This is a genomic window from Prevotella multiformis DSM 16608 (assembly GCF_000191065.1).
In the GTDB taxonomy this organism is placed as follows: Bacteria; Bacteroidota; Bacteroidia; order Bacteroidales; family Bacteroidaceae; genus Prevotella; species Prevotella multiformis.
Genome location: NZ_GL872282.1, coordinates 1,202,198 through 1,259,868, shown reverse-complemented (window position 1 = coordinate 1,259,868; position 57,671 = coordinate 1,202,198). Strand labels below are relative to the sequence as shown.

General features: G+C 55.0%; 44 protein-coding genes (1 of these 44 cut by a window edge). 23 read left to right on the top strand and 21 right to left on the bottom strand.

The features are described from left to right. The 5 genes from HMPREF9141_RS05015 to HMPREF9141_RS04995 all read right to left on the bottom strand — a co-directional run. A protein-coding gene (locus HMPREF9141_RS05015) for a hypothetical protein (protein ID WP_007367449.1) crosses the window boundary here: on the bottom strand, positions 1-47 show its 5' end (the start). It extends 898 nt beyond the left edge of the window; the window shows 47 of its 945 coding nt (coding positions 1-47); it begins with the start codon at positions 45-47; the stop codon falls past the left edge of the window. A 106-nt stretch (positions 48-153) separates the two neighbouring features. Continuing rightward, positions 154-1,422 carry a phosphoribosylamine--glycine ligase gene (gene purD / locus HMPREF9141_RS05010; RefSeq protein ID WP_007367448.1) on the bottom strand — a complete coding sequence of 423 codons (1,269 nt, stop codon included), beginning with the start codon at positions 1,420-1,422 and terminating at the stop codon, positions 154-156. Between the two features lie 177 nt (positions 1,423-1,599). Beyond that, complete coding sequence (locus HMPREF9141_RS05005) at positions 1,600-3,801, bottom strand: S9 family peptidase (RefSeq protein WP_040554286.1); 2,202 nt, start codon at positions 3,799-3,801, stop codon at positions 1,600-1,602. Continuing rightward, positions 3,791-5,305: a THUMP domain-containing class I SAM-dependent RNA methyltransferase gene (locus HMPREF9141_RS05000; RefSeq protein WP_007367446.1), complete on the bottom strand. Its 1,515-nt coding sequence runs from the start codon at positions 5,303-5,305 to the stop codon at positions 3,791-3,793. The genes HMPREF9141_RS05005 and HMPREF9141_RS05000 overlap by 11 nt, the downstream gene beginning before the upstream one ends. Positions 5,306-5,368: 63 nt before the next feature. Then, complete coding sequence (locus tag HMPREF9141_RS04995; RefSeq protein WP_007367445.1) at positions 5,369-6,313, bottom strand: serine O-acetyltransferase; 945 nt, start codon at positions 6,311-6,313, stop codon at positions 5,369-5,371. 166 nt (positions 6,314-6,479) lie between these two features. Here HMPREF9141_RS04995 and HMPREF9141_RS04990 point away from each other — a divergent pair, with 166 nt between their 5' ends. Continuing rightward, entirely contained in the window at positions 6,480-7,175 is a 696-nt protein-coding gene (locus HMPREF9141_RS04990; RefSeq protein ID WP_007367444.1) for a glycoside hydrolase family 25 protein, read from the top strand. 339 nt (positions 7,176-7,514) lie between these two features. Next, the gene (locus tag HMPREF9141_RS04985; RefSeq protein WP_257009574.1) at positions 7,515-8,624 is read left to right on the top strand and encodes a penicillin-binding transpeptidase domain-containing protein; all 1,110 of its coding nucleotides are present in this window, start codon (positions 7,515-7,517) and stop codon (positions 8,622-8,624) included. 695 nt (positions 8,625-9,319) lie between these two features. On the opposite strand, the gene HMPREF9141_RS04980 is transcribed toward HMPREF9141_RS04985, so the two are convergent. Beyond that, positions 9,320-10,258 carry a ribose-phosphate pyrophosphokinase gene (locus HMPREF9141_RS04980; protein WP_007367441.1) on the bottom strand — a complete coding sequence of 313 codons (939 nt, stop codon included), beginning with the start codon at positions 10,256-10,258 and terminating at the stop codon, positions 9,320-9,322. 55 nt (positions 10,259-10,313) lie between these two features. Further along, entirely contained in the window at positions 10,314-10,925 is a 612-nt protein-coding gene (locus tag HMPREF9141_RS04975; protein WP_007367440.1) for a hypothetical protein, read from the bottom strand. Between the two features lie 73 nt (positions 10,926-10,998). Here HMPREF9141_RS04975 and nspC point away from each other — a divergent pair, with 73 nt between their 5' ends. Together nspC and HMPREF9141_RS04965 are read left to right on the top strand one after the other, a co-directional pair. Next, a complete protein-coding gene (nspC, locus tag HMPREF9141_RS04970) occupies positions 10,999-12,165 on the top strand; it encodes a carboxynorspermidine decarboxylase (RefSeq protein ID WP_007367439.1) in 1,167 nt (388 codons plus the stop codon). A 58-nt stretch (positions 12,166-12,223) separates the two neighbouring features. Beyond that, the gene (locus tag HMPREF9141_RS04965) at positions 12,224-12,931 is read left to right on the top strand and encodes a DnaJ domain-containing protein (RefSeq protein WP_007367438.1); all 708 of its coding nucleotides are present in this window, start codon (positions 12,224-12,226) and stop codon (positions 12,929-12,931) included. Positions 12,932-13,152: 221 nt separating this feature from the next. On the opposite strand, the gene crcB is transcribed toward HMPREF9141_RS04965, so the two are convergent. The 7 genes from crcB to HMPREF9141_RS04925 form a co-directional block, all read right to left on the bottom strand. Next, entirely contained in the window at positions 13,153-13,536 is a 384-nt protein-coding gene (gene crcB / locus HMPREF9141_RS04960; RefSeq protein WP_007367437.1) for a fluoride efflux transporter CrcB, read from the bottom strand. 300 nt (positions 13,537-13,836) lie between these two features. Further along, on the bottom strand, positions 13,837-16,458 hold the full coding sequence (locus HMPREF9141_RS04955) for a DUF5686 and carboxypeptidase-like regulatory domain-containing protein (protein ID WP_370991937.1): 2,622 nt from the start codon (positions 16,456-16,458) through the stop codon (positions 13,837-13,839). A 294-nt stretch (positions 16,459-16,752) separates the two neighbouring features. After that, a complete protein-coding gene (locus HMPREF9141_RS04950) occupies positions 16,753-18,060 on the bottom strand; it encodes an inositol-3-phosphate synthase (RefSeq protein WP_007367435.1) in 1,308 nt (435 codons plus the stop codon). 60 nt (positions 18,061-18,120) lie between these two features. Then, complete coding sequence (locus tag HMPREF9141_RS04945) at positions 18,121-18,891, bottom strand: HAD family hydrolase (protein ID WP_007367434.1); 771 nt, start codon at positions 18,889-18,891, stop codon at positions 18,121-18,123. Positions 18,892-18,951: 60 nt separating this feature from the next. Further along, positions 18,952-20,025, bottom strand: a complete 1,074-nt coding sequence (locus HMPREF9141_RS04940; protein ID WP_007367433.1) for a CDP-alcohol phosphatidyltransferase family protein — start codon at positions 20,023-20,025, stop codon at positions 18,952-18,954. A gap of 24 nt (positions 20,026-20,049) precedes the next feature. Beyond that, positions 20,050-21,654: a sugar phosphate nucleotidyltransferase gene (locus HMPREF9141_RS04935; protein ID WP_007367432.1), complete on the bottom strand. Its 1,605-nt coding sequence runs from the start codon at positions 21,652-21,654 to the stop codon at positions 20,050-20,052. 350 nt (positions 21,655-22,004) lie between these two features. After that, positions 22,005-22,694 carry a peptidylprolyl isomerase gene (locus tag HMPREF9141_RS04925; RefSeq protein WP_040554496.1) on the bottom strand — a complete coding sequence of 230 codons (690 nt, stop codon included), beginning with the start codon at positions 22,692-22,694 and terminating at the stop codon, positions 22,005-22,007. Positions 22,695-22,977: 283 nt separating this feature from the next. On the opposite strand from HMPREF9141_RS04925, the gene HMPREF9141_RS04915 reads away from it, so the two are divergent. Then, positions 22,978-23,886, top strand: coding sequence for a DMT family transporter (locus HMPREF9141_RS04915; RefSeq protein WP_007367428.1), 909 nt, complete (start codon positions 22,978-22,980; stop codon positions 23,884-23,886). A 666-nt stretch (positions 23,887-24,552) separates the two neighbouring features. Here HMPREF9141_RS04915 and HMPREF9141_RS04910 read toward each other — a convergent pair. Further along, positions 24,553-25,197 carry a helix-turn-helix transcriptional regulator gene (locus HMPREF9141_RS04910; RefSeq protein WP_040554494.1) on the bottom strand — a complete coding sequence of 215 codons (645 nt, stop codon included), beginning with the start codon at positions 25,195-25,197 and terminating at the stop codon, positions 24,553-24,555. Between the two features lie 114 nt (positions 25,198-25,311). On the opposite strand from HMPREF9141_RS04910, the gene HMPREF9141_RS04905 reads away from it, so the two are divergent. The 5 genes from HMPREF9141_RS04905 (at position 25,312) to HMPREF9141_RS04885 (ending at position 30,712) form a co-directional block, all read left to right on the top strand. Then, the gene (locus HMPREF9141_RS04905; protein WP_040554279.1) at positions 25,312-26,781 is read left to right on the top strand and encodes an alkaline phosphatase family protein; all 1,470 of its coding nucleotides are present in this window, start codon (positions 25,312-25,314) and stop codon (positions 26,779-26,781) included. Positions 26,782-26,864: 83 nt separating this feature from the next. Continuing rightward, on the top strand, positions 26,865-27,479 hold the full coding sequence (locus tag HMPREF9141_RS04900) for a deoxynucleoside kinase (protein WP_007367425.1): 615 nt from the start codon (positions 26,865-26,867) through the stop codon (positions 27,477-27,479). 149 nt (positions 27,480-27,628) lie between these two features. Next, complete coding sequence (locus tag HMPREF9141_RS04895; protein WP_007367424.1) at positions 27,629-28,249, top strand: deoxynucleoside kinase; 621 nt, start codon at positions 27,629-27,631, stop codon at positions 28,247-28,249. Positions 28,250-28,476: 227 nt separating this feature from the next. Next, positions 28,477-29,409, top strand: coding sequence for a thioredoxin-disulfide reductase (trxB, locus tag HMPREF9141_RS04890; RefSeq protein WP_040554493.1), 933 nt, complete (start codon positions 28,477-28,479; stop codon positions 29,407-29,409). Positions 29,410-29,608: 199 nt separating this feature from the next. Then, positions 29,609-30,712 carry a bifunctional methionine sulfoxide reductase B/A protein gene (locus tag HMPREF9141_RS04885; protein ID WP_007367422.1) on the top strand — a complete coding sequence of 368 codons (1,104 nt, stop codon included), beginning with the start codon at positions 29,609-29,611 and terminating at the stop codon, positions 30,710-30,712. Between the two features lie 189 nt (positions 30,713-30,901). Here the strand turns inward: HMPREF9141_RS04885 and trmB are convergent, their stop codons facing one another. The 3 genes from trmB to HMPREF9141_RS04870 all read right to left on the bottom strand — a co-directional run bounded on the left by trmB (position 30,902) and on the right by HMPREF9141_RS04870 (position 33,838). Further along, a complete protein-coding gene (trmB, locus tag HMPREF9141_RS04880) occupies positions 30,902-31,699 on the bottom strand; it encodes a tRNA (guanosine(46)-N7)-methyltransferase TrmB (RefSeq protein WP_007367421.1) in 798 nt (265 codons plus the stop codon). Positions 31,700-32,680: 981 nt separating this feature from the next. Further along, positions 32,681-33,157 carry a 6,7-dimethyl-8-ribityllumazine synthase gene (gene ribH, locus HMPREF9141_RS04875; protein WP_007367418.1) on the bottom strand — a complete coding sequence of 159 codons (477 nt, stop codon included), beginning with the start codon at positions 33,155-33,157 and terminating at the stop codon, positions 32,681-32,683. 6 nt (positions 33,158-33,163) lie between these two features. Continuing rightward, positions 33,164-33,838 (bottom strand): tetratricopeptide repeat protein, encoded by a 675-nt coding sequence (locus HMPREF9141_RS04870; RefSeq protein ID WP_007367417.1) that lies wholly within the window; start codon positions 33,836-33,838, stop codon positions 33,164-33,166. Between HMPREF9141_RS04870 and HMPREF9141_RS13565 the strand changes: the two genes are divergently transcribed. From HMPREF9141_RS13565 to HMPREF9141_RS04850, 5 genes are all read left to right on the top strand, one after another. Beyond that, positions 33,811-34,143, top strand: a complete 333-nt coding sequence (locus HMPREF9141_RS13565; protein ID WP_169309942.1) for a hypothetical protein — start codon at positions 33,811-33,813, stop codon at positions 34,141-34,143. The genes HMPREF9141_RS04870 and HMPREF9141_RS13565 overlap by 28 nt on opposite strands. Further along, complete coding sequence (gene recF / locus HMPREF9141_RS04865) at positions 34,134-35,240, top strand: DNA replication/repair protein RecF (RefSeq protein ID WP_007367415.1); 1,107 nt, start codon at positions 34,134-34,136, stop codon at positions 35,238-35,240. The genes HMPREF9141_RS13565 and recF overlap by 10 nt, the downstream gene beginning before the upstream one ends. 5 nt (positions 35,241-35,245) lie before the next feature. Beyond that, positions 35,246-35,536 (top strand): DciA family protein, encoded by a 291-nt coding sequence (locus HMPREF9141_RS04860; protein WP_007367414.1) that lies wholly within the window; start codon positions 35,246-35,248, stop codon positions 35,534-35,536. 989 nt (positions 35,537-36,525) lie between these two features. Then, the gene (locus HMPREF9141_RS04855; protein ID WP_040554491.1) at positions 36,526-37,497 is read left to right on the top strand and encodes a transporter; all 972 of its coding nucleotides are present in this window, start codon (positions 36,526-36,528) and stop codon (positions 37,495-37,497) included. Positions 37,498-37,503: 6 nt separating this feature from the next. Beyond that, positions 37,504-38,319 carry an SGNH/GDSL hydrolase family protein gene (locus HMPREF9141_RS04850; RefSeq protein ID WP_040554278.1) on the top strand — a complete coding sequence of 272 codons (816 nt, stop codon included), beginning with the start codon at positions 37,504-37,506 and terminating at the stop codon, positions 38,317-38,319. A 740-nt stretch (positions 38,320-39,059) separates the two neighbouring features. Here HMPREF9141_RS04850 and HMPREF9141_RS04845 read toward each other — a convergent pair. The 3 genes from HMPREF9141_RS04845 to HMPREF9141_RS04835 all read right to left on the bottom strand — a co-directional run bounded on the left by HMPREF9141_RS04845 (position 39,060) and on the right by HMPREF9141_RS04835 (position 43,036). Continuing rightward, a complete protein-coding gene (locus tag HMPREF9141_RS04845; protein WP_370991936.1) occupies positions 39,060-40,580 on the bottom strand; it encodes an MBOAT family O-acyltransferase in 1,521 nt (506 codons plus the stop codon). A gap of 84 nt (positions 40,581-40,664) precedes the next feature. Then, a complete protein-coding gene (locus tag HMPREF9141_RS04840) occupies positions 40,665-42,068 on the bottom strand; it encodes an SGNH/GDSL hydrolase family protein (RefSeq protein ID WP_007367408.1) in 1,404 nt (467 codons plus the stop codon). A gap of 320 nt (positions 42,069-42,388) precedes the next feature. Then, on the bottom strand, positions 42,389-43,036 hold the full coding sequence (locus tag HMPREF9141_RS04835) for a TetR/AcrR family transcriptional regulator (protein WP_007367407.1): 648 nt from the start codon (positions 43,034-43,036) through the stop codon (positions 42,389-42,391). 121 nt (positions 43,037-43,157) lie between these two features. Here HMPREF9141_RS04835 and HMPREF9141_RS04830 point away from each other — a divergent pair, with 121 nt between their 5' ends. The 8 genes from HMPREF9141_RS04830 to HMPREF9141_RS04795 all read left to right on the top strand — a co-directional run bounded on the left by HMPREF9141_RS04830 (position 43,158) and on the right by HMPREF9141_RS04795 (position 57,537). Continuing rightward, a complete protein-coding gene (locus HMPREF9141_RS04830) occupies positions 43,158-45,446 on the top strand; it encodes an NADP-dependent malic enzyme (protein WP_007367406.1) in 2,289 nt (762 codons plus the stop codon). Positions 45,447-46,248: 802 nt separating this feature from the next. Further along, positions 46,249-47,478, top strand: a complete 1,230-nt coding sequence (locus tag HMPREF9141_RS04825; protein ID WP_007367404.1) for a uracil-xanthine permease family protein — start codon at positions 46,249-46,251, stop codon at positions 47,476-47,478. Between the two features lie 298 nt (positions 47,479-47,776). Then, positions 47,777-48,751, top strand: a complete 975-nt coding sequence (locus HMPREF9141_RS04820; RefSeq protein ID WP_007367403.1) for a glycoside hydrolase family 130 protein — start codon at positions 47,777-47,779, stop codon at positions 48,749-48,751. Positions 48,752-48,905: 154 nt separating this feature from the next. Continuing rightward, positions 48,906-51,161, top strand: coding sequence for a GH92 family glycosyl hydrolase (locus tag HMPREF9141_RS04815; RefSeq protein ID WP_007367402.1), 2,256 nt, complete (start codon positions 48,906-48,908; stop codon positions 51,159-51,161). A gap of 52 nt (positions 51,162-51,213) precedes the next feature. Then, positions 51,214-53,313 carry a glycoside hydrolase family 20 protein gene (locus HMPREF9141_RS04810; RefSeq protein WP_007367401.1) on the top strand — a complete coding sequence of 700 codons (2,100 nt, stop codon included), beginning with the start codon at positions 51,214-51,216 and terminating at the stop codon, positions 53,311-53,313. Between the two features lie 232 nt (positions 53,314-53,545). Beyond that, entirely contained in the window at positions 53,546-55,696 is a 2,151-nt protein-coding gene (locus tag HMPREF9141_RS04805) for a GH92 family glycosyl hydrolase (protein WP_050788040.1), read from the top strand. Positions 55,697-55,795: 99 nt separating this feature from the next. Further along, positions 55,796-56,887, top strand: coding sequence for a phosphotransferase enzyme family protein (locus tag HMPREF9141_RS04800; RefSeq protein ID WP_007367399.1), 1,092 nt, complete (start codon positions 55,796-55,798; stop codon positions 56,885-56,887). Then, complete coding sequence (locus tag HMPREF9141_RS04795; RefSeq protein WP_007367398.1) at positions 56,884-57,537, top strand: carbohydrate-binding family 9-like protein; 654 nt, start codon at positions 56,884-56,886, stop codon at positions 57,535-57,537. Before HMPREF9141_RS04800 ends, HMPREF9141_RS04795 begins: the two co-directional genes overlap by 4 nt. The last annotated feature ends 134 nt before the right edge of the window (positions 57,538-57,671 follow it).

The following is a 57,671-nucleotide window of genomic DNA, read 5'->3' as shown; positions in this document are numbered from 1 at the left end:
GTCCAGCGGCTTTCAGCTATTTTGTTCTGAATACGTTTCTTTTGCATTGTCGGGTTGATGAGATGCGTCCGCCATATCCTCCGGGAGGAAGAAATCGGCAGACGGAGAGGTTCGGTGTCAGGCAGGATAAAGCCGTGTGCCAGGCAAGGGGGGCTACAGATCCTGTCCGATGTCTCTTCTGAAATATTTGTCCTTGAAGTCGATCTCCTGCGCTCCGGCGAAACTCTTTCTGAGTGCCTCTTCCTTGTTCTCCCCATAAGAGGAGACCGCAATGACACGCCCTCCGGCGGTGACGACCTTCCCGTCTTTCAGTGCCGTCCCACTGTGGAAAACGACCGAATCCTTTATTCTGTCAAGTCCGGAAACGGGATAACCCTTTACGTATGCTTCAGGATAGCCGCCGCTCACAAGCATGACGCAGACTGCGGACCGCGGATCGAACACAACCGTCCGCTTGTCGAGATCGCCTTCAGCGACCCCTTCAAACAGGTCGACAAGGTCGCTTTCCAGCCTCAGCATGACGCTTTCCGTCTCCGGGTCGCCCATCCTGCAATTGTATTCGATGACCATCGGGTCGCCATCGACATTGATCAGACCGAAGAAGATGAATCCCTTATAGTCGATATGCTCGGACTTCAGTCCCTCCACGGTAGGGCGGATAATGCGTTCTTCCACCTTCTTCATCCACTCGGCAGTGGCGAAAGGAACAGGAGACACACTCCCCATCCCTCCTGTATTCAGCCCCGTATCATGCTCCCCGATACGCTTGTAGTCCTTCGCTTCAGGCAATATCTGATAATGCGTACCATCCGTGAGGACGAAGACGGAACATTCTATGCCCGAGAGAAACTCCTCGATGACGACCTTTGCCGAGGCATTCCCGAACATCCCGCCGAGCATCTCGCGCAGTTCTTTCCGGGCCTCTTCGAGCGTCGGGACTATAAGCACGCCCTTTCCGGCAGCCAGTCCGTCGGCTTTCAACACATAAGGAGCATGGAGCGTCTCGAGGAATTTCATCCCCTCCTCAAGGGTCGTCCCGTCGAAAGTCTGATAGGCGGCGGTAGGGATGCGGTGACGTTTCATGAATGCCTTGGCGAAGTCCTTGGATCCTTCCAGCACGGCTCCCGCCTTGGACGGACCGATGACCGGGATACGGGCTGTACGCACATCGTCCTTGAAGGCATCATAGATGCCCTTCACCAAAGGATCCTCAGGCCCCACGACAACCATGTCCACCTTTCTTTCCACGGCGAAGTCCTTGAGCCTGTCGAAATCGTCTGCACCGATCGCCACATTCTCACCGACAGCCCCCGTACCGGCATTGCCGGGTGCGATGAAGAGCTTACTACACTTCGCACTCTGTGCGATCTTCCATGCCAGGGCGTGCTCGCGGCCGCCGCTACCTAAAAGTAAAATGTTCATAAATAATGACTATCTGATTCATTCCATCCGGCTTGCTGCGAGGAGGAAGCGGATGCGATGTTGACTGTTGTTACGGCGGATGATGTCCGGCACCGGCCGTCTACAACCGGTCCTTTCATCCTCCATGCAGCTCTGCTCCTCCCCCTTCCGGAAGAGGGGCAGAGAGATTACCGTCCGTTATTTAAGGTAATCCTCGAAATACTGCGTGATGCGTTCATGCAGATGAACGCTCTGGTGTCCACGCATATTATGAGGTTCGCCCGGATAAACGAAGAAGTCCGGCTGCGTGCCGGCGGCGATGCAGGCCTTCAGGAAAGAATACGCATGCTGCGGAACGACCACCGGATCGTTCAGACCGATGATGATCTGGAGCTTGCCTTTGAGGTCTTTCGCCTTCTGGAGAAGTGAGGTCTGGGCATAGCCTTCAGGATTCGCCTGAGGGGTATCCATATATCGTTCTCCATACATCACCTCGTACCATTTCCAGTCGATGACAGGTCCGCCGGCAACTGCCACCTTGAAGACATCAGGATAGTTGGTCATCAGGGAAATCGTCATGAATCCTCCGAACGACCACCCATGCACGCCGATCCGGTCCTGATCGACGTATGGGAGAGACTTCAGGAACTTCACACCCTCCATCTGATCTTTCATTTCCTCCTGTCCGAGGTGACGGAACGTAGCCTGTTCAAACTCCTTCCCACGGTGTTCGCTTCCACGGTTGTCAAGGATGAAGAGCAGGTATCCTTTCTGTGCCATATAAGTCTCCCAGCCACGTGATCCCCAGTTCCAGGAGGCTTCAACGTTATGGGCGTGGGGGCCGCCATATACATAGATGACCGTCGGGTATTTCCTGCTCGGATCGAAGCCGACAGGCTTCACCATGCGCCAATAGAGGTCTGTCTTCCCGTCAGCCGCCTTGACGGTTCCGCACGTAAACTCGGGAACGTCATACGCTTTCCATGGATTGGCGGACGTGAAATACCCATGCCGCTGCGGCTTTCCCTTCAGCGTGATCAGTTCATACTTACGGGGCACGTCCGGTTCGCTGTAACTGTCTATGAGCACGCTGCCGTCTTCACTCAACTTCGGGTAGTGGTATCCACGGCCGTTGTCGAGCAGTGTCCGCTTCCCTGTCGCCACGTTGACGAGCCATACATTGCGCTGGATAGGGCTGCACTCGTTGGACACATAGACGATGCTTTTCTGCTTTGCATTGAATCCCAGCACATCCAGGACCACCCACTTGCCACTTGTAAGCTGTCTGATCAGACGCCCCTCTTTATCGAAAAGATAGAGATGATTATACCCGTCCTTCTGGCTCTGCATCACGAACTCATTGTCATTCCACGGCAGGAACCGTACAGGATGGCAAGGTTCAACGTACTTCGCATCCGTCTCCCGATAGAGTTCCTTCAGCTTCGCACCCGTCGCCGCATCGTATGAAACCAGCCGGCAATCGTTCTGGTCACGGTTGAGTTCAAACATATAAACCGTCTTTTCGTCCGGACTCCATGCGATGTTGGTGAAATAACGGTCGGTCGGATCGCCTGCCTGAAGGTAAACCGTCTTCCCGGAAGTCAGGTCGTACACGCCGACTGTAACCTTGTGGGACGTCTCCCCGGCCATCGGATACTTGATGGGAGCAGCCTTGGCGGCACGCGACTCGCCCTTCTCCGGTGTCCAGTCCAGTTCCGGGATGTCTACGAGCGGATAGTCCGCCACCCCGCTCTGATCCATGCGATAGAAGGCCAGCCGGTTCCCCTTCGGACTCCAATAAAGCCCGCCATCGATGCCGAACTCGTCCCTGTGTACGCTTTGCCCATAAACGATATTACGTGAACCGTCCGTCGTCAACTGGTGCTTCGACCCTTTGGCATCGGTCACGTAGAGTTGATTGTCAGCAACGAATGCCGTTGCTCCGGACCGGCTGTTCCACTGCCGTGCCTGCAGGCCGGCCGGCCGCTCCAGACGCTGTTCCAGCCGGTGTTCCCTGAAGTTCACATACAGGTCCTCATGGCCGTTCTGCACCAAGACCACCGGACGGTCAGCATAAGGGAACTCCGCCCCATAGAGATGACGGACGACCTCGCCAGCCTCCTTCAGTCCTGCCCACCTGTTCAGTTCGTCCAGCGAAAAGAGCAGTTTCTCCTTGCCGCTCACAGGATCGACCAGCGAACAGCAGTTCAGGTCCTGCCGTACCGGTTTCCCGCCCCACCACGTAAGATAGCGCGCTTCAGGGCGCATGTTGTAGAAATTCGTGCCACCGAAATTCAGATCCTCCAGTGTAAACTGCTTTTGTGCCATACTCTCAGTAGGACAGAAAAGCCCCGTGAGAGCACAAAGCCCCACGAGACCGATAAATGATTTAATCTTCATGTCTGTATGTGTTTTTACCACGGAATCCTCCGCGCTTGTTAGATTTATCAAATCGTCTGCCGCCGAACTTACGGTCGTCGTCACGCCTGAAGGAACGCTTGCGGTCGTCAATGCGCTTGAAGGAGCGTCTGCGGCTGTCGTCATCACGGTCGAAACGGGGGCGGCGTTCATGGCTGTCACGGAACTTCCCACCGCCGAACTTGTTATGTTCCAGGCTATGGAACGTAAACGACCGTATGTCAGCTTCGGCATTCTCCTCATTCTCTTCGAGCCGCTTCTTGAAATCACGTTCTTTCCTGAAGCGGTGCTTCTGCGCCATCTCCTTTTTCTCTTCTTCGGTCTTCACTACCCCACCCTCGTGGCGGAAGCTGCTCATCTTGCCGTCAAACATCTGATAGCGACGGAACTCACACTCCAGAGAGCCGTTGTAGACCGGAATCTTGATGCTGGGTTTCAGGCCGATCTGCCGGAAGCACTCCTCACGATAAGACAGGATCCATGCCTCATTGCCCATGAACTGGTGTTTCAGCCGTTCGCCGATCATCTTGTAGGTAGCCAGCAGGTTAGGTGTGGAGATACGCTCTCCATAAGGAGGATTCATCACGATGATGCTCTTCTCCTCCGGCTGCGTGAAGTCCTTGAAGTCCTGCTGGGCGATGGTCACATCCCGCGACAGGCCGGCGGCGGCCACATTCATACGTGCCGTGTTCACGGCCTTCATGTCGGCATCGTAGCCGTAGATGTGATGGGTGAACTCACGTTCCTGTGAGTCGTCATTATAGATCATATCAAACAGCTCCTGGTCGAAGTCGGGCCATTTCTCGAAGGCGAACTCCTTGCGGAAGACACCCGGCGAGATGTTCCGGGCTATCAGGGCCGCCTCGACAGGCAGTGTCCCCGACCCACACATCGGGTCGATGAAGTCGGTCTCTCCCTCCCAGCCCGTCATCAGAATCATACCGGCGGCCAGCACCTCGTTCAGCGGAGCTTCGACGCTTTCCTGACGGTAGCCGCGCCGGTGCAGCGACTCCCCGCTCGAATCCAGCGACAGGGTCGCATTGTCTTCCGCCACATGGATGTTCAGCCGGATGTCAGGGTTGCTGACAGAGATATTGGGACGGCTCCCCGTCCGGTCACGGAACTGATCGACGATGGCATCCTTCACCTTATACGTGACAAAGCGCGAATTGGTGAATTCCTCGGAATACACGACGGAATCGACAGAGAAGGTCTTTCCCTCGAGGATATATTCGCTCCAGTCTATCTTCTTCACTTCCTCGTACATATCCTCTGCGCTCCTCGCCTTGAAGTGTGCGATGGGTTTAAGGATGCGGATGGCGGTGTGCAGCTGGAAGTTGGCACGGTACATCATTTCCTTGTCACCGGTAAACGACACCATGCGGCGTCCTATCTGTACGTTGTTGGCGCCTAACTTTGTCAGTTCTTTTGCTAATACCTGTTCCAAACCCATGAAGGTCTTGGCGATGAGTTCAAATTCTTGCATTTATGTGATCGTGATTTTATAAGCGTTGAAAGGAAAGAATAAGTGGCAGAACGGACGGGAAGGTCAGATCCCCCCGCCGCCTTCAAAGTCGGTGTCCAGTATGTCGGTCCTGCTCTGCCTGTACTTCTTCGAACACGGGGGCATATCCCGGGTGACCCATACATTGGCGCCGATGACGCATCCTTTCCCTATCGTGACACGTCCGAGGACTGTCGCATTGGCATAGACAATCACCCCGTCCTTCAGAATCGGATGGCGGGGAATCCCCTTGATGGGCTTCCCGTCCTTGTCGAGCGGGAAACTCCTGGCGCCCAATGTCACGCCCTGATAGAGTTTCACATGATTGCCGATGACGCACGTCGCACCGATGACGACGCCCGTACCGTGGTCGATCGTGAAATGGGTGCCGATCACAGCGGCCGGATGGATGTCGATGCCGGTCTCAGAATGTGCCAGCTCCGTCATCATGCGCGGAATGAGCGGGACCTGTTCCAGCACCAGTTCATGTGCCAGCCGGTAATTGATGATCGCCTTGACGGCAGGATAGCAGGAGATGACCTCGCCCTGATTGACTGCCGCCGGATCACCGTCGAAGGCCGCCTGTACGTCGGTCGAGAGAATCCTACGGATGGCCGGGAACCTGGCGATGACGCGCCCGGCAATCATGTCGGCCTCCTCCTGCATGCAGCGGCGCATATCCTCCACATTCGGGCAGTGGCAATCCTCGTCGAAACACAGGCCCGCCATCACCTGGCGGCTGAGCAGCTTGTGCAGCCGCTCTACACTTACTCCTATCTGATATTTGATGGTCTCGATATTGACAGACGACTTCCCGTAAAACCCCGGAAAGAGGATGGAGCGCGAAAGGCCGACGATCTCTTCAAGCTCCTTTGCCGAGGGCAGGGGGTCTCCCTCGCGGTGTTCATGGAAAAGACCTTGCAACGCCTCCGGCTCCGAAAGCTCATCCACCGTCTGGATGAGCTGCTGCGTGATGTCCTGTCTGCTCATTGCTGCTTGTATCGAGATGTATTTACGATGCAAAGATAATGATTATTATCGGATTTTTATGTGTTTGTTCAGGAAAAATATGGTAATTTTGCAGCCGTCACCAAGAGATCTGACAGGATGATCCCGATTCATCAGGAATCTTTCCGGACAGTTACACTTACAAGCAATGAAGTCAAGAATCCTCCCGCTCATCATCAGCATCGTTCTTCCGCTCACCGTCTGTGCAGCAGCATCCGCTTCCCGGCCCGACCGTTCCCGACACTCCTACGACGGCATAGACGTATCGCATCATCAGGGAAAGATCGACTGGAAAGAGGTGGCGAGAAACAAGAGCATCCGATTCGTGTACATCAAGGCGACACAAGGGACGACCATCGAGGACGAACATTACGACCGGAACATCAAGGGGGCGCGCCGGCAGGGCCTGCGCTGCGGTTCCTATCACTTCCTCTCCTCCTCCACCCCTATCAGGGCACAGTTCCGACACTTCCGGAAAGTAATCCGGAAACACAGGCAGGACCTGATACCGATGATCGATGTAGAACGCGAAGGGGTAAGAGGATGGACACGCAAACAGGTGCAGGACAGCGTGGCTGCCTTCGCAGGACTCATACGCAGACATTACGGGAAGAAACCGCTGATTTATTCGCAGGCGAACTTCTACAACTCCCACCTTGCGCCCCGATTCAACAGCTACTTCCTTTTCCTGGGCAGATACAATGCCGTGCGCCCGTCCATCAGGGGAGCGGGACACCACAACATCTGGCAGTTCACCGAACGGGGAAAGATCCGGGGAATCCGCGGACATGTGGACCTCGACCGCTTCATGTCGGGAACTTCACTTGCAGACATCCGGCTATAACGCACCTGCGGCACAGGGAAGTGCCCGGCCGCCGGGAACAGGAGTACCGGCCGCCGGGAATGCAGGTACCGGCCACCGGGAACAGGATTCCCAACCGGTTGGGAACACAAGTCCCAGACAGTCGGAAACATTCTCCGCTTTCACATCCGCCCAGACAATAAAGACAAGCAGCCTCCGTTTCCCATAAAGTACATCCGGGACGGAAGGCCCTGTCAGGAAAAACAACCTATCAAGACAGACAACATGAAAGATCATAAGCCCGACAAACGGCATCCATACGCCGGCCGCAGACCGGCCGGCCTACTTCGTACCGCACTGCTGGCACTCGCCCTCTTCGCCATGGGGGAAGCATCGGCACAGAGACTTCATGAAGATCCGCCGCTGACCCTCCGCCCACTGCTGCAGCAGCTCGGGACGGCACTCATGCAAGGCAAGAAAGGGAGCATCGTGGCCATCGACCCCGCTACCGGCGAGATACTCTGCATGGTGACGAACTCGCCCGAAGGCCCTGACGATGCGCTCGCCATCGCCACCGCCTACCCTCCCGGATCTACGATAAAACCGGCCCAGGCGCTGGTCTTTCTCTCTGAAGGACTTGTAAAGGCCGATACGAAGATCGCCTGCCACCATGGTTTCCACGACGGGAACATCAAGGTGAAATGCCACTCCCACTATTCCCCCGAGACACTGACGGGGGCGCTGGCCGTATCGTGCAACACCTGGTTTCTGCAATCGTACCTGACGATGCTGAACGACAGACAGAAATACGGTTCGAAGGAGAAGGCCGTCAGCACCTGGCACGACTACCTCGTGAGCATGGGGCTGGGCGGCCCGTCAGGCATCGACATGCCGGGGGAGAAAGGCGGCCTGGTGGCCAATGTGAACTATCTCACACGCCGCTACAAGACAGGATGGGAGCCCAGAACCATCCTGTGGGCCGGGATGGGACAGGGCGACATTACCGTCACCCCGCTCCAGCTCTGCAATCTGGCTGCTTCGATCGCCAACCGCGGTTTCTTCTTCACGCCACACATCCATAAGAACACGGAGTGGTCCCCCCTGCCGCCGCGTTTCCTCACTCCCCATCAGACAAAAGCGCTCCCGGCCGCCTACAACACCGTGATTGCAGGAATGAGACTGGCCGTGACCAAGGGGACGGCCACCGTACTCAACGGGACCTCCTACCCCGTATGCGGGAAAACCGGAACCGCCGAGAATGCCGGCAAAGACCATTCTGCCTTCATCGGTTTCGCTCCCATGAACAACCCGAAGATAGCCATTGCCGTGTACATCGAGCATGGCGGATTCGGAGCCGACACGGCGGCGCCGATAGCCGGTCTGGTCATGGAGAAATACCTGAAGGGAAGACTGAGTCCGAAGTCGACGGCAAGGGCCAGACGGCTGGAACAGATGCAGACAATCGAAAAACAGAATCCTCCTGCCAGATGAAAACGCCATCCTGCGCCGGCATCGGGAGGCAGATGCCGTGCGGTAGGAGGAGACTGTCTTCCGCGTTCTATGGAAATGACAGAAACGACAAAGGGCTCGGCAATCTGTTGCTGAGCCCTTTGTCGTCTGCATTTCTGCGGACATCGTGCTTGATTTTTGGGCTTCCGCCTCACGGCGTCACCCAATCATCTTGCATCATTGTTATCCTTTAATCAATCTTCTAATTACCTTTAACTAAACCTATTTTCTTGAAACCTGAACAATCTCTTTTGTTCTTCCTTAAATTAAATAACTAAAAACCTAAATCTATTACTACTAACCTAAACAATCTATATTTCTTGTCTTTTGACGATGCAAAGGTACGACTGTTTGCGTACACAGCAAAGGTTTTCCATGCGTTTTTCTCATAAATCCGGCATTAATTGACCTACATCAATTCACGGGCACCGGCCGATTCCATGCGGAAGAAAAAGACCCGGACATACCCAAGAAACAGCAGAGGAAGGCATGAGAAAAGGCTGTGCCGAGGATGCCGGACCGGCGGAACATCCTTGACACAGCCTCTGCAGGGTCTGTGGAACTGTAATATATACCTTAATAGGATAAGGCCGGCAGCCCCCCGGACAGTCTCTTTGCGGATCCGACTCGACAGCCGGCGGGCACGGAACTCCCTGAAGATGCCGCGAAAGCACGGATCAGATAAGATACTGGCTGGAGATGCTCTCGTTGTTGAGGACACGCCGGATCGTCTCGGCGAACATATCTGCAACGGAAATCTGCTTCACTTTCGAGCAGCGGGCCGTATAAGGAATGGAATCCGTGAAAACCATCTCTTCCAGCGAAGAAGCTTCCACACGCTCGGTAGCAGGGCCGCTCATCACGCAATGGGAGGCAATGGCGCGGACGCTCCTGGCACCGGCTTCCTTCATGATGTCAGCCGCCTTGGTAATGGTGCCGGCAGTATCTACCATGTCGTCAACGATGATGACATTCTTCCCTTTCACGTCACCGATGATCTGCATGGTGGCGACGACATTGGCACGGGCACGCGTCTTGTTGCAGAGAACCAGCGGACAGCCGAGGTACTTGGCATACGTGTTGGCACGCTTCGAGCCGCCGACATCAGGACTGGCGATGACGAGGTCGTCCAGATGCAGGCTCTGCACGTAAGGAAGCAGTACGCCGCTGGCGTAGAGGTGGTCGACAGGAACATTGAAGAAACCCTGAATCTGGTCGGCATGCAGGTCCATCGTCATCATACGGTCGATACCGGCAACACTCAGCAGGTCGGCAACCAGTTTCGCGCCGATGCTCACACGCGGCTTGTCCTTGCGGTCCTGACGGGCCCAGCCGAAGTAAGGGATGACGGCGATGATCTGACGGGCGGAAGCACGCTTGGCAGCGTCGATCATCAGGAGAAGCTCCATGAGATTGTCCGAATTCGGGAAAGTACTCTGCACAAGGAAGACATCCTTTCCGCGGATACTCTGTTCGTAGGAAACGACGAACTCACCGTCGGAGAAGCGAGTCATCACCAGGTTGCCAAGCGGACAGCCGAGGCTGGCACAGATTTTCTCTGCAAGGTATCTTGTCTTCGTGCCAGAGAATACCAAAAAAGAGTTGTTTTCACTCATTTCTTTTCGTTGTTTATATTGATGAGGTATATAAATCTATCGTCACTTCTGCATCTTACTGGCAAAGGGCGCGCAGCTTGCGGAAGTATTCAACGACCGGACTGAAGTTCTGCTCGCTGTGAATGCAGAACCGCTCCCAGAGGTCGTTGCGGATCACCACGCCTCCGAATCCCCGCTCACGGAGAACCGGTATGTCCGCCAGCGTGATTCCGCCCATGGCATAGACGTGCCGGCCGAGAAGTCCCTGCCGGCCGGCTTCGTCCAGTTCCGCATCCGAGAGGACACGTTCCCTGTCGGCTGTCGCTTCACGAGGCTGGTGGATATTCTTCAGAAAGACATAATCCGACTGCTTCTTCATGGCTCTCAGCTGCATCACGTCCTCACACGTCCTGCCTACCGTCCCCTTGTAGCCCGTGGGAACGGCCGCCCCTGCACTGTCCAGGTGGATACCGCCCAGTGCAAATTCGTTCTTCGCATAGAAGTGCTGATGGACGATGATCCTGTGATGAAATTCTGAAGGGAGAAGAGAAAGAAGACGTTCCAGATAAAGTGGGGATGTATCTCTCTTCGAGATGTGAAGGCTATCCAGACCCTCCTCGAAGAGCATACCGATGATTTTGTCTTCTTCCACAAAATAAGTGGACTTAGTCATGACGACCAGTTTCATGCCTTTAGTTTATTTGCATTGCAAAGGTAGAGATTATTTCCGATAACTGCAAATTTTTCCTTATATTTGCACCATGAAAGTAAATCCATTGACCTACGACGGACTCTCCCGCCCCATGTACATTCTGGAGGAAAAACGGCTCCGGGACAATCTGAAACTCATCGCCCGGGTAGCGGAAGAGGCGGGTGTAGAGATCATCCTCGCTTTTAAGGCATACGCCCTGTGGCGTACATTCCCCATCTTCCGCGAATACATCAGGGCGACCACCGCCTCGTCACTCTACGAGGCAAGGCTCGGATTCGAGGAGTTCGGTGCCCCGACGCATACCTTTTCACCGGGCTACACCGATTATGAGATTGATGAGATCGCACGCTGCTCGTCCCACCTCGTCTTCAATTCCCTGACACAATACGAGCGTTACCACGTCCGGGCCAGGATGGGGAACGAGCGGCTGAGCCTCGGACTGCGTGTCAACCCTGAGTATTCAGAGGTCGAGACACTCATCTACAATCCCTGCGCACCGGGCACACGCTTCGGCATCACTTCAGAGAAACTGCCCGACAGACTGCCTGACGACGTAGACGGATTCCATGTACACTGCCATTGCGAAAGCGGAAGTGATGTCTTTGAACGCACACTGACACGCATCGAAGGGCGATTCGCCAGATGGTTCCCGCAGCTGAAATGGATCAACTTCGGCGGCGGACACCTCATGACGCGGAAGGACTATGATGTCCAGCGGCTTATCCGTACGCTCCGCGGATTCAAGGAACGCTACCCGTGGATCAAGGTCATACTCGAGCCCGGCAGCGCCTTTGCCTGGCAGACCGGACCGCTGGTGGCACAGGTGGTAGACGTAGTGGAAGACCACGGCATCAAGACCGCCATCCTGAACGTCAGCTTCAGCTGTCACATGCCCGACTGCCTGGAGATGCCTTACCACCCCGCCATCCGCAATGCCCGTCTGGCCGACGAAGACGGAAGCGCCAGGGGAGAGCACACCTACCGGATGGGGGCAAACAGCTGCCTGAGCGGCGACTGGATGGGGTCATGGACATTCGACCATGCCTTGCAGACAGGAGAGAACATCATCTTTGAAGACATGCTTCACTACACGACGGTCAAGACCACCATGTTCAACGGCATCAGCCATCCCGCCATCGCCCTGCTCCACGTTGACAACGAACTGGAGATGCTGCGTGAATATAGCTATGAGGATTATCGGGACAGAATGGATTAATGGCACATTCTTTGCTGTCTTGACGATGTAAGAAAACAACTATCAAGGAGGATGAATTATGGCATTTATAGACTACTATAAGATTCTGGGCGTAGACCGGAACATCCCGCAGAAGGATGTACGGGCAGCCTACAGGAAACGTGCAAAGCAGTTCCACCCGGACCTTCACCCCAACGATCCGAAAGCAAAGGCCAAGTTCCAGGCGCTCAGCGAGGCGTTCGAGGTCATCGGCGATCCAGAGAAACGTGCCAAGTACGACAAGTACGGTGAACAATGGCGCAATGCCGAAGCCTATGAACAGGCCGGCGGATTCGGCGGATTCCAAGGAGAGCAAGGCGGCGGACAGGCTGGCGGAAATCCGTTCAGCGGATTCGACTTCAGCAGCTTCGGAAGCGGCGGGAGCGGATTCAGCAGCTTCTTCCAGGACCTGTTCGGTGGCGGAAGCCGGCGCCGGACGGCAGGAGCCGGCACCGGGCGGACATACAGGCAGCAGCCGCCGGGGCAGATGGAGGCCAACGTCGGCATCGATCTCTACACCGCTCTTCTGGGAGGCGAGATCATCATCCAGCTGTCCAGCGGACAGAAGCTGAAGCTGAAAGTAAAGCCGCTGACGCAAGGCGGAACGAAAGTCCGGCTGCGCGGGAAAGGCTATGACCGGGGCGACGGCACCTTCGGCGACCTCATCATCACGTACAACGTGAAGCTGCCGGATCACCTGACTGATCATCAGAAAGAACTGATTGAACAGATGAGAAGGGAAGGCTGACGGCAAAGGGCGCACGTGACTTCCACCAGAACTTCCCACGGTGGGAGTGTGCGGACGCACGACGAGAAGGGACTGTCTTCTTCAAGCAAAGGGGCATGCCGGAGTGTACAGACACTCCGGCATGCCCCTTTTCCGTGTTGCTTACAGGGACAGAATACGTGCTCACCGCCCTCCGGGCTTATACCATTGTCCTGCTCCAGTCAGCTAAAGGAGAGCATCGGTCATCGGAAGGCCAGGACCAGCTGGCGGCCAGCCAGCACGGCGACAAAGCCCAGAAAGAGGGAGGCGAAAAGATAAAGAACAGACGTAGAGAAGTCATCTCCGTCCTTCATCAGCATGACATTCTCGTTCATGAAGGTGGAGAACGTGGTAAAACCACCGCAGAATCCCGTGGCAAGCAGGAGGCGGACGGCAGGGCTGATGCTGCTCTCACTGCCTGACAGTGAAGAGACGATGCCTATCAGAAAGCAGCCCAGAACATTCACCACCATAGTCCCCAAAGGGAAAGACCCTGCCACACACAGCTGAAGATACTTTGAAACGACCATCCGCAGGCTGCCGCCTGCGAAGCTGCCGATTCCGACCAGCAATATATCCTTGAACATCTTGATTATCTGAATTATAATACATTCTCAGGAATTGATGCAGCCCTCTGCCTACATATAGGATTCCGTTCTTTTCCTGCAAGTATCCATATTCTCCGGACAGCATGCCCGATTCCACGCAACAATCCGGCGACAGGGACATTACCATCCGCACAGAGAGAAACCGGTCGCCGGTACAGGGAACAGGGTTCCCGATACATTGGGAACCCTGTTCCCAACGACTGGGAACGTTGTTCCCAACGGCCGGGAACCGTATTCCCATATAATCGTTCTGCCAAGCCCGAGAAAGTGTCAGACTGTTCAGAACACCAGGTTGAAGCCGAACCTGACGCCCCCTTTCGAGATACCCGGCACATGCGTGTAAGTGAGGCGGCGCACATAATCGACCTCCAGACACCTGAAGATGTTGTGTACACCCACCACCAGCTCCAGATAAGGGTCGTGCGTCATCACCCGTGTCCCTTCCGGGAACTTATACAGGTCGGGGTCGTTGGCATTCTGTGGCAGGTAGGGATTGTTCTTGTCCGTCAGGTGTCCCCACATTCCCTTGAACGCCAAGTACTCACGCCACTTCAGTTTCTTGATGAGCGGAAGACGGTTGAAGAGCTTGCCTTCCAAGTCCCATGCAAGGTTGAACTGGGCATACCGGTCGTTGAGGAACTCGAGGCTCTGCATGAGGTTGAACGTCCCCTGGTGTTCAAAATAGGAGGTATTGACCGGTGGCGTAATGAGGAACTGGAACGGCACCTTGCTCCATTGCGCCCCCCCTTCCACACGGGTATCAATATGTCCCCAGCTGCCCAGCCAGAACCGTTTATAGACGGATACTTCCGTAAGATTGCTGTGGAAATTGCCGCCCAGCACATGACGGAGCCCCAGCGTATGCTTCACTCTGAACTCCGGCGCATCAAGGTTGACTTCCATGCGCTGCTGCTTGGAATTGACATAGCTCTGCCCGGGGCGGAAGTCGAGGCCGAGAATCACCTCCGTCATGCGCATCCGGTCTATCAACGTCCCGTCCATCTTCTCGTAGACGAGCCTGCCCGTAGGTCTGTTGACCTCCGTACGCAGTTCAAGACTGGTTGCCAGACCGTAGTCCGTCTCCCACATGAAATTGATTTTCTGGCGGTTGTAGAAGTACATCTTCTCCACCTTTACAGGACGGAAAGTCATGAAGATGTTGTCCTTGTTATGTATCAGATATTTATCCGACGGCGATTCGACATCCTTGTTCAGTTCTACCGATACCGTCCGGATAGGGAACTCGATAGGCTGGTAATCGGGCTTGTTGAACGAGTAAGTCACCTTGGCATCATAGTAATTGCGGTGCGACTTCGTGCCATACGCATAATAGCCTTCAAAGAACCAATGGGGATTGAACTTGGCAGTGGTGCGGGCTGAAGCACGGAGACGGATGCCGTCGACGAAATTCTTGGACAGGAAGGTATTGACCGGGCCGAGGTCCACCTTGCTTGGTGTTTTCTCCGTTCCTGTCTCGATGAAGTTCTCGATAAACGCCTTTGACGCGAACATGACCCACTTGAAGTGCCTGGTCTTCGCCATGCGCTTGATGAAAGAATCCATCCCCGCCTCACTCTTCGTCAGCTGGCTTGTGCGGCGGGCCGCCCAGAAATCGCTGTCACGCATCTTGGCATTGGCATCATAGACGATCTTCGCCTTGCCTTTGAAGCGCCTGTCGTCGATCGGGTTGAAGGCATAGTGCGTCATGCCCGTTGTCCGGATGACGACAGCCCGCTGCAGGAAGTCCGTCAGCTTCAATTCGGCGATCATGTTGTCCGTCGTCAGCGCCCACTCACCATTGTCCAGTCTGGAGAACTCCTGCTCGAACTTCATGGCATCCACGAAGTTCACGCCGGTGCCGGCAGGCAGCTGCATATCACATTTCTTCACGTGCAGCGAACTGTCGTTCAACACGTACAGTTCACCACGGAAGCCGAAATCCTGCTGGTTGGCCGGCATGAACTGCAGACGGATACACTGGTCCTGATTCACATAGACCGTATCGTCGATATAGAAGTGATAGAACGAAATGGCCGTAGAGCCGATCGGTGACGGGAAACGCTTCTGGAGAAGGTCAATCTGGTCGTCGTAGAGGTCGATGTCCTTGAACAGGTCTTTTACGACCGTGTTCAGAGCTTCTCCCGTCTGGATCAGTTTCGAGATGCCCTTCGTGGACTGTCCCAGTACAATATCCTTTTCATCGCGTGGATTCTTGCGGTAAATATGCTGTGTGAGAGTCTCGTCCACAGAGAGCGGAAGGATCAGCTTGTTGTTATAAGGACAGGTCTCCACCTGGTCGAGAAGCCAGGGAGCTTTCTTGAACAGGGAGCTTTCCAGATCATCGGGGGTGAGATTGTTGACCGCCATCGTCACCTTCTGGTACTTGTCGTACTGGTAAAAGTCGTGGTTCTCAAGATGTGTCTGCTTCTTGGCAGCAATGACACGCCGCATGAGCTCCACCGCCGGATTGTCCTTGCGGGAATACTTGTGCCTGCGTTTGGCTTTTACCACGACCCCCTGCAGCTGCCTTGAATCGGCTATAAGCGTCACATGGAGTTCCCTTGGTGTCGCCGAAGTGACCTTTATGCGGCGTGGCTTGTAGCCGACGGCCGTCACGGTAAGCAGTTCTCCTGCCTTTCTTTCGATGGAGAAGTGTCCGTTGGCATCACTGGCCGCCCCCTTCTTCAGATTACGGTAGATGGCATTGGCATACGGGATGCTGTCGCCGGTCTGGGAATCGACCACATAACACTGAAGCAACGTACTGTCTACCACGGCGGGGGGCACCGTCTCCCCGGACAGGGAGTCCATCATCTGGAGAAGCGAATCGGTGACCCTCGCCATCGAGTCGGTCTTCATCAGAAGAGAGTCCTTGCCCAGCGACAGAGAATCACCTCGCATAGGGACGGTATCTGCCGCAACATACAGGAAAGCGAAAGTACGTGCCTGCACCGTCAGAAACGCACACAGGAAAAGAACCGAGAGGCAGAATCTCCCCCCAATCCTCCATGCACTTGTCTTTTTCTTATCCGACAGGGAACGTGAAAGGCCCTGTCTGTCGAGATCTGGTAATCTGCTCATTTCGTGCTTCTGTTTTAGTAGAGCGCAGGATCGTCCTGCACTGTTATCCTGCATCAAGGACAGGCCGCAGCTTCTGGAGGTTACAGAGAAACCCTCCCGCAGGCCGTGTCCGTGCTAATCGATTTCCTCGTCAGCTTCATACCCGCCCATTTCCCGGATGGCATTCTTCAGCATCGTGTACTGTTCGAAGAGGTTGTTGACTGCTTCCTCACCACGTGTGAAATCGTGCATAGGACTTTTGAGGAAGAAGCTCAGGAACCGCTGGATGCCATAACGGCCGGCACGTGCCGCAAGATCGGAGAGCAGTGCGAGGTCGAGAAGCAGCGGTGCTGCGAGGATGGAGTCGCGGCAGAGGAAATTGATCTTTATCTGCATGGGGTAACCCATCCAGCCGAATATATCAATGTTGTCCCATCCCTCCTTGTTGTCATTGCGGGGAGGATAATAGTTGATGCGCACCTTGTGGTAAATGTCTCCATAGAGGTCGGGCTGGTCATCGGCCTTGCAGATCGTCTCAAGGGTAGACAGCTTGCTGACTTCCTTTGTATGGAAATTGGCGGGTTCGTCAAGCACAAGACCGTCACGGTTGCCCAGGATGTTGGTAGAGAACCAGCCGGCCAGCCCGAGGTTGCGGGTCTTGATGATGGGTGCGAAGCCCGACTTGACCAGCGTCTGCCCCGTCTTGAAGTCCTTGCCGGCAATCGGCATGTGCGTCTTCTCTGCCAGTTCCCACATGGCCGGTATGTCAACCGTCGTGTTCGGAGCGCCCATGACGAACGGACACCCCTCTGCCAGCGCCGCATAGGCATAGCACATGGACGGTGCGATGTGCGCACGGTCGTCTGACTTCATGGCCATTTCCAACTGGCCGAGCGTCTTGTGATACTGCTCATCATAAGGAACATAGATTTCCGTAGATGCAGCCCAGATGACAACGATACGCGCACAGCCGTTCTGCTGCTTGAAATTACGGATGTCCTTCTGCAGCTCCAGTACCATATCCCAGCGTGTCTGACAGTCCTTGACATTGTCACCATCCAGGCGTTTGGCGTAGTTTCTGTCAAAAGCAGCCTTCATCGGCCTGATAGCCATCAGTTCCTCACGTACCGGTTCTATATCTTTCGCCTTCAGGACTTCGGCATATACCGCAGCCTGATACGCATTCTGGGGATAGACATCCCATGTGCCGAAGACAATATCTTTCAAATCCGCCAGCGGGACAATGTCCTTATAATGAAGATACTGCTTGGCATCCCTTCGTCCCACACGGATCTTATCGTATTGGGTCATGGAACCGACAGGTTTCGTAAGACCCTTGCGTGCCATCAATACCCCGGTCATAAAAGTCGTAGCAACTGCGCCGCAACCAACGACCATAATACCCAATTTGCCTTCAGCAGGCATGACATTTGTTTGCTTCATGTGACTTTACTACAATATTATTCTAACGTATTCATGCGGCATATATTGCCTTTGTGCAGATTATAATTCATCTAAACTTCTGATGATACGGTCTGCCACGCACATGACAGGCGCTTCTTTCGTCCATCCTTCTCCCTTCAGCCACACCGTCTTGCAGCCGATTTCATGGGCAGGCAGGATGTCTTTCGTGTAGCTGTCCCCCACGACCGTCACATTCTCGGGCTTTTCCTTCATTTCCGCCACCGCCAGGCGGAATATCTGCGGGTCGGGTTTCCGCACACCGGCGACGGCACTCTCGGTGACGGTCTCGAAGAGAGAAGACAGTCCGAACTCGTCAAGGACGACCGCCATGTTGCCATAGAAATTCGTCACCAGTCCCAGTCTGTGCCGCCTCCTCAGCCTCTCGAGCACCCTCCGGCTCGCTTCCGTGTTCTCCTTCACCTTATCATACAGGTCATTCACGAGGGCGGCCTGTACACGTCCGTTCGTCTGCCCATCAGCAGGCAGACTTCCCTTTCCGGTCAGGAATGCGATCTCCATCCTCAACTTCGCCGCCAGCATCTGCCGGAAAGTGAAGTCCGGCCGGATGATCTTCTGCTGTCCCAAAGTGCGTTCAGCGTACACGTAGGCTTCACGGAACTGGGCTTCCGTAACCGGGATACGGAGCCTTTCATAGGCGTGCCACAGCATTCTGCCCCAGTGACAGCCGGCCGTATCGAGCGTTCCCCCGAAGTCGAAGAGGAAAACAGTCGGCACTTTCCCGGTTACCGCTTCACCCGGGAACCGTACGGAAGCCGGTGGAAAGAGTGTTCTATCTGTCTCTTTGCTCATGAACTGATGATAAGGAATGATTGAGAAGGAGGGAAGATGCACGGAAAGACCATGTCCCGGTCAACGCACCCCGGCATGCTCTACCGCTTTACCGGAGAAAGGCGGAAGAGAGCGGGTCAGCTCCCTGCACAGCGCTTCATGCCGTCTGTGCATATAGACATACAATACATTGTATACTGTAATCTCACACAAGAGATAAACCCACGGACAGTCCAGCAGGCAGGTCACATAAACGAGAATCGCCCGGCTATTGAAGGTCAGGAAATTCGTATAAGGCATCAGAGGACGGCTGCCGGCCAGGAAACGATCCTTCATCCCCTGCGGTACATTGCCGATACTGCCATACCGCCGCATCAAGGCCGCATGGAACTGCTGGAAAGCAGGGGTCCTGCGCTCCTGACTCCGGCAATAATGCTGATAATTGCCGTGGAAGGCACGGTCCCAGAAAGCTCCTTCCTTCCCCTTCAATCCCTCTGCTATGGCGTGTTCCCGGGCGTATGTGTCCAGCTCGGAGCCCTCCTTTCCTTTCAGGAAACAGAGATGTATCTGCCGGTAATAGTCGCTCAGCGAACTCTGGGGGGAATGGCACAACAGACCCGCCACGGCCGCCAGTCCCAGCCCCAGGATGCCCCATGTCTCCGCCGTATACGGCACATGCCGGTTCCACAGACGAAACACCAGGGCGAGATAGATGGCAAAGAACCACACGTCACCGGCAAAGCCATCCAGACAACGCCCCTTCATCGACTGCTGCCGGGTGAGCCGGGCAAGCTGACCGTCTGTCGAATCGCAGAAATTTGCCAGCATCAGCAGGAGAATGCCCAGCACGTTATGCAGCGTATCGGTGAAGAAGAACATGACACCCGCCCCTACTCCGAGGAAGATAGACAGAATGGTTACGGCATTGGGAGTCACCCCCAGGCGATACCACAGCAAGGCAAACGCCAGTCCGATGGGACGTGTGAAATGAACATCCAGCCATTCCTCGGTGTCCATGGACTTGAAGGAAGCATGGAGAAGAGAACGGAACCCCGTGCGGCGGACGGTTCCGTCGCCCTGATTTTGTACTGAAACGATCTGTTCTCCCTCCAGAGAGAGGGGGGACGCAGGTCCGTCCTGTCGATTCTTTGCCATAGGTTCTTGAAGAATTAAAAGCTGTTATGGGCGAGCGTTTTCGGACAACCTTACAATCGCCCTTGCCGCCTCCTCCCTGCACCGGGAGAAGCTCGGCCAGTCGTTGAAGTCGACAATCACGTAGTCGCCGCTGCGTGTGACGATGGCATCCCCGCCGTACACCGCCGTATGCAGCAGCCGCGACAGCCTCTCCGCATCCGCCTGCAGGCTGCGGGAAGAGAACGGGTAATGATGCGGCCTGCCGTTCAGACGCTCATCGCCGAACTTGGTCTCGTCACCGTCGCCGGGGTAACAGCAACGGAAGAAACCGGTTCCTTCGACACCATAGAACTTGACAAGGTCTCCTCTCACGTGTGCCTGGACGACGACCTCCCGAACGCCACGCTGCACGAAACGGTCCTTTGCCCGCAGCAGTTCATGCTCATCACGACAGAAACACACGTCTTCCCTGCACTGTGCGGCGGCATCTCCGCGCTTCACCCAGTAGCCGTCCGTCCCCTCGTCAGGCGGAAGAGGAAGATGATTCTCACGCATCACCTTCTCTATATTGCTCCGGCTGCAGGCCCGCACACCCGCCGTCGGGTTGAGAACCTGCATGCCTTCCTTCTCCAACTGCTCCAGCCTGTCCAGCGCTTCAGGACTGCGGGCCATCGAGAAGATCCGGCCGCCGGCCGCTGACGACACTGGCCGACTCCAGGGGACCGGCTGACCACCGTGGCCTCCGAAAGCCGCCAGCTCTTCCTCGCGGACGATGCTTACATTCCCCAGAATCCGTCCGACCTCCTGCAAAATCGCCAGATCCTTCCCTACCGAGTTAGGAGAGAAGCGTTCTGCACGCTGTACCAGCAGAATCCCCTCCCTGTCGCCAGGGACAGAGCCTGCGGCGATCCCCCCTTTCTCTTTCTGAAGAGAAGGCGAGCGCAGAACCGCCTTCCGTATGTCTTCTGCATGGTCAATGTCGAACACCTGTGTCAGCGGATAAGCTTCTATCCGCAGCCCGTCCGCAACAAGGGCACGCTGGAAACTGCGCATCCGGCTATCTCCCCGCTCCACGCAACGCTCCAGAACAGAGAGGGTCCCGGGGGTCAGACCATAGATACCGGCTGACACAAAACGGAGACCGGGACGAGCCGTGTCGTAATACCCCCTGACCCGCATATCGCCGTCAACATCCACATAGAGCGGTTTCTCGTCGTCGATGTAATCCGTGACGCCCATCAGCGCATCCGCCCCCCGGGCTGTCCGGTCCTGGAAAGACGACACATAATCGTGAAACTCCCGTTCGTCAAAGACCGTATCAACCGTTGTCAGGATGAACGGCTCCCCCTGCAGGAACGTGCGTAAAGCATAGAAGCTGTGCATCGAACTGGAAGTAGACCGCATCACATAACGCAGCGGGACAGGCTGTCCGTACAGACCTTCCCGCTGAATGGCCGACAGATGGCGTGCCACGGCAGGCAGATGCCCGTTGCAGACAACGACGATCTCCGCAGCACCATTCGCCATGAAGATCCTGACCAGCCGGTCGATGAGCCGTTCCTCCCCCACCCTTACCAGCGGCTTCGGGTCGGTTATCCCCTCCTGTGCCAGTCTTGAACCGTCTCCGGCAGCGATTATAGCGAATTTCATTACTTTTAAATTACCTGTTTTATCCGATCACCACATCTGTTCCATCCGAAAAGCCGGTTCCTTGCCTGCAAAGGCGCTGCACGCTCTGCGGAACCGTCCGCAGACGGAGAACCGCTCTGCCCCGCCAGCCCGGCACATGCCGTACCGCCGCAGCTTTCCACGGTACGATCGCACCGGCAACGGCATCGCACGCCCGCCGGTGCAAATCCTTCCTTCTTCCCTTCCTGAGGCGGCTGCCGGACAACAGGCAGCCGACATCCCCGGCGGTCGTCATCCAGCGAACCGAAGCACCGACGGGATCCACGAAAGGAAAGACGGAAAACGGCCGGACAGAGCCTTCCCTTTCCGTACTATTTTAGGACGGTCGCCCTGCGGATATGCGTGTCTGCCAGCGGACGGTCATTCGCATCGACGGCCTGCCGCTGGATGCGGTCCACGACATCCAGTCCCTCCAGTACCTGCCCGAAGACCGTGTACTGCCCGTCCAGATGGGGCGTTCCGCCCACCGTCCTGTAGATCTCGCGCACAGCCGGGGTCATCTTCACCTTTCCGCCGGTATGTGCGTCAAGCCGCTCCTGCGCCCAGTCGAGCTGTCCGTCAGAGAACTTTATTCCCCATACGATGTAGAACTGGGAAGCCGACGATTCCCACTTCGGATTGACATCATCAGGCTCGCGCGCCGCCGCAACGGCGCCCCGGCGATGGAGCAGCGCAGGATAATGTATCTCCGCCGGAATCGAACAGGTCTCCGGCGTATCCCCCACGGCCTCGCCGGGCTTCGCCGTCTTCGATCCCAGATCGCCCGTCTGTATCATGAAGTCCTTGATGACACGGTGGAACAGCACGCCGTTGTATGCTCCGCTGCGTACCAGCTTCAGGAAATTGTCACGATGGCGCGGGGTCTCGTTGTAAAGCTGGATGCGGATGTTGCCGCTGTCCGTCTCGAGCAGCACCTCATGGCGCAAAGTGTCGGCCGGTGCCTGCGCCCAGCCACAGGCACCGGAAAAGGCCAGAACCAAAGAACACAAAATCTTCTTCATCGTTTTCATAAATATCAATTCCCGGCAAAGATAAGCATTTCAGGACGAATATCCTAATACTGAAAGGATAAAAAACGTTGCAGACCTGCAATATATCAGGGAAAGGAAGTAACTTTGCACGCTCCATCAAGGAGTCCGGGGGACAGTCCCCGCGGAATTTCCATCACGGCGGCAGACCGGCAGAGGCCTGTTTTCCAGAAAAGAGGACAGGGCAGGAAGCCTTGTCATCCCTGACGGACCGAACACCGGCCGCTGACACCGCCGGACATCAGACAGAACAGAAATGACACAAAAGAAAAGTATATTCCAGCGTCCGTTATGGGTGACCGTCTTCGCCCTCACGGCTGCCACAGCATGGGGATGGGCCTATCCGCTGATCAAGTCGGGATTTGCCGAATTCGGCATTACCTCCGGCATGACGGGGGCGAAAATGCTCTTTGCAGGGATCCGGTTCTGCCTTTCGGGGCTGATCATACTGGGCATGGCAGGTGCCGGTCGACGGGACTTCCACGTGAGGAAGCCGGCCGACTGGTGGTATATCCTGCTCTTCTGCCTGCTGAACACCACCCTGCACTATGCCTTCTTCTATTTCGGGCTCTCCCACAGCGAAGGTTCCCGGGCAGCCATCCTCAACTCGCTGAGCGTCTTTTCCGTCGTCATCCTTGCCTGCATCTTCTTCAAGAGCGACCGCATGACGGTGAAGAAGATCATCGGCTGCATCGTCGGCTTCTCCGGCATCCTGTCGCTGAACTTAGGAGGGACGGAGAGCGGACGGTTCACCTGGCTGGGCGACGGCATGATCATCCTCAATGCGCTTTGCGGTGCATCGGCCTCACTGCTCACCCGCGGACTGGGGAAACGCATCGACGTGTTTGTCGGTACGGGATACAGCCTCGCCATCGGAGGAGCGCTGCTGATTGTCCCGGGACTGCTGCTGGGCGGCAGCCTGCCGCAGATCACCGCGCCGGGCATCGTCTGCCTGCTGCTGCTCATCGCCATCAGCACCCTCGGCTTCACGCTCTACAACAAACTGCTCACCTGCAATCCTGTCGGCCGGGTAGCCATCTACAATTCCCTGATTCCGGTTGTCGGGGCCGTCACCTCCTGCCTCTGTCTCGGTGAGGTTTTCTACTTGAAATACGTAATAGCCGGAGCATTGGCGGCAGGCGGGATATACCTTATCAGCAAGTAGGTCTCCCACGGGCAGCACGGCAGCCTGTACGCACCTCTCTCTGCAACCCTTACGGACAACGCCTCTTCCCCCCTGCAGAACCGGCCCGGAGAACCGGCCTCCACGCCGTGCGGCTTCCATCCGACGAAAGAACCGGAGCAGAAAGACCGGCTGCACGCAGCGGGTAAAACAACTTTACATTCCGAGGCCGTCAAACCTCTTTTCCCGTCCCTACGAACCCTTTCTGGAAGAACGGGAACGGCAGGCAGGAGAACAACCAACGGTCACTTGCCTTCCAGCCAACGCCTGATTGCGTTCCAATCAGTGCTTACTTGGATGCTTACCAACGCCTGTTTGCACCGCAAGGAAGCACCTTTTGAAAAGACCCTCTTATCTCATTGTCTACAAGCGGGTTGCAAAAAGCCTGAAAAGTCCGGGAAGTCCGTATCTGAAATATCCCCATGTGAATTGAAGAGGAGAGACTTGGCAGGACACCGCAGGGAAAAGGGAAGTAAATTATAAGGACAAAACACACGCCTCCCTCCATTGCGGACCAGCTGTCAAGGTACGGCCATCACAGGGGAAACCTTTTTGAGAGAAAGGGGAAACGACACGCTTCTCCACTTGGAGAAGAACCAGAGGGAGACGGGAACGCCCGCCGCCGTTCAGGACGACACCCGGGCACGATCAGATGCAATAGTCCGCAGCATCCACCAGTCCCGACCGCATGGCATAGCGCATGGCCTCGTGTACACTGTTGACACCCAGCTTGCGAAAGATGTTCTTACGGTGCGTATTCACCGTATGGAATGACGAAAAACGCTTCTCGGCTATCTCTCGGGTCGTCATCCCCAGGGCGATCTCCTTCAAGATTTCGGTCTCGGTCTTCGTCAGCTTCACCGTCTCCCTGTCAGGAGTCTCCGCAGGGGTCAGGAGCAGGCCGGCGGCGTGCTGGCAGAGGAAACGCCGTCCGTGCAGCACATAGTCGAGACACTGTTCTATCTCCGGCAGCTTCGCATCCTTCATAAGCACGCTGACCAGACCGCTGGCACTGACAACGCTGCGGATGAAACCGACGCTGAGCTCCTCGCTCCAGAGTACCAGGTGTGCAAGCGGATAACGCTGCCCGAGCACGAGCAGGTCGGCCGCACCGGAGAAATCGAACAGAGTATAATCCAGTATCACGACGGCTTCCGGACACGCTTTCAGCCGGTACATCAGTTCAGACTTGCCGGCTGCCACCTGGCAGGAGACCTCTCCCATGCGTGAAAGGACATGGAGCAGCCCCGCCCGTGTAATATCCTGATTGTCCGCTATGATGATCTGTTTCATCTTCGTTCCTTCCTGCTGTTTTATCCTGCCGGAGAGTGCAAAAGTAGGGAAAATAATCGAGAATATAAAAAAAATATTGTAAGTTTGCAACATCATTCAAACACATTACCTGAAATGAAGAAACTGCTTTTCCTCGTAGCCGGGCTGCTGATGGCAGCTGCCGCCGGCGCACAGATACAACGGCCGAAGCTCGTCGTCGGGCTCGTTGTCGACCAGATGCGCTGGGATTATCTCTACTACTATTATGACGAATATGGGAACGACGGCCTGCGCCGGCTGCTCGACCATGGCTTCTCGTTCGAGAACACGCACATCAACTATGCACCGACGGTGACCGCCATCGGACACAGTTCGATATTCACAGGGTCCGTCCCTGCGATTACAGGCATTGCAGGAAACTATTTCTACCAAGATGACAAAAGCGTCTATTGCTGTGAGGACAGGACCGTGAAGAGCGTCGGTTCGGACAGCCGGGAAGGACAGATGAGTCCGCGGCGGATGCTCACCTCCACCATCGGCGACGAGCTGCAGACCGCAACCGACTTCCGGTCGAAGGTGATCGGCGTGGCGCTGAAGGACCGTGCCTCCATCCTGCCGGCCGGCCATGCGGCTGACGGTGCTTACTGGTGGGACACCTCGGCAGGACATTTTGTCACCTCTACCTTTTACATGGACAAGCTGCCGCAGTGGGTCGAGGACTTCAACAGAAAGAACCATACCGCTCCCCGATTCGACATCAAAGGATCGACGCAGGGCGTGACGATGACCTTCAAGATGGCAGAAGCGGCATTGAAGAACGAGCGGCTCGGCAAGGGGAAGGAGACGGACATGCTCACCATGAGCGTCTCTTCGACGGATATCATCGGACACAAATACTCTACCCGGGGCGAGGAGAACCATGCTGTATACATGCAGCTGGACAGGGATCTGGCACAGTTCCTTAAAGCACTTGACCAGGAAGTGGGCGAGGGAAACTATCTGCTCTTCCTGACGGCTGACCACGGCGCTGCACACAACTACAACTATATGCGTGAGCATCGCATCCCGGCCGGCGGATGGGACTATAAGCAGACCGTAACAGGCCTTAACGCCTATCTGCAGGGGAAGTTCGGCATCAGTCCGGTAATGAGCGAGGACAATTACCAGATCTACTTCAACGACTCACTGATTGCCGCTGCTGGAAAGAAGAAGCAGGAGGTGATTGACGAATCGGTAGACTGGCTGAAGAAGGACCCGCAGTTCCTTTATGTCTTCGACGAAGAGAAGGTGACGGGGACGACCATGCCGGAATGGATCAAGGAACGCATGGAAAACGGGTACTTCCGCGGACGGTCCGGAGAGATCGGTGTCGTCACCCGTCCGCAGTTCTTCGGCGGGAAGGACGACCCGGCCTTCCGTGGAACACAGCACGGACAGCCGTTCCCCTATGACACACACATTCCCTTCCTGCTTTACGGATGGCACGTGAAACACGGTTCGACGAATACGGAGACACATATCGTCGACATCGCACCGACAGTCTGCGCCATGCTGCATATCCAGATGCCGAACGGCTGTATAGGAACAGCAAGATACACCTACTGAATTACAAACAACTTTTCTCTGCACGGCACGTCACGGAATCCTTCCCGGCGAAGGAAGCGAGACGGCATGCAGACCCTATACTTATGCACATTGCAATTGCAGGAAACATAGGGAGTGGCAAGACGACACTCACGACCATGCTGGCCAGACGATATGGATGGAAGCCGAGGTTCGAGTCGGTAGACTACAATCCCTATCTGGAAGATTATTACAAAGACATCAAACGCTGGTCGTTCCCCATGGAGGTGTTCTTCCTGAAAGAACGCTTCAGAGATCTGCTGGAAATACGGCAAAGCGGAGAGTCGGTCGTGCAGGACCGTTCCATCTACGAAGGGGTCTACGTCTTTACGGAAAACAATTACGCCATGGGCAACCTTGACGACCGTGACTACGAGACCTACATGGAACTGTTTGAGGACATGACGGATGCCGTCCGCTTCCCCGACCTCATGATCTATCTCCGGTCTTCGGTCAGCCACCTCGTTTCCAACATAGAGAAACGGGGACGGGAATACGAACAGAAAATGCCCCTGGATTATCTCGAAAGCCTCAACAGACGCTACGACGAGTTCATCAGGGACAAGTACAAAGGGCGTGTCCTGACCATCGATGTCGACAGGCTCGACTATCAGCACCGGCCGAAAGACTTCGGCTTCATCACCGACAAAATAGACCGGGAACTCTTCGGACTGTTCTGACTTCCGACCTCTTTTCCGGAGGGATGCCAAAAGACGAAGAAGGGCATCGCCATTACACAACAGACAAGAAACAATAACCTCACGCCCCGACACCGAAGGCTCTCCCCGAGAGAAGCTGACAGGAAGAAGGGGATTCACAGACATACATTATGCACATAGCCATTGCCGGAAACATCGGAGCCGGAAAGACAACGCTCACGAAGATGCTCGCCAGAAGATACGGATGGAAAGCCCACTTCGAGCCGGTCGACAACAATCCCTACCTGGAAGATTACTACAAAGACATGACCCGCTGGTCGTTCAATCTGCAGATATACTTCCTCAACAAGCGTTTCCGCGACATCGTGGAGATCTCACGCTCGGAAGAGACCATCATACAAGACCGCACCATCTTCGAGGACGCACGCATCTTCGCGCCCAACCTCTATGACATGGGGCTGATGTCCGAACGCGACTTCAAGAACTACACGGATCTCTTCGACCTCATGCTCTCGCTGGTCAAGCTGCCCGACCTGCTGATCTACATCCGCTGCTCCATCCCCCGCCTCATCGACCATATCCAGCAGCGCGGACGGGACTATGAACAGACGATGCGCATAGACTACCTCCGGGGACTGAACCAGCGGTACGAGGACTGGATCAAGACCTACAAGGGACATCTGATGATCGTAGACGGCGACACGACCGACTTCCAGGAGAATCCGCAGGACTTCAAGCGCGTCACGGACATCATCGACGACCGCCTCTTCGGACTGTTCCCAATGGAGTAAGGAAGCCCCACCCTCCAACCGGGAGGCGGCCGCAGAGCAGGCCGGCCCTGTACCGGAACTCCCCCCATGCTCCTGCCATCCGTTCCTCCCTCATCGCCTGTCCGCACCCTGAACAACCGGCGGATGCTTTTGGCATGATATTTGTTTTGTAACGATTACAAAGTATGAACCCGCCCTGCGGACAGGACACACTGTCCCAGAAGGGCACACAACACGATTATACAAGTATGGAAAAAGTAAAGACCCTGATAATCGGCAGCGGGCCTGCAGGCTATACCGCAGCCATCTATGCCGGACGTGCCAACCTCCAGCCAGTACTCTACTCCGGACTGCAGCCGGGCGGACAGCTGACGACTACGACCCTCGTCGAGAATTTCCCGGGCTTCCACGAAGGCATAGATGCCAACCAGCTGATGGACGAAATGCGCCGGCAGGCTGCACTTTTCGGTGCTGACCTCCGCGACGGGTCCATCGTAAAGGCCGACCTCGGCAGCCGTCCCTTCCACCTTGAAGACGAACGCGGCAACAAGATCGAGGCAGAGACCGTCATCATCGCCACCGGTGCCAGTGCGAAATACCTTGGGCTGCCAGACGAAGAGAAGTACCGCGGACAGGGTGTCAGTGCCTGTGCCACCTGCGACGGCTTCTTCTATCGCAAGCGTACGGTAGCCGTCGTCGGCGGTGGAGACACAGCCTGCGAGGAGGCCATGTATCTCTCCGGACTGGCGAAGAAAGTGTACATGATCGTGCGGAAGCCCTACCTGCGTGCTGCGGAAATCATGCGCAAACGCGTGACCGAGAAAGAGAACATCGAGATACTTTACAATACCAACACGCTGGGACTTTTCGGTGAGAACGGCGTCGAGGGAGCGCACCTCGTCCGCTTCAAGGGCGAGGAGAACGAGGAGAAGTACGATATCGACATCGACGGCTTCTTCCTCGCCATCGGGCACACTCCCAACACAGAACTGTTCAAGGGACAGCTGGAGACGGACGGCCAGGGCTTCATCGTCACCCGTCCGAAATCTACCGCCACCAGCATCGAGGGGGTCTATGCAGCAGGCGACGTAGCCGACCCCACCTACCGGCAGGGAGTCGTGGCAGCCGGCACCGGTGCCATGGCAGCGATTGAGGCGGACCGTTTCCTGCAGAAACAGTAGGAAATCCCTCCAAGCGATTCTCTCCGACAGCAGGGATATAGGATCCATGCGGACGTAAAGAAAGACGACAACGGACGTACGAGCCGTATATCCCTGCCTGTGCCATACAGCGTTTCAAGACCGCAGCGAGCAGGCAGCCGGTCCTGCCGCTCCGTCTCGGTCTTTCTCCATTCAGACAAACAACTTAATTCACCGACTTATGCGCAACATCCTATCCATCCTGTGCAGTCTTGCCTTACCCGTCCTCGCCGAGGCTGCGGGCTGCGGCATCCTGATGACCGGAGCGGCATCCTGCACAACCAAACCTAACACGAATATGTTACAGACCGATTCCGGAGCCGTCTCCAAGACGAGATTCACCCGGCCCGACGATGCCACACTGCGTAAGACCCTTACACCGGAGCAGTATGCCGTCACGCAGCAGGCAGCCACCGAACGTCCTTTCACCAATGCGTACGACCATGAGTTCAGAGAAGGCATCTACGTGGATGTCACGACAGGCGAGCCGCTCTTCTCATCGGCAGACAAGTATGATTCAGGATGCGGATGGCCGGCTTTCTCCAAGCCCATCGACAAAAGCCTCGTCACCGACCATACGGACACTTCACACGGAATGGTGCGCACCGAAGTGAGAAGCAAGACCGGGAAGGCGCATCTGGGGCATGTCTTTGACGACGGACCCGCCGAGACCGGCGGAAAAAGATATTGTATCAACAGTGCTTCGCTGCGCTTCATCCCACTTGAGAAGATGAAGGCTGAAGGCTACGGAGCCTACATCCATTTAGTAAGACCCATGAAAGAAATCTATGTCGCAGGCGGATGCTTCTGGGGAACAGAGCACTATCTCAAGCAGATAGAAGGTGTCACGGCCACGGAAGCGGGCTATGCGAACGGAATCATCAAGAACCCCACCTATGAAGAGGTATGTACGGACAAGACGCAGTTTGCCGAAGCCGTCCACATCACCTACGACCCGAAAGTCATCAGCCTGGAGTTCCTGTTAGGCTTATACTTCAAGGCCATCGACCCGACAAGTGTGAACCGACAGGGCAACGACCGGGGGACGCAGTACCGCACGGGAATCTACTATACCGATCCGGCCGACCTCCCCACAATCAGAAAGGTATTTGCGGAAGAGCAGAAACAGACGAGCGGGAAGATCGCCGTCGAGGTGAAGCCCCTGAAGAATTTCTATAAGGCAGAGGAGTATCACCAGGACTATCTCGACAAACATCCTTCAGGCTACTGCCACCTCCCGCAGGCACTCTTCGAGTATGCCCGCAAGGCGAAGATGAAGAAATAGAGAACACCCGGAACGTAATACAGCGATCGGATGCCCTTGGGCGTCCGATCGCTGTTTTTTTTCACCTGTTCTCCCGGAAGCCCTCTCCTGAACAGGGACCGGACCGTCCGCGCCCGGTTATCTGCCTGCCGTCAGCCTCCTGCGCTTCAGACGCCTTATCCGCCAGCGACGGGAGCGGCCAACGAAACGTTATCTGCTTGTCGTCAGACCGCTGCGTTTCGGACGCTTATATGACCGGTAGTCGTCGAGTTCTATCTCAATATCGGGCTCCACCAGCACACCGGCCTGCGGCAGGCGGAACTTCATGTACCTGATATCCAGTCCCCGGTCAATCCATTGGTTCTCATAATAGGTGTGGATGCCCAGGATTTCACGTGTCTTCTCGTCCATCAGATGCGCTGCCGCCCTGTCTCCTTCAAGCGTATTGCCATACAGGTCTTCCGTCCGGTAAAGAACAGGAAGATGATTGGCCTGAACCATATAGGTCGTGTATGTAAAGAGGAAATTCGAGTCTGTCTTCAGATGCACGATCCCTCCATCCACCAGGAAACGCCGGTAACGTTCCATAAAGAATGTCGACGTCAGACGTTTGTGTACGTTCTTCATCTGCGGATCCGAGAATGTAAGCCATATCTCCTGTACCTCGTCCTCGCCAAAGAAACGGTCGATGACCTCGATGCTCGTGCGGAGGAACGCCACATTGTCCAGGCCGCCCTCCAGAGCCTGCCTGGCACCGGTATAGATGCGTGCGCCCTTGATGTCTACGCCGATGAAGTTGATGTCCGGATAGACACGTGCCAGCCCGACGGTATATTCGCCTTTGCCACATCCCAGTTCAAGTACAATCGGGTTGTCATTATGAAAATACTGCTCACGCCAGGATCCTTTCATCCCGAACGGGACCTCACTGATGACACTGAAAGGATACTGAAAGACATTCTTGAATGTCTCCATCTCCGCAAACTTCTGTAACTTACCTTTACTCATGGCTGCAAAGTTACAACAAAATTAAGGAATGAGAAAAGGCACGGCCGATTTTATCGCATCATCGCCCGCATCGCCTCCTACGGAGAAGTCCTTTCGGCAAACGACTTTCTCTCCTCACCGTGACCGTCTGCACATACAGCTTCCAGCAGCCGCACTTCCCCAAGCCAATATGCCGGGAAGCACAGAACCGTCTAAGGACAAGCCGGAAACAATCAGGCCTCCTGAAAAGAGCGTATCGTCTCCACCGGCTGAAACAGATCATTGCCCTGTCTGTCCGAACACAGCCGCAACGGAAGCTGGACAGCAGAAAAAGGGTTCTTCCGTTAAATGCGCAGATGCTTTTCGCATGGCTTTGACGGAAGAACCGAAGTGATTCATTCAACAAAAACATAGCCAGGACCGTCAACCGGCTATTCCATCATCATCCTCCGATACAACAGCCTTTCCAATTTAATATGTTGAAAATACAGACAAGGTTTTGAAAAACCATTACATAATTTCAGACAAATCATCTGCAAATATAAAAGACACGTGCAAAATGCAGGTTCGTAAACTGCCGTAAATCAACAGGTTATCAAGTCGTTTGTAAAAGGTGCCTGATTGGACTTCAAAAGGGCGTTGGTAACACGCTGAAAGAGCACCTGTTGCAAGTCAATCAGGCATCTGTTAGAAGCCAAAAGAGCATGTGTTGCTTTGCATTGCATGAAAACAGTTTACAAACACCGATGATGTGAGAATAGGTTGTTCGTAGAAGACAGAAAGACAGGCTGATGGTCAGACATCGTTTCTATCTGCCTTTCCTGTATTTTATCTTTCAGTTTATCCTCCTTTGCAAGATCATCTGCTTTCGGACAGTCATGCCCTGCAAGTGCATAGGCCTTTCTTCTATTTCCAATCTATGCACTTGACAGAAGAATCAAAAAAGGCAGCAGAAAACGGATGATTCCGTCTCTGCTGCCTTCTGTCTTTCCATCCTTGATCTTAGAACTTAGCCATTTTGATGGCGTCAATTGCACATTCGTCCCCCTTGTTTCCGAGCCTTCCGCCACTGCGGTCCTTTGCCTGCTGCAAGTCGTCCGTGGTGAGCAGCCCGTAGATGACGGGGATATTCTGTGTGGCGTTGAGATGCGCAATGCCGTAGGTGACCCCCTCGCAGATATAGTCGAAGTGAGGAGTCTCTCCCCGGATGACGCTTCCGAGGATGATGACGGCATCGAATCCGTCGTTCTTGGTCATCTGCTGCGCTCCGTAGATCAGCTCGAAGCTGCCGGGAACCGTCTTGATGTGGATGTTCTCCGGGAGAGTGCCATGCTTCTCAAGTGTCTTGACGGCCCCGTCAAGGAGAGCATCGGTGATTTCCGGATTCCACTCGGCTACGACGATGCCAAAGCACATGTTGCTCGCGTCAGGTACGCTCTGTGCATCGTAGTCGGATAAGTGATGAAGTTCTGTTGCCATGACGGTTTAGTTGGAGGCACGCTCAATGTATTTGTCAATATCCTGATAGACAGGAGAGTTGACATACTTCTTCTTGATCTCCTTATAGATCTCGAGCGCATCGGCCTTCTTTCCCTCACTCTCGAGGAGAATGCCCGCCTTGCGCAGTGCCAGCGGTGCGATGCTGAGGTTGGTGTCGTCGGCAGCCTCCGCATCGGCCATCTTGGCAGCCTTCTTGAAACAGTCGACCGCCTTGTCGTTCTGGTTGTTGTTGGCATAGATGTCGCCGAGTGCCATCTGGGATGCCGGGCTGATCATCTCGTCGTCGGACGTGCTGAACTTCTCGGCGTTCTCCAGTGCCTTTGCCCAGTCCGGCTTGGCCTGATGGGCGTAGCAGAGTGCCACATAGAGGTTGGCAAGGTTGCCGGCAGCTGTGCTGCTGTAGTCGCTCTGTACCTTCTGGAAACCGGTGAGCGCCTGGTCGTACTGCTGTCCGTTGAAGAGCATCTGGCTCTTTGCCAGCTCTGTACTGGCCTCCGCCTCGCGCGGCGCTGAGATGAAGTTCCTGTAAAGGATGACACCTGCCACGACAACGATGAGCGCTGCGACAGCGATAAGGAGCTGCTTCTTGTATTTCAAGAAGACGGCTTCCGAATGGTTAAGGGTTTCTTCGTATGTACCCTGTTCTTGTTTTTTTGCCATTTTTATTATTGATGTATTTATTTTTATCTAAGCTGCGGGGCGTGCATTATAGCGCGACAAAATTAGTGAAAAAGTCGCATATATTGAAATTTATCAACGACTTTTTTCTTTTATTGGGTGGAAATGAACTATCTTTGCAGGGGTCGGGAAAGGGCTGTCCGGCAATCGGCCGTCCGGGAACCGGCGGTGTGCCGTCCCTTGCCGGTGCCGTCCCGCCGCTGCTGGTCTCACGCTCCGGAGGAACGGCGACAGCGGCCAGCTGCGGTCTTTTTCTTATTCCTCAAAATCAAAGACGATGCAATTAGACAAATTATCCATCATAAACTACAAGAACATACAGGCGGCCACATTGAATCTGTCTGCCAGGCTCAACTGTTTCATCGGTCGGAACGGAGAGGGAAAGACCAACCTGCTGGATGCGGTCTATTATCTTTCTTTCTGCAAGAGCGCCTTCAATCCCAAGGATTCCGAGGTGATACGCCATGATTCGGATTATTTCGTGCTGGAGGGGGACTACACCACGGATGCCGGTGAGCAGGGGCAGGTGTACTGCGGGATGAAACGCGGCACGAAGAAGCACTTTAAGTGGAACAGAAAGGAGTATAAACGGCTGTCCCAGCATATCGGAAAGGTGCCGCTGATATTCGTATCGCCTGCTGACGCCGCACTGATCGAGGGGGGCAGCGAGGAGAGGCGGAGGCTGATGGATGTCGTCATTTCGCAATATGACACACCTTATATAGAAGCTCTCGGCCGTTACAACAAGGCTCTGCAGCAGCGCAACAGCCTGCTGAAGCAGGAGGGAGAGCCCGACCCGACGCTTATGGAACTGCTCGAAATGCAGATGGCCGAGCATGGAGAGACGCTCTACCGGAAGCGGAAAGCCTTTGTACAGGAGCTTACACCGGTCTTCCAGCGCATCTATCAGACCATCTGCTGCAACCGGGAGCAGGTCTCGCTCGAGTATGTCTCGCATTGTCAGCGGGGCAGTCTGCTGGACGTGATACAGCGCGACCGCACCAAAGACCGCATCATGGGGTTCTCCCTGCACGGCACGCACAAGGACGACCTGGTGATGAAGCTCGGAGGCTATCCGATGAAACGCGAGGGGAGTCAGGGACAGAACAAGACCTACGTACTGGCTCTGAAGCTCGCACAGTTTGATTTCCTGCACCGCACATCCGGCAACAATACGCCGCTGCTGCTGCTTGACGACATCTTCGACAAGCTCGACAGCAGCAGGGTGGAACAGATCGTGCGGCTTGTCTCGGGCGATGACTTCGGCCAGATATTCATTACCGATACCAACCGGGATCATCTGGACCGGATTCTGCAGGGGAGTGGATTTGATTACAAACTGTTCTCTGTCGAAAACGGAGAAATTAATCAGCGGGAGGACTGAGGATCATGTTCAGACGGAAAGTGCAGCCGTTGGGAGACGTGCTCAATCAGTTTCTGAGACAGGGCGGACTGGAAGCCCCTCTGCTGCAGAAACGGCTTGTCGATGCCTGGGACACCGTGGCGGGAGCTGCCGTGGCACGGTACACGCAGGGGAAGTTTATCAGGAACCAGACCTTGTTCGTGAAGATACAGAACCCTGCCTTGCGTGCAGACCTCTGCATGATGCAGTCGGAATTGGTGAAGAAACTGAATGCGGCCGTCGGCTCCATGGTCATTACGGAAGTCCGGTTCTACTGACTTCCGTCTTGCGTCCGCCTCCCGGAGGCGGACACTCGGACAGACGGTCGGCCGGATGGTGAAAAACTGTTGCAGCTCTTTCGCATGGCCCCTGTTTTCTGACAATAAGTATTGACGCAGGTCAATAAATATTAAAATAATTGTAATTTGTGCTGGATAATTTTGATGTGTGCGCAAACAATCGTACCTTTGCACCGTCAAAAGACAAATAAATAGATTGTTTAGGTTAGTAGTAATAGATTTAGGTTTTTAGTTATTTAGTTTAAGGTAGAACAAAAGAGATTGTTCAGATAACAGACATTAGGTTATTAGTTCAAGGTAGCAAAGAAGATTGCATAAAGGATAACAAAGATGCAAGATGATTGGGGAACGCCGTGAGGCGCGAACCAAAAATCAAGCATGGAACGGACTTTTCATACGAAAGAAATAGTTTGAGGCACGACAGGATTCCTGTCGTGCTTTTCCGTATGTGCCTGTCAGCTTTGCAATGAGAAGGTCGTTACAATATATTACTGTCCCGTAAAAACGGAAGGCCATGGATGTCCATGTGTCCCTTCTTTTCGACCGGCGATCCCTCATTGTTTTGGGAAAGGCCGGCCGCCCCCTTGTCAGACAAAGTTCGTTGGCTTCCGGCTTTCACGACAGGCTGTTTCCATCCCGGGTATCAGACGGCAGGCGTGTGAGCCATCAGCATGATCGGTATTCGCCGACAACACGATCGGTTTTTGCCGACAACACAATCGGTGTCGGGCATCAGTACATCATGCAGGGGAGCGTTGTTCGTTCCGCTCATGCTCATCCATATGCAGGAGGGAATGAACGGCTTCCACGGGGGCAGTCCGTCCGACGGCCATCATCACAGTATTCGGACAAGTCTGGCGGAATGGGAGAATGCACGGAGGTTTCAGCTTGATTTCCAGTCTTTTTTCGTACCTTTGCAGCCGGTCTCTGAATCACAGGAGGGAGACGCAGCTTGGTTAAGAAGCCAGATGAGTAGGATCATTCAGTTTATAAAGGATTGGACATTGCCGGTGTCGATAGGCACGGGAGCGTTGACGTACCTTGTCTTTGCCTTGACTCCGGCGTTGGATGGTGCCGGGGGATTCTTTGCTCCGTTCCTCAATGAGGCATTGCCGCTGTTTATGTTCCTTGTCCTGTATGTCACTTTCTGCAAGGTAGACTTCCGCAAGCTCGTCCCTGTAGGGTGGCATTTCTGGATCGGAATCTTCCAGGTGGCGTTCGTCGCCGCCGTTGTCGGTATGATCCTCGTTATCCATGCCACGGGCAGGACGCTTATACTGTTCGAGGCCGTTCTCACCTGCATCATCGGTCCCTGTGCCTCTGCCGCAGCCGTGGTGACACAGAAGTTAGGCGGCGACCTCGAGGAGATGACGACCTATACGTTCCTCTCCAACTTTATCTGCGCCCTGCTCATCCCGGTCTGTTTCCCCCTGATAGACCCCTGTGCAGGCATGGCGTTCTGGAATGCCTTCCTGCTTATTCTGTACAAGGTGTGCATGGTGCTGGTCGTACCGATGTTCCTGGCGTATGTCACAAAGCACTGGCAGGCTCTTCACGGCTTCTACCAGTGGATGATCCATGTGAACGACCTCAGCTATTACCTTTGGGGATGCTCGCTGCTCATCGTATCGGGGACAACGGTGAAGAACATCGTACATGCCGATGTTACGGCCGGTTTCCTCCTGCTGATAGCGGTTCTGGCTCTCCTGCTCTGTCTGATTCAGTTTGCCGTGGGCAGATATGTCGGACATTTCTTCCACAGCACGGTCAATGCCGGTCAGGCCTTGGGGCAGAAGAATACGGCCTTCGCCATTTGGATCGCTTATACTTACCTGAATCCGCTCTCGTCAGTGGGGCCGGGATGCTACATCCTGTGGCAGAATATCATCAACAGTGTTGAGATCTGGCAGCATGGACGTGCCGGACAACACAGAAAGTAGACAATTGTGAAAGCAGTAAAGTATTTTATAGTATTCTTTTTCATCCTTTCCGTACAGTCGGTGCGGTCACAGGACACTGGCAGCAGCGCATTGCCGGACTGTCAGCCTGTCCGTCCGACAGACTCGCCAGAACCTGATGCAATGCCTGTGCAGCCGGCATCGCAGCAGCCCCTGGAAGAGGCAGAGGAAATGATGCCCGCGCCTCTTCCATCCTCCTCCACACATGTGGCACACATTACCGAAAGCCGCAACCAGATTGTTTTGCTTGTCGGCGACTCGATGGCCGACGGTCTGGGTGTGCGTTTCAACGATTACGCTGTCAAGAACGGATTTGAGTTCCACTCTGTCGTGTGGTATGGCAGTACGACGCGCGACTGGGCGATTGCTTCCGACCTCCAGTATCAGATAGAGCGGATCCATCCTACCTATGTTATCATCAGTCTGGGTACCAATGATCTGGGATACAAAGATTACAGCAGACGTGAAACGGCGATACAGACGATACTAAGCCGTATCGGCAACATTCCGTATGTGTGGGTCGGACCGCTGCCCTGGCACAGGGTGAAAGACCGCACGATCGTCAATGTCATCCGGGACTGTACGGGGACAGGACACTTCTTTGACAGCAGTTCGGTCATTGCCTCGCGGACAGACGGGATCCATCCGACACGGCAGGGTGCTGCACTGTGGGTAGACAAGATTGTGCAGTGGATGGTCGAACCTGACAAGAATGCGAACCCCATTGAGATGGACAGACCCGACTTCACCACCCACTTTACCCATGATGAAAAGCACGGGATGGGATACCATGGACGCAGATAGAGACGGCCTTTGGGGCACACCGGATCGGAACGGTCGATGATGATGTACTGCACCGTACGGTGAAAGAGACTTTTTCCGGTTCTTCCGTTAAATACATAGATTGGAAATAAAGGCTTATGCACTTGCATGATATGACTGTCCGAAATCGGATGGTCTTGCAAAGGAGGATGAGCTATAAGATAAAATGCGGAAAAGGCGAATTGACACGATGCCTGTCCGGCAGCCTGTCTTTCCGTCTTCTACGAACAACCTATTCCCACATCATCGGTGTTTGTAAACTGTTTTCATGCAATGCAAAGCAACACATGCTCTTTTGGCTTCTAACAGATGCCTGATTGACTTGCAACAGGTGCTCTTTCAGCGTGTTACCAACGCCCTTTTGAAGTCCAATCAGGCATCTTTTACAAACGACTTGATAACCTGTTGATTTACGGCAGTTTACGAACCTGCTTTTTGCACGTGTCTTTTATATTTGCAGAAGATTTGTCTGAAATTATGTAATGGTTTTTCAAAACCTTGTCTGTATTTTCAACATATTAAATTGGAAAGGCTGTTGTATCGGAGGATGATGATAGGATAGACAGTTGACGGTCTTGCTATGTTTTTTTGAATGAATCACTCCGGTTCTTCCGTCAAAGCCATACGAAAAGCATCGGCGCATTGGACGGAAGAACCAAGAGAAACGCTCCCTCCCAAGAGAAAAAGGGAGGGAGCGGATGCTTTCCGGCGGCCGAGGACAGCTAAAACTGAAAATAAATGAACGGCTGAATATCAGAGCTCTTCACCTGCATGATGATAAATATGACGACCGTGACGGCAACGGCAGAAAGCACGACACCCCCTTTTTCCAGGAGGCGCACACAGCGGTTCTGCCAGGAGGCGGGAATCCAGTGCGTCAGGAGGGCGAAGGCCATCAGCAGGAAAACATATCTATAAGCCACGAAGACATCGGGAAGAACGGCAGGGTTGAACTTCGTGAACATCTGCCTGAGCATGACCCACACCCCCTCGAAGTCCTTGCAGCGGAAGAAAAGCCATGTAAAGCAGAGGACGTGGAACGTGATGAACACGGAGACGAAACGGCGTATGCCGGCGGGATGATAATGTCGGTCGTGCCTCATGACGGTCTGCGACCAGAACTTGTGCAGGCAGACCAGCGCACCGTGCAGCACTCCCCACACGACGAAGTTGAGCGACGCGCCGTGCCACAGGCCACAGGCCGTCATGGCCACCATCTGGTTGAGATACATGTGCAGCGTCCCTTTCCGGTTTCCTCCGAGTGCGATGTAAACGTAATCGCGGATCCATGTAGAGAGCGAGATATGCCAGCGACGCCAGAAGTCGGTCATGGAATCGGCGGTGAGCGGCGCATTGAAGTTCATCGGGATCTTGAATCCGAGCAGCAGGGAGATACCGATCGCCATGTCCGAATAGCCCGAGAAATCACAGTAGATCTGTATGCAGTAGCCGTAAAGGCCGAGGAGCACCTCCCCGCCGGAGAAGAGCGTCGGGTTGTCGAAGATGCGATCGACGAAGTTCTGGGAGATATAGTCGGAGATGACCGCCTTCTTAAAGAGACCGATGAGGATGAAGAACACGCCCTGTGCGAACATCTCACGGCTGACATGAAGGGGCTTGCGGATCTGCGGCCCGAAGTCGGTCGCACGGGTGATAGGGCCTGCCAGGAGGGTCGGGAAGAAACTGACATAGAAAGCATAGTCGAGGAGCGATTCCATCGGTTCTACCTTCTTCCGGTAGACATCCACGACATAGGAAATGGTCTTGAAGGTATAGAAACTGATGCCGACAGGCAGGAAGATGTCCCACGGCTGGAAGTTGCTCCCGACCATCTGTGCGATCATCCCTGCAAAGAAGTTGGTGTACTTGAAGTAGCCCAGCAGACCGAGGTCAATGAGCAGACTGGCTGCCAGCCACAGACGAGGATGTTTCCTTTCGGCGATTTTCCGTGCAAGGCAGAAGTCGCTTACCGTGACGACAAGCAGCAGCAGGAAGTAGAAACCGCTGCTTTTGTAGAAGAAATAATAGGAGAAAAGCGTCACGAAGAGCAGTCTTGCATCCACCTTCCTGCGCAGACAGCAATAGCCCGTGACAAAGATCAGGAAGACGAAGAGGAACGCACCTGACGAAAAGAGGAGCGGTTCGCGCGGATTATAGAGCAGGATGTCTGCCGCCTTTGTGAAATCAAGGCCTGAGACATACGATGCCATGCTCTGCAGGAAGACTTTAAGTTGAGCCGTCATCTGGCTGAAAATATCATTTGTTTCCATCTTGGTTCTTTATTGGGTTTGTCAGCTCCGGCCGTGCCGCCGGATGCGCGAAGCCGTCTACTGTTCCATCAGCTTTGCACGGCGCGTATAATTCTTCTGTCCTGCCACGACAGACTTGAAGATGCGCTGGCTGACGTATTTACCCCCTTTGTAATTGATGTGTACATAGTCCTTGGTGCCCATGTCCTGCTCGTCAACGATGCGCATCATCGTCCCGGCGCCGCCCATGGCCTGGAAAAGATTGTAGAAGCCCACGCGGCAGTCGGCCGCAAGCTGCTCCTGGTAGCCCACAAGCATCTCTACTCCCTTCATGGTGCCGTCGGGTGAAGTCTTCGACCCGCGGTCGGGCGTACTGACAACGAGGATGCTCGTCTCGGGGAAACACCTGCGGAAGAGTTCCACGACCCGCTTCATGTCGGCCATGTACTTCTTCAGCCGCTCCGGCGTCGTCTGTGCGTCGATGGCATTGACACCGAACTGGAAGACGATGAGGTCATAAGGACGGACACGGGCGAACTCGGCCAGCATCTTCCCGGGAAGTTTCGCCAGGGTTATGCCCGAAGATCCCCGCATACTGAAGTTGTCGAGTACGATTCCCTCCTTTCCTTCCTGCGATGTGCCGAAAAGAACGGTGCCGGCACCATTCACCTTGACCGTGGCATGAGCCGTAATACCGTCCATCTTCACAGCCTGCACTTCGGGCGAAGGACTTACGTGCTGCGTGCTTTTCTTCCCGCCGTCCAGTTCAAAGCTGACGGCAGCCCCTCCTTTCGAGCGCAGATAGAGCCAGGTGCTTGCCCATTTCTCCGTATGCGGATAATCGTGCGTCAGGGCGAAAGGGGCGAACGACATCGTGGCCTGTCCGCCCATGGTATAATACCGCTCGGCCATGCCCGCCTGACCGACATCATAGCCCGCAGGCTTCTTCACCATGTGTTCTGTCAGTCCCGAAAACCTGTTGTCCACCGTATGCTTGTACTGGTCGAGGTCATTGCCGGCATCTATCCAGCCCACCCCGTAGCCGCCGTAGTACCGCTGGAGATCCTCCCGCAGGTCGGCAAGCAGAATATCTCCCTCTATGAACGAGTCGCCGAAATAGGCGATGCGCACCGGACGGCCGACCGCCTCCTTCCGCGCCAGCCGGTCGAGCTGGCTGTAGAAATGGTCGAGCCCGCCGCCCTTCCCGGCCGAATAGTCTACGATACGTTCCGTGCCCTTGGGCCATACTTCCCTGAAACGGATCGCCTTCCCGTCTTTGTCGTAAGCGACCGAAGCCGACGGCTCCTTGGGGGAAGGGATGACTTCCTTGAGTTCCTTCTTCTGTCTGGCGAGGTCGCTCAAAATGTCAATTTCCCGCAGTTCCGTCCCGTCTATCTTGAAGGTCGGGAGGAAATGGAGCAGGAAAAGAAACAATGCCACCAACAGTGTCAGCAGCAAGGTTCGGTAGATATTATCTTTCATCTTAATCTAATGCTATGAAGTCGGTGTCCTGCCGGAACCCTCCGGTCTTTCTGCCTTCCGGAGCCGTCTTTCCGGTTTCCCCAGACTGCCTTTCCCGGCTTCGGGTCTTTTATCCGGCATGCAAGTCCGTCATGCGCTTTCTTCCGAATGGCGGACTGACCGGGAAGAAACGCCCGGATCTGTAGGGAAATCCGTTGCAGACACCCACTTGCCTGGACTATCCTATTGTCTTATCCAATCTTTCCAGAAGGGCAGTTTCCTCACATCGCAGGTGCGCCATGCAAGCCCTCCGGACAGGAACATACACACGCACCGGCCGGCTATCTGCCGGATTTGATCCAGGCAAGGGATTCCAGCTGTTCATCCAGCTGCCTGACACCTTCCGGCGTACAGAAGCCACGGATAAAGAGCAGGATGGCCACATGTGCGAGTTCCGTCACATCGTATTTCTTATAAAGGTACAGATTCATGATCGCCTGCTGTGAGGCGTTCGTCAGCGTACGGACGATTCCGTAATTGATATCGGGAAGGAAAAGTCCCTCGTCTATGCCCCGCTGCATGAAGGCGAGGACATCCGATTCCCTCTGCTCATGCAGTTTGCGGACGTGTGCGAGCAGCTCCGGATACTTGTGGATATCTTCGAAGAAGAGGGGATTGATCTGACTGAACTCCTCGATACGGTACTTGCAGACCTCTATCACGATATTGATGACGTTCGATCCCGGTCTGTCAAACCCCTCCATCCGTCGGCTTTCCACCAGCTTGTCATTCCGCATCACCTCCAGCAGCAGCTTCTCTTTGTTGCTGTATATTTCGTAGAGCGTCCGCTTGGATATCTTCAGGTCGTTGGCAATGTCGTCCATCTTGACCCGCCTGATTCCGTACCTGTGGAAGAGAGCCGTGGCCACCCGGAGAATCTTCTCCTTGAGTTCACGCCGGTAGGCGGTTTCCGTTGCAGTATTATACATCAATGTCTGTTTTTGCGGCAAAATTACAAAAAACTTTGATAATGCCGTTTGTTTTAGAAGGGATTTTATTAACTTTGTGGGTCAAACATACATACTCAATACATAAATACAGAAGAGAATTATGGTCAAGGTAACAAAAGAGGCCGCTCTTGAATACCATCACAACGGTCGTCCCGGCAAGATTGAAGTAAAGCCGACGAAACCTTACAGCACCCAGACTGACCTCAGTCTGGCTTATTCGCCCGGTGTGGCTTATCCCTGCCTGGAAATCCAGCAGAACCCCGACGACGTATATAAATACACCGACAAAGGCAACCTGGTGGCCGTCATCAGCAACGGTACCGCCGTTCTGGGGCTGGGAAATATCGGCGCCATGAGCGGCAAGCCGGTCATGGAAGGCAAGGGACTGCTGTTCAAAATCTACGGCGGCATCGATGTCTTCGACATTGAGGTGAACGAACAGGATCCCGACAAGTTCTGCGAAGCCGTCGAGAAGATCGCACCGACCTTCGGCGGCATCAACCTCGAAGACATCAAGGCGCCGGAGTGCTTTGCCATTGAGGAGCGGCTGAAGAAGACCCTCGACATCCCGGTCATGCACGATGACCAGCACGGCACGGCCATCATCTCGGCCGCCGGACTGAAGAACGCACTGGAGGTGGCGGGCAAGGACATCGCCGACGTGCGCCTGGTCGTCAACGGCGCTGGAGCCGCCGCCATCTCATGCACCAAGCTGTACATGGCACTGGGACTGAAGAAGGAGAACATCCTGATGCTCGACTCCAAGGGGGTCATCACCTCTGACCGGGAGAAGCTGACGCCGCAGAAGGCGCTCTTCGCCACCGACCGCCGCGACGTCCACACGCTGGAGGAAGCCATCAAGGGGGCTGACGTTTTCGTCGGACTGTCCAAGGGCAACATCCTCTCGCAGGACATGATCCGCTCGATGAACGAGAAGCCGATCGTCTTCGCACTGGCCAATCCGGTCCCGGAAATATCCTACGAGGACGCCGTTGCCGCACGGCCGGACGTCATCATGTCGACAGGCCGTTCCGACTACCCCAACCAGATCAACAACGTCATCGGATTCCCCTACATCTTCCGCGGCGCACTGGATGTCCATGCCAAAGCCATCAACGAGAAGATGAAGATGGCCGCCGTAAAAGCCATTGCCGACCTTGCCAAGCAGGCCGTGCCCGATGTCGTCAACGAGGTATATCGCGTGAACGACCTCACCTTCGGACCGAAGTACTTCATTCCGAAACCGGTCGACCCGCGGCTGATCACCGAGGTCAGTGCGGCGGTGGCCAAGGCCGCCATGGAGAGCGGCGTGGCACGCACGCCGATCAAGGACTTCGAGACCTACAAGCAGAACCTCCGGCAGCTGCTGGGACAGGAAACCAAGCTGACCCGCACCCTCCACGCCACCGCAGCCCACCATCCGCAGCGCATCGTCTTTGCAGAGGGTGGTCACCAGACGATGATGAAAGCGGCCGTACAGGCAAAGCAGGAAGGCATCTGCGTACCGATCCTGCTGGGGAATCCCGACCGGTTGAACCGTGTCGCCAACCGGCTGAAACTGGACATATCGGACATTGAGATCATCGACATGCGTGCCGACAAGGAGCAGGGCCGCCGCGCCACCTACGCCAAGCATCTGGCAGAGAAGCGGGCACGGGAGGGATACACCTTCGAGGAGGCATACGACAAGATGTACGAACGCAACTACTTCGGCATGTCCATGGTCGAGAACGGCGACGCGGATGCCTTCATCACGGGACTCTACACGAAGTACAGCAATACCATCAAGGTGGCCAAGGACGTGATCGGCATCCGGCCGGAGTACAGGCACTTCGGCACCATGCACATCCTGAACACCAAGAAGGGTGTGTACTATATCGCCGACACGCTGATCAACCGCCATCCCGACGGCGACGTGCTGGCCGACGTAGCCCGGCTGGCAGCCCACTCCGTAAGATTCTTCAACGACGAGCCGGTCATCGCCATGCTCTCCTACTCCAACTTCGGCTCAGACAAGGAGGGCTCTCCGCTGAAGGTACACACGGCCGTGGAGACCTTACAGAACGAATGTCCGGAGCTGGCCATCGACGGAGAGATGCAGGTGAACTTCGCACTCAACAGACAGCTGCGGGACGAGAAGTACCCGTTCAGCCGCCTGAAGGGGAAGGATGTCAATACGCTTGTCTTCCCCGACCTCTCTTCAGCCAACAGCGGTTACAAGCTCCTGCAGGCGTTGAGTCCGGAGACGGAGGTCATCGGGCCTATCCAGATGGGACTGAACAAACCCATCCACTTCACCGACTTCGAGTGCTCGGTACGCGACATCGTGAACATCACAGCCATCGCTGCCATTGACGCATACGTGGAGAAACTGAAGAAAAACAAGTAGCTGACGGCATTGTGCCCGCGGCCGCCGATTCCGGCAGGCCGCCTACGACCGAGACAATACCCGGACAGGAGGAAGACAGTTTTGCCTTCCTCCTGTTTTTTTTGCAAGCTCCCCGCCCGGCCCTGTTCCACCCGCCATCGTCCATCCTCCCCCATCGCCTCCCGCCATTGGTACACCCTTACCTGCCACGCTCCCTCCTTCGGAGGAGCTTAGGAGGCGCTCATCCTGTCCTGATATTTCATCACCGTACAGCCTCCTCCCCCATCGCCTCCGGCCCTCTTCCACGGACAAGGCAAAGCCAGCCTCCCCATTTGGGAAAGAGACTTTCAGACGGATCCACAACCAACTAAAGGCCAGGCATATACGGACACCAGGCGAAGAGGTGTCCTGTTGCACTCCAAACGGGCGTTAATTGGGACGTTATCGGGCGTTAATTGAACTGCAATCAGGCGTTAATTGGAAGGCAATCGGTGCCCGGTTGCGAAACAGCCTGCCGCATGTACCGTCCAAGACAGCTGTTTTTGCAAGGAAAACCCGCCGCCAGAAAAGTCCGAATTGTCAACATATTTCATCCTGCACATGTGCCCCCCGATACGTCACAGCCCCCTGACGAGACACGATTTTCCCTGTCTGTGAGAAGCACCTGTCCGGCAGCCCCCATCAATACAGACGAAAATTTTTCGCGGCGGAAGTGTACTTTTCCCGTCGGTTTTATCCGCAATGCACAATCTTTTTTATACTTTTGCACTCGGAATCATCTGTTCAAGTTCTTTCCAGACAAACCAATACAAACGACCAATACATGGGCAATACAAATCTATCACCGGCACGGAAGACGATCGTGGGGATACAATTCCTCTTCGTGGCTTTCGGCTCCACCGTCCTCGTCCCTCTGCTTGTGGGGCTCGACCCCGCAACGGCATTATTCACAGCAGGCTTAGGAACTTTTATCTTTCATCTGGTTACGAAAGGTAAAGTTCCTATTTTTTTAGGTTCTTCCTTTGCCTTCATAGCACCGATCATCTCCGCCGCCAGACACTGGGGAATGCCGGGGACACTGGCAGGCATTGCCGGAGTGGCGCTGGTCTACTTCGTGATGTCGGCCTTGATAAAGTGGCAGGGAAAGAAACTGCTCGACCGGCTCTTCCCACCGGTCGTCATCGGCCCTGTGATCATCCTGATCGGTCTGTCCCTGTCCACGTCGGCCGTCAATATGGCGAAGACAAACTGGCTGCTGGCCTTCGTCTCGCTGGCGGTGGCCGTAATGGTTCTCTCCATGGGACGGGGACTGATGAAGCTGGTACCGGTGATCTGCGGCATCATCGCCGGATATATCGTGGCGGTGGGCATGGGGCTCGTCGACTTCACACAGGTAAAGGCGGCCCCGTGGCTGTCGCTGCCGCCGGCCCTGGCACACTTCCATCTGCCGCAATTCGCATGGGAACCTTTCCTCTACATGATTCCCGTGGCAATCGCCCCCGTGATAGAACACGTGGGCGACGTATATGTCGTGAGCGCCGTCGCAAACAAGGATTTCACGAAGTCGCCGGGACTGCACCGCACGATGCTGGGCGACGGACTGGCCTGCCTCGCGGCCTGTCTGCTGGGCGGTCCTCCCGTGACGACGTACAGCGAGGTGACCGGTGCCATGAGCATTACGAAGGTCACCCACCCGCAGGTAATCCGCATTGCGGCGCTCACAGCGATCGTCTTCTCGGTCATCGGGAAGCTGAGCGCGCTGCTGCAGAGCATCCCTTCCGCCGTGTTAGGCGGCATCATGCTGCTGCTTTTCGGCACGATCGCCTCGGTAGGCATCCAGAACCTCATCCAGCACAAGGTCGACTTCAACCGCACACGCAACATCATCATCATATCCATCACCCTGACCATGGGAATCGGAGGAGCCGTACTGCACTGGAGAAGTTTCTCTATCAGCGGCATCGGCCTTTCAGCTGCCATCGGTGTCATATTGAATCTGATTCTGCCGCCGGCAAAGGAGAAGCCTGCACGGAATCCGGGGAAGGCAGCCTGACGCTGCAAGCTGCGCGCAGACAGAGGCACGGCGCCGCTACGCCGACGGGAGCATCTCAGGGGCATGCCCATCACGGGAATGCCCCCGACGCATCCACAGCCGATACCGTTCAATGGCACGCCGGGGGAAGCCATGCCCGGGGAGCTGCCCGGACGGATGTCGCCCCACGGCTGTTAAGAAACGTTTTGCCAGCTTAACGAATGATAAAAACCTGCCTGTTGTTGAAGTAAAACACTAACTTTGCTTGTAATTATTATGTATCGAAGTTTACAGAACTAAAAGCATAAAACTATTTACAATGAAAAGTTTAAAAGATATTCTGCCCTGGGAAGACCGCCCGGAGGGATGCAAGGACGTGATGTGGCGTTATTCGAAGAACCCGATCATCGGCCGTTACCATATCCCGACATCAAACAGTATCTTCAACAGTGCCGTCGTTCCTTTTGAAGACGGTTATGCAGGTGTGTTCCGCTGCGACAACAAAGCGGTGCAGATGAACGTCTTCGCCGGCTTCAGCAAGGACGGCATCCACTGGGAAATCAATCACGAGCCTATCAAGTTTGAGGCTGGCAACACCGAGATGATTGAGTCAGAGTATAAGTATGACCCGCGCGTCACATGGATTGATGACCGTTACTGGATCACCTGGTGCAACGGCTATCACGGTCCGACCATCGGCATTGCCTACACCTTCGATTTCAAGAAGTTCTATCAGTGCGAGAATGCCTTTCTGCCATTCAACCGCAACGGCGTGCTCTTCCCCGAGAAAATCAACGGAAAGTATGCCATGCTGAGCCGTCCGAGTGACAATGGCCATACACCTTTCGGTGACATCTACATCAGCTTCAGTCCTGACATGAAGTACTGGGGCGAACATCGTTGTGTCATGAAGGTGACGCCATTCCCAGAGAGTGCATGGCAGTGTACGAAGATCGGCGCCGGCTCTGTCCCCTTCCTGACGGATGAGGGCTGGCTGCTCTTTTATCATGGGGTCATCAACACCTGCAACGGCTTCCGCTATTCAATGGGGGCAGCCATTCTCGACAAAGACCATCCTGAAAAGGTGCTCTATCGTACCCGTCCTTACCTTCTGGCACCTGCAGCGACCTATGAACTGCAGGGCGACGTGCCCAACGTCGTCTTCCCATGTGCCGCCTTGCAGGACGGCGAACGTGTAGCCGTTTACTACGGTGCGGCTGACACGGTTGTCGGAATGGCCTTCGGGTACATCAAGGAGATCGTAGCGTTTACGAAGAACAACAGCATTCTATAAAGAATGCCTTGCCCACGCTGTAGGGACAGATGTCTTTGTCTGTCCTTACAGCGTGTATGCCATGCACGGCCTTTCATCACCCACTCGCCATCAGCAGTCCCCCGACATCCGACATTTACTACCCACCAATCATCATTCCCCTTCATCATCTCACATGAAACATAACTTTCTCCTTGGGCTTCTCATGTCCCTTTCTTTCCTCTCACTGGAGGCAGCAGGCAGGGAAAGAGAAGAGCCTGTCGACCTCGTCAATCCTTTCATCGGCACATCCAACTTCGGTACGACCAATCCTGGAGCGGTGTGCCCCAACGGCCTGATGTCGGTAGTGCCGTTCAACGTGATGGGCTCCGACCTGAACAAATACGACAAGGATGCACGCTGGTGGTCGACACCCTACGAGTACCACAACGTTTTTTTCACAGGTTATTCTCATGTCAATCTGAGCGGTGTGGGCTGCCCGGAGGTCGGTTCACTGCTGCTTATGCCTACGACCGGAAAGCTGAACGTAGACTACAAGGAGTATGGCAGTACATACGACAAGGAGGTTGCCCAGCCCGGCTATTACTCCAACCACCTTGTCAAATACGATGTGACGACGGAGGTGACGGCCACTCTCCGCAGTTCCGTTGCCCGCTTCACATTCCCGAAAGGTGAGAGCCACGTCCTGCTGAACCTCGGCGAGGGACTGACAAACGAGACGGGAGCAATGGTAAAGAAGGTGAGCGACACGGAATGGGAGGGCGTGAAGCTGCAGGGAACATTCTGTTACAACCCGCAGGCTGTCTTCCCCATCTACTTCGTGATGCGTGTCAGCAAGAAGCCTTCAGCAGCCGGCTATTGGAAGAAACAGCGGCCGATGACGGGCGTAGAGGCGGAGTGGGACGCCGACAACGGCAAGTACAAACTCTATAAGACCTACCAGAAGGAACTCGCAGGCGATGACATCGGCGTATGGATGGACTACGATACCGAGGCCGGCGACCAGGTGGAGGTGCAGATGGGTGTATCGTTCGTGAGCATGGCGAACGCCCGTGAGAACCTTGATGCCGAACAGCGAGGCAAGGACTTTGATGCCATCCGTGCTGAAGCACGCACGAAATGGAACGACGACCTGTCCCGCATACTCGTCGAAGGAGGAACGAAGACGGAACAGACCATATTCTATACCGCACTTTATCACACACTCATCCACCCGAACATACTACAGGATGTCAACGGACAGTACCCTGCCATGGAGCGCAACGACATCTGCACGGTGAAGGAGGGGAACCGATATACGGTCTTCTCGCTGTGGGACACCTACCGCAACGTGCATCAGCTGCTGACACTCGTCTATCCGAACCGGCAGCGCGACATGATCCGCACGATGATTTCCATGTACGACGAACACGGCTGGATGCCGAAATGGGAACTCTTCGGAAGAGAAACTTACACGATGGAAGGCGACCCGGCCATCCCTGTCATCACGGACTCGTGGCTGAAAGGACTGCGCGGCTACGACATCAACAGGGCTTACGAGGCGTTCCGCAAGTCGGCTCTGACGAAAGGAAGCGACAACCCTCTGCGTCCGGATAATGATGAGTACATGGAGAAGGGATATGTCGCCCTGCACGAGCAGTTCGACAACTCCGTCTCCCATGCCCTCGAATACTACATTGCCGACAACGCCCTTTCACGACTGGCAGCGGCATTGGGAAAGAAAGACGACACCCGCCTGTTCCACGACCGTGCTTTGGGTTATCGCCATTACTTCAGCAAGGAGTACGGCATGTTGCGCCCTCTGATGCCCGACGGGACTTTCTACAAGCCCTTCAACCCACGTCAGGGAGAGAACTTCGAGCCGTCGCCCGGCTTCCACGAAGGCAATGCCTGGAACTACACGTTCTATGTTCCGTACGACGTGACGGGACTTGCAAGGCTCATGGGAGGACGGAAAGCGTTTGTCAGCAAGCTCCAGAGCGTGTTCGACAAGGGTTATTACGACCCGGCGAATGAGCCTGACATTGCCTACCCTTACCTCTTTTCCTATTTCAAGGGGGAAGAATGGCGCACACAGATGCTGACCCGCAGGCTCTTGAAGGAGTACTTCAAGAATGCACCGGAGGGTATTCCCGGCAACGACGACACGGGAACCATGTCGGCCTGGGCGGTATTCAACATGATAGGGTTCTATCCCGACTGTCCCGGCGACCCGTCTTACACGCTGACATCGCCGGTCTTCGACAAGGTGACCATCCGCCTGGACAAGGAGCAATGGGGAAAAGACCAGCTTGTCATAGAGACCGCGCGCCCTTCTGCCGAGGCCGTCATCATCCAGAAGATGGAACTGGGCGGGAAGCCGCTGAGCCGGTACCGAATCACGAACGACGAACTGTTGAAGGGCGGAACATTGAAGTTCTATCTGAAATAAGCCTCCCGACAGCATTGTCAAACCTAAGAAACAAAAACGACATTTACCGTATATGATGAGAAAACATATCCTTTTGAGTGCAGCCTTCCTGCTGCTGTCAACTGCCGTTCCGATGCCTGTTGCAGCTCAGAACATCATCCCACAACCTGAGCATATCAGTCTTTCGAGGGGTCAATTCAAGCTGAATAAGGGCTTGAAGATCGTGACCAATCTTACAGGCAGCGACTTCAAGGTGCTTAATCAGTACACTTCTGAGGTAATGAACCATCCTTTGGCTTATGCGAAGAACCCTTCCCAACAAGCCGTTTTTCGCTTGATTTGCAAGGGGACAGCCCAACAGGCTGCACAGGCAATGGACAGCGTGCGCCTGCAAGGCTATGAGCTGGAGGTGACACCTAAGGGAATTACCATCCAGTCATTGACACCTACGGGACTGTTCTACGGCCTGCAGACCGTCCGTCAGCTGGAGAAAGACGGGAAGATAGCCTGCGTAAAAGTCAAGGACACCCCTCGTTTCGCTTACCGGGGGCTGATGATCGACTGTTCCCGCCACTTCTGGACGAAGGAGTTCCTCAAGAAACAGCTGGATGCGATGGCTTATTTCAAGCTCGACCGTTTCCACTGGCATCTCACTGACGGCGGCGGCTGGCGCATGGAGGTGAAGCAGTACCCTCGTCTGACAGCCGAAACGGCCTACCGGACACAGTCGGACTGGACCTGCTGGTGGATGGACAAGGACCGCCGTTACTGTCCGGCAGGAACACCGGGGGCATACGGTGGCTATTACACACAAGAGGACATCAAGGATATCGTACGCTATGCGGCAGCACGGCACATAGAAATCATCCCCGAGATTGAGATGCCCGGACACAGTGACGAGGTGGTCTTCGCCTATCCGGAACTGTCGTGTACAGGCAAACCCTACACACAGTCAGACCTCTGTGTAGGAAAGGAAGCCACCTACACGTTCATGGAAAACGTGCTGAAAGAAGTGATGGAACTCTTCCCATCCAAGTATATCCACATCGGAGGAGACGAGGCAGAGCGTCGCACATGGAAAACTTGTCCTGACTGCCAGAGGATGATGAAGGAGAATCACTTAAAGGATGTAGCCGAGTTGCAGAGCCATTTCACCCATCGTATGGAACAGTTCTTGAACCGTAACGGTCGTAAGCTCCTCGGTTGGGACGAGATCATGGAAGGCAAACTGGCTCCTAACGCAGCCGTGATGTCATGGCGTGGGACTGAAGCAGGCATCGAGGCTGCAACAAGCAAGCACCATGTAGTGATGGCACCGCAGCAGTTCTATTATCTGAATATGTATCAGGACAATCCGATGGAACAGCCGAAGGCACAGGGAGGTTATACCCGTTTGGATAAGACCTACAATTATGAGCCCATCCCAGCGAAGTATAAAGGAACCAATCTTGAGAAGTATATGGATGGCGTGCAGGCCTGTGTCTGGACGGAATTCATCGCCGAGCCCGGCCATTTAGAGTATATGCTCTATCCTCGTCTGTTGGCTCTGGCAGAGACAGGATGGACGAAGCAGCGCACAGGTTACGACAATTTCTGCCGGAGAGCAGTTGTGAATGTCGACCGACTGAGGCGTGCAGGCTATAATGCCTTTGACCTCTCAAAGGAGAAGGGTTCACGTATAGAAAGCCGTAGCATAACACAACACGAAGCAATGGGCCGCCCCGTCACTTACCTGGGACGCTATGCAGAGAAATACAGGGCGGAAGGCGACAGCACGCTGACCAACGGACTGCGAGGCGACTGGGGCTATCTTGAGGGACGCTGGCAGGGCTTCATAGACAGTACCGGCATGGATGTCGTCGTCGATATGGGCAAGCTGACAGAGATACGTGACGTGGAAGTCGACTTCATGCACCAGTACGATGCGGTAATCTATGCTCCGGCATCCGTTGAGCTGATGGTCTCCGACGATGGGAAGAACTACAAAACGATTGACACCGCACAGCCGGGAGTAAAGACAAAAGAGGCCTATCTTGTCTATCCTTACCGGTGGAAGGGTAACGCCAAGGGACGCTATGTACGCGTAAGGGCACTCTCCCGTGAGAAAGACGCATGGATATTCACCGACGAGGTGATTGTCAACAGAATCATCAGAAGCTGCGGGAAAGGATAACCGGGGGAGCTTTCCGTCATATTCCCAACCGGTCGGGAATCCCGTTCCCAACGCTTGGGAATGCTGTTCCCAACGGCTGGGAACAGCATTCCCAGATGCCGGGACAGCCACAGGCTTCATGTGCCGGGACAACAGACAGCTGACAGCCGGCCGAAAAGGCATGACATCCGGGAACGGGAAACAGCCCCATCAGCTGACGGATCAGACAATGAGATTAAAAACAATTCAAGATATGAGAAAAAGGTTCTTAACATTGGCGGCGCTTACCGCCACCGCTCTCTTCGCCTTTGCGCAGGACTACACGCAGTATGTCGACCCGTTCATCGGAACAGGCGGACACGGGCATGTGTTCCTCGGAGCCAATGTTCCGTTCGGAAACATTCAGGCGGGTCCTACACAGAAGAAGCAAGGCTGGGACTGGTGTTCCGGCTATCATTACAGCGACTCGACGGTCATCGGATTCGGGCAGATGCACCTCAGCGGAACAGGTATCGGCGACCTGGGAGACATCTCCCTGCTGCCGGTCACCGACCCGGTACAGCGGGAGGTGAAGTTCGCCCATCGTGCCGAGCACGTCAGCCCCGGCTACTACTCGGTGATGCTGGCTTCCGGCGTGCGCGTGGAGCTGACGGCGACCCGGCGCGTGGCTTTCCACCGTTATTCCTTCCCTGCTGATGCGGCGAAAGGGTATGTCGTACTGAACCTCGCACAAGGTATCGGATGGGACAGGATGACCTCGTGCAGCTTCAAGCAGGAGTCGGACAGAACCATCAGCGGCTTCCGTATGTCTACGGGATGGGCCAAGGACCAGCGTGTCTATTTCGTGGCAGAGTTCTCGCAGCCTGTCAGGTTGCAGGAAAACGAGCGTGACACCATCGGCGTCTATGCTCTTGACGACACCGCACGGCCCCTCCTTGTAAAGGTGGGCATCTCTGCTGTGAGTGTAGAAAACGCCCGGCAGAACCTGCAGCAGGAGCTTCCCGGATGGGATTTCCGCAATGCTGTTGCCCAGGCGAAAGCCGAATGGAACCGTGAACTGGGCAAGATCGCCGTCAAGACGGAAGATGAACACGCAAAGCGCATATTCTATACGGCACTCTACCATACGATGATTGCACCGTCGGTATTCAATGACGTCAACGGCGAATACCGTGGGGCAGACGGAAAGACACACCAGGGCGACTTTACCGACTATACCACCTTTTCACTCTGGGACACTTATCGGGCCGCCTTCCCGCTGATGACGATCATCCATCCGGAAATGCAGCGCGATCTTGCCCAGACGTTCCTGCACATCTTCAAAGAGCAAGGCAAGCTACCGGTATGGCATCTGATGGGCAACGAGACAGACTGCATGGTGGGCAATCCGGGCATTCCCATCCTCGTGGACATTGCCCTGAAAGGCTTTGATGTGGACAAACGTGCAGTGCTTGAAGCCGCCAAGGCTTCTGCCATGCGTGACGAACGCGGCATGGGACTGCTGAAAAAGTACGGATATATTCCCTGCGACCTCGACCCGGAACGTGAGACGGTTGCCAAGGGACTGGAATATGCACTGGCAGACGCCTGTATAGCAAAGCTCGCCAGGCAGCTGGGCAGAACGGATGATTACAAGTATTTCCACAAGCGCAGCCAGTCGTACCGTGACTTCTACTTTGACCGGAAGACGAAGTTCATGCGGGGTGTGACTTCGGACGGGAAGTTCCGTGAACCGTTCGATCCGTTCAGCACCGTCCACCGCCAGGACGACTATACCGAGGGCAATGCCTGGCAGTATGTATGGCTCGTGCCGCATGACGTACACGGACTTGTCGCTGCCTTCGGCGGTGAGAAGCCGTTTGTCTCAAAGCTCGACTCCCTCTTCATCGTCCATGGCGACATGGGCGCTGATGCCTCGCCGGACATCACGGGGCTGATCGGCCAGTATGCACATGGCAATGAACCGAGCCACCATATATTATATATGTACAACTATGTGGGACAGCCATGGAAAGGTGCGGAGAAGATACGCTATGTGCTCAAGAACCTGTATCACGACAACTTCGACGGCCTGAGCGGCAATGAGGACGTAGGACAGATGTCGGCATGGTACATCCTTTCGGCACTGGGAATCTATCAGGTGGAGCCGGCCGGCGGAAGATACATCATCGGATCGCCGCTCTTCGACGAAGCTGCCGTGAACGTGGGAAACGGCAAGACATTCCGTGTCGTGGCGCATGACAACAGCCCGGAGAACATCTATATCCAGCGTGCCCGGCTGAACGGCAAGCCCTATACCCGCTCGTACATCGACTTCAAGGACATCGCCTGCGGCGGCACGCTCGAGCTGACGATGGGCAGCAAGCCTTCTCGGTTCGGCGTAAAACCGGCAGACAGACCGTAGGAGGCTGGAGGGGTCAAGAGCGTTAACTTCTCTAACACTCTTGCCCCCTATGACTCCTTCCTCAAAACAAACAATCTTCAAATAAAACCTAATAAAACCATGCTCGATTTCATCAATGTCGTCTCACAGTTCCGCATCGAAGGAGCTGTCGAAAGCGTCAGTCCGATAGGAAACGGACTGATCAACGAAACGCTGCATGTGACCACTGTGGGGACTGACACTCCCGACTACATCCTGCAGCGCATCAATGACACCGTTTTCACCGATGTAGACCTGTTGCAGCACAACATCGAGACGGTGACAGCACATATACGCCATAAGCTGGAGGCACAGGGCGAGCAGGACATCGACCGCAAGTGCCTGCGCTTCATAGAGACTTCGGCTGGCAAGACCTATTACAAGGACGGCAACGGACGCTACTGGCGCATGAGCGTCTTCATCCCTGATACCTGCACCAAGGAAGAAGTGAACCCGGAGAATGCCTTTTGCTGTGGCGAGACCTTCGGCAACTTCGAGCAGATGCTGGTAGACTTGAAAGAGCCTTTGGGTGAGACAATCCCCGACTTCCACAACATGGAACTCCGTCTGCGCCAGCTGCAGGAAGCTGTGAAGGCAGACAGGATGGGACGTGTCGCCTCGGTACGTGACATCCTCGGCGAGCTGGAATGCAGTGCCGACGAAATGTGTCTTGCCGAACGGCTCTACCGTAAGGGGACACTGCCCAAGCGCATCTGCCACTGTGACACGAAAGTGAACAATATGCTGTTCGATGCCGACGGAAAGGTTCTCTGCGTCATCGACCTCGACACGGTTATGCCGAGCTTCGTCTTCTCCGACTACGGCGACTTCCTGCGTACAGGTGCCAACCGGGTGGCTGAAGACAGCGACGACTACCAGTCGGTAGGTCTGAAAGAGGATATTTTCCGTTCGTTTACCGAGGGCTATCTCGGTTCGGCAGGCAGCTTCCTGACACCGGTAGAGACAGGCCATCTGCCTTACGCCGTGGCACTCTTCCCTTATATGCAGTGTGTCCGTTTCCTGACTGATTACATCAACGGCGACATCTATTACAAGATAAAATATCCCGAGCACAACCTTGTCCGCTCACGCAACCAGCTCCTGCTCTACCGTGACGTACGCCGTCACGACCGGATGATGGCGGAGTTTGTCGAGAAAACCTTGAAGCTATGAAACGGATAGAAGCAGTACGTCTGGACTGTCGGCAGGTGAAGGCCGCTGACATTCCGGCCCTTTTCAGGAAGAACGGGGTAGCTTACCACAGGATAGACACGGTGGACTGGCCTTCAGATTATCCATATTGTCCGGATGTAAAGTTTGCCATTGCCCATAAGGGCGATTGTCTCCTGCTGCATTACAAGGTAGAAGAAGACTGCGTACGAGCCGTTTCGGGGGCCGACCTGGGTCCTGTCTGGGAAGACTCCTGCTGCGAGTTCTTCTGCTGTCCGGATACAGAAGGAGGCTATTACAACCTCGAGACCAACTGCATCGGGACGGTATTGCTCTGCAACGGAAAGGGCCGTGAGAACCGTACACCGGCCTCTCACGGAACACTTGCGGACATCGACCGCTGGACCTCCCTGGGACGCGAACCGTTCGGAACGAGAGACGGAAGACAGGCATGGGAGCTTGCGCTCGCCGTGCCCGTCAGCGCATTCTTCCGTCATACGCTGAAGAATCTCTCCGGACAGACGGTAAGAGCCAACTTCTATAAATGCGGCGACAAGACACGTCAGCCCCATTTCCTTTCATGGAATCCCATCAGCCTGCCCGCTCCCGACTTCCATTGTCCGGAGTTCTTCGGCGAAGTGACTTTTCTGTAGCCCATCCACAGAATATTGCCTGCATCAGAAGCCGGAATTGCTGATGGAGCAAGCGGCGGAAAGAGCTGCCTTCCCATCCCCCTCCGAAAGCAACACACAGGCACACACTGCCCGGACTTACCCCCTAAAAAGCC

What these genes read in the sequence shown, in the direction of transcription:
- HMPREF9141_RS04820 (WP_007367403.1), top strand. Translation starts at nt 47,777, where the DNA reads ATGAAAAGTTTAAAAGATATTCTGCCCTGGGAAGACCGCCCGGAGGGA.
- purD (WP_007367448.1), bottom strand. Translation starts at nt 1,422, where the DNA reads ATGAACATTTTACTTTTAGGTAGCGGCGGCCGCGAGCACGCCCTGGCA.
- HMPREF9141_RS04980 (WP_007367441.1), bottom strand. Translation starts at nt 10,258, where the DNA reads ATGAGTGAAAACAACTCTTTTTTGGTATTCTCTGGCACGAAGACAAGA.
- nspC (WP_007367439.1), top strand. Translation starts at nt 10,999, where the DNA reads ATGAAAGTAAATCCATTGACCTACGACGGACTCTCCCGCCCCATGTAC.
- HMPREF9141_RS04895 (WP_007367424.1), top strand. Translation starts at nt 27,629, where the DNA reads ATGCACATAGCCATTGCCGGAAACATCGGAGCCGGAAAGACAACGCTC.
- HMPREF9141_RS05005 (WP_040554286.1), bottom strand. Translation starts at nt 3,801, where the DNA reads ATGAAGATTAAATCATTTATCGGTCTCGTGGGGCTTTGTGCTCTCACG.
- HMPREF9141_RS04905 (WP_040554279.1), top strand. Translation starts at nt 25,312, where the DNA reads ATGAAGAAACTGCTTTTCCTCGTAGCCGGGCTGCTGATGGCAGCTGCC.
- HMPREF9141_RS04945 (WP_007367434.1), bottom strand. Translation starts at nt 18,891, where the DNA reads ATGAGCAAAGAGACAGATAGAACACTCTTTCCACCGGCTTCCGTACGG.
- ribH (WP_007367418.1), bottom strand. Translation starts at nt 33,157, where the DNA reads ATGGCAACAGAACTTCATCACTTATCCGACTACGATGCACAGAGCGTA.
- HMPREF9141_RS04975 (WP_007367440.1), bottom strand. Translation starts at nt 10,925, where the DNA reads ATGAAACTGGTCGTCATGACTAAGTCCACTTATTTTGTGGAAGAAGAC.
- HMPREF9141_RS04815 (WP_007367402.1), top strand. Translation starts at nt 48,906, where the DNA reads ATGAAACATAACTTTCTCCTTGGGCTTCTCATGTCCCTTTCTTTCCTC.
- HMPREF9141_RS04910 (WP_040554494.1), bottom strand. Translation starts at nt 25,197, where the DNA reads ATGAAACAGATCATCATAGCGGACAATCAGGATATTACACGGGCGGGG.
- HMPREF9141_RS04845 (WP_370991936.1), bottom strand. Translation starts at nt 40,580, where the DNA reads ATGACGGCTCAACTTAAAGTCTTCCTGCAGAGCATGGCATCGTATGTC.
- HMPREF9141_RS13565 (WP_169309942.1), top strand. Translation starts at nt 33,811, where the DNA reads ATGTACCCTGTTCTTGTTTTTTTGCCATTTTTATTATTGATGTATTTA.
- HMPREF9141_RS04860 (WP_007367414.1), top strand. Translation starts at nt 35,246, where the DNA reads ATGTTCAGACGGAAAGTGCAGCCGTTGGGAGACGTGCTCAATCAGTTT.
- HMPREF9141_RS04840 (WP_007367408.1), bottom strand. Translation starts at nt 42,068, where the DNA reads ATGAAAGATAATATCTACCGAACCTTGCTGCTGACACTGTTGGTGGCA.
- trxB (WP_040554493.1), top strand. Translation starts at nt 28,477, where the DNA reads ATGGAAAAAGTAAAGACCCTGATAATCGGCAGCGGGCCTGCAGGCTAT.
- HMPREF9141_RS04830 (WP_007367406.1), top strand. Translation starts at nt 43,158, where the DNA reads ATGGTCAAGGTAACAAAAGAGGCCGCTCTTGAATACCATCACAACGGT.
- HMPREF9141_RS04950 (WP_007367435.1), bottom strand. Translation starts at nt 18,060, where the DNA reads ATGAAGCAAACAAATGTCATGCCTGCTGAAGGCAAATTGGGTATTATG.
- HMPREF9141_RS04990 (WP_007367444.1), top strand. Translation starts at nt 6,480, where the DNA reads ATGAAGTCAAGAATCCTCCCGCTCATCATCAGCATCGTTCTTCCGCTC.
- HMPREF9141_RS05000 (WP_007367446.1), bottom strand. Translation starts at nt 5,305, where the DNA reads ATGCAAGAATTTGAACTCATCGCCAAGACCTTCATGGGTTTGGAACAG.
- recF (WP_007367415.1), top strand. Translation starts at nt 34,134, where the DNA reads ATGCAATTAGACAAATTATCCATCATAAACTACAAGAACATACAGGCG.
- trmB (WP_007367421.1), bottom strand. Translation starts at nt 31,699, where the DNA reads ATGAGTAAAGGTAAGTTACAGAAGTTTGCGGAGATGGAGACATTCAAG.
- HMPREF9141_RS04915 (WP_007367428.1), top strand. Translation starts at nt 22,978, where the DNA reads ATGACACAAAAGAAAAGTATATTCCAGCGTCCGTTATGGGTGACCGTC.
- HMPREF9141_RS04805 (WP_050788040.1), top strand. Translation starts at nt 53,546, where the DNA reads ATGAGAAAAAGGTTCTTAACATTGGCGGCGCTTACCGCCACCGCTCTC.
- HMPREF9141_RS04800 (WP_007367399.1), top strand. Translation starts at nt 55,796, where the DNA reads ATGCTCGATTTCATCAATGTCGTCTCACAGTTCCGCATCGAAGGAGCT.
- HMPREF9141_RS04985 (WP_257009574.1), top strand. Translation starts at nt 7,515, where the DNA reads ATGGGGGAAGCATCGGCACAGAGACTTCATGAAGATCCGCCGCTGACC.
- crcB (WP_007367437.1), bottom strand. Translation starts at nt 13,536, where the DNA reads ATGTTCAAGGATATATTGCTGGTCGGAATCGGCAGCTTCGCAGGCGGC.
- HMPREF9141_RS04825 (WP_007367404.1), top strand. Translation starts at nt 46,249, where the DNA reads ATGGGCAATACAAATCTATCACCGGCACGGAAGACGATCGTGGGGATA.
- HMPREF9141_RS04900 (WP_007367425.1), top strand. Translation starts at nt 26,865, where the DNA reads ATGCACATTGCAATTGCAGGAAACATAGGGAGTGGCAAGACGACACTC.
- HMPREF9141_RS04940 (WP_007367433.1), bottom strand. Translation starts at nt 20,025, where the DNA reads ATGGCAAAGAATCGACAGGACGGACCTGCGTCCCCCCTCTCTCTGGAG.
- HMPREF9141_RS04995 (WP_007367445.1), bottom strand. Translation starts at nt 6,313, where the DNA reads ATGAGCAGACAGGACATCACGCAGCAGCTCATCCAGACGGTGGATGAG.
- HMPREF9141_RS04795 (WP_007367398.1), top strand. Translation starts at nt 56,884, where the DNA reads ATGAAACGGATAGAAGCAGTACGTCTGGACTGTCGGCAGGTGAAGGCC.
- HMPREF9141_RS04955 (WP_370991937.1), bottom strand. Translation starts at nt 16,458, where the DNA reads ATGCGAGGTGATTCTCTGTCGCTGGGCAAGGACTCTCTTCTGATGAAG.
- HMPREF9141_RS04935 (WP_007367432.1), bottom strand. Translation starts at nt 21,654, where the DNA reads ATGAAATTCGCTATAATCGCTGCCGGAGACGGTTCAAGACTGGCACAG.
- HMPREF9141_RS04885 (WP_007367422.1), top strand. Translation starts at nt 29,609, where the DNA reads ATGCGCAACATCCTATCCATCCTGTGCAGTCTTGCCTTACCCGTCCTC.
- HMPREF9141_RS04855 (WP_040554491.1), top strand. Translation starts at nt 36,526, where the DNA reads ATGAGTAGGATCATTCAGTTTATAAAGGATTGGACATTGCCGGTGTCG.
- HMPREF9141_RS04870 (WP_007367417.1), bottom strand. Translation starts at nt 33,838, where the DNA reads ATGGCAAAAAAACAAGAACAGGGTACATACGAAGAAACCCTTAACCAT.
- HMPREF9141_RS04925 (WP_040554496.1), bottom strand. Translation starts at nt 22,694, where the DNA reads ATGAAGAAGATTTTGTGTTCTTTGGTTCTGGCCTTTTCCGGTGCCTGT.
- HMPREF9141_RS04965 (WP_007367438.1), top strand. Translation starts at nt 12,224, where the DNA reads ATGGCATTTATAGACTACTATAAGATTCTGGGCGTAGACCGGAACATC.
- HMPREF9141_RS04835 (WP_007367407.1), bottom strand. Translation starts at nt 43,036, where the DNA reads ATGTATAATACTGCAACGGAAACCGCCTACCGGCGTGAACTCAAGGAG.
- HMPREF9141_RS04810 (WP_007367401.1), top strand. Translation starts at nt 51,214, where the DNA reads ATGATGAGAAAACATATCCTTTTGAGTGCAGCCTTCCTGCTGCTGTCA.